Raw genomic sequence first — 57,671 nt, forward strand, 5'->3', positions numbered from 1 at the left:
CAAAAGTAAACCAGACGTAGACGGCGATCGTCACCCCTACGACCAACAAATAGCTTGCATCAAATTGCAGTGTCAGAATGATCCCTACCAGCGCCAGCTCGAGAATGAGCGGTCCAATGCTGAACAGCAAATACCGCAACAGGAACTCAACACCCTTCACACCCCGTTCAATGATCCGGCTCAAACCGCCGGTTTTGCGGCTGATGTGATAGCGCATGGACAGGCGGTGGATGTGGTTGAAAGTCTCGAGCGCCAGCATCCGCAATGCGCGCTGTGCTACTTTGGCAAAAATGGCATCGCGTAATTGTTGAAACCCCACGCCCATAAGCCGTGCCATGCCGTAGGCGATTGTCAGGCCAATCGCGCCCAATGCCAGCATCGGTACGCCTTCGCCCCCCAGCGCGTCCACCGCGCCACGGTAGAACTGCGGCGTGGCCACTGTCACCAGCTTGGAAACCACAAGCGCCAACATCGCCCAGACTACCCGCTTGCGCACCCATGGCATATCTGCAGGCCACAAATATGGAGCCACCTTGCGCAATACGCGCAGGCTGGATTGCCGTTCCTGTTCGGCGGCAATTTCGGCTTCGGTCATCGCCGGCTTTTGGTCGGCGTCTTTAACAGGAGAGGCGGTGGTATCGCTGGGCATGTAAATTCCTATGCTATCCTTTGGCTACATAGGCCTAATAACCCCCAAGGACCACCTTAGTTCGGCAAATCGAATACCTGCCCGGGATAGATCAGATCCGGATTGCGAATACTGTCGGCATTCGCCTCGAACACCCGCACGAATAATGTCCCGTCCCCATAACGGTCGCGCGCAATTGCCCAAAGGGTTGCTCCCGCCTGCACGGTAACCGCTTTTACGGGGCCATCCTGCCCTTGGGTTGCGGCGGCCAACACCTCTGTTGCCTCGCGCCTGAACGGTGTCTCGACACGGCTGCTGACATCACCCTGCGCGCTGATCTCATCGACCCGCAAGGTATAAACCCCCTCATCCACATTCGGCAGATCACCGCGCCAACGACCATCCGTACCAACCGGCAGCGTGATCACCGAACGGTTATCAAGATAGACGCGGACCTGTGCCGTGTCAGCCTGTGCGCGCCCCGTGAGCTGCACCTCGCCTTGATCCGAATAGCCGATTGTGTCCAATTCCACCGATGTCAGCGCCTCGGGTTGGGCCGATTGCAGCAGGCTTACCCCATCCGCATTTGACTGCAAAACCGCGACCTGCGCAGCGCTGTCTGGTGTATCGGCCTGTGCGGATGGCTCTACCTGATCCGCCACCGCATCTGCGGCAGCGACCTCGACAGGCTCCGGCTCTGCTTTGGGGGTTGGGGCGGGCCCGGCTTCCGGCGCGGGGCGTGTATTGGGGGCAAGGATGATCTCGTCCAGCGAGGCGGTTGTCTCGTTACCGCTTGTGGCAGAGAGGCTGACCACCTGTGCTTCTTTTTTGGGCGGCAATACGGCGATCGCTGCAAATCCGCCTCCGCTATCGGCCGTGGTTGTCGCTACCTCAGCACCGTCCAGAAGGATGCTCACCTCGCTCAGTGGCTCGGCCCGTCCTGCGATCACTGTCGTGCCATCGGCCTCACGGCGCAGCTCGTCAAAGCTGGGGTTTGGTGGGGCGATGATAACGGGCTCTGGGGCGGGTTTCTGTTCAGGCTCAGGGGTATCAATGATGGATTGCGCAACCGGCTGTGGTGCGCTTTGCTGTGGCATCCCGAAACCGATGTAGGCCCCCAACGCCAAAGCGACACACATCCCGCCCCCCGCAAGCATGGCACCTGTATTGCCGCCCAAAGCTGGTCCCGATTTACCCATCCGCTTGCGTCCTTGTTTGCACTGCGCGTACATCGACGCGTTGAGCCTTTGTAGCGGACAGACTATCAAGGGTCAAAATGGCAGCCCCCGCTGTCCGGTTATTCATCAAATGATGCAAGAGGTTCCCATGTCGGTCAAATCAATTTGCGTATTCTGCGGCTCACGCCCCGGTGATACCCCCGCCTTCACCGCCGCCGCCGAGGCGCTGGGAACCGGCATTGCCGCACGGGGGTGGCGGCTGGTTTATGGTGCCGGTGATGTCGGCCTGATGGGCAGTGTGGCCCGCGCGGCCCAAGCCGCAGGCGGTGATACCTTTGGGGTGATCCCCCGGCATCTGGTAGACTGGGAAGTCGGCAAAACCGACCTGACCCGATACATCGTGACCGAAACCATGCACGAGCGGAAGAAAGTCATGTTCATGAACTGCGAAGCGGTGGTTTTACTACCCGGCGGCGCAGGCTCGCTCGACGAGCTGTTCGAGGTGCTGACATGGCGGCAATTGGACCTACATGCGAAGCCGATTTATATTTTGAACACAAACGGATACTGGGATCCGTTAAAGCAATTGATGAACTCGGTCACCGGACATGGTTTTGCCGACGACAGCCTGCTGGATTTCCTGACATGGGTTGATGATGCGCCCGCTGCACTGGACGGGATCGCCACAGATCTCGCACCCGCCTAAGACATAAAAATAGCCCCGCAGCGACTGGCTTGCGGGGCTATTTATTTTCAGGGTCGCTTAATGCTCAGGCGCAAAACGCCCTCAGCCTCACAGGCGGGAAGCGACATTTTCCCAGTTCACCAGATTGTCGAGGAAGTTCGACAGGTAGTCAGGGCGCGCATTGCGGAAGTCGATGTAATAGGAGTGCTCCCAAACATCACAGCCCAGCAGCGCGGTCTGGCCAAAGCAAAGCGGGTTTACGCCATTCTCGGTCTTGGTGACCTTCAGGCCGCCGTCTGTGTCCTTGACCAGCCAAGCCCAGCCCGAACCGAATTGGCCTGCGCCTGCGGCTTTAAATTCATCCATGAATTTCGCAACCGAACCAAAGCTTTCCACCAGTGCTTTTTCAAGCTCGCTTGGCATCTCGGAAACACCGGGGGACATCATTTCCCAGAATTGGTTGTGGTTCCACAACTGGCTGATGTTGTTGAAGATACCGTTTTGCGCAACCGTGTTCGGATCGTAGGTGCCTTTGATGATCTCTTCCAAGGATTTATCGGCCCATGGGGTGCCTTCGATCGCCTTGTTGCCGTTCACAACATAGGCTTTGTGGTGCTTGTCGTGGTGGAATTCCAGCGTCTCTGCGCTCATCCCATGGGCGGCAAGGGCGTCGTGGGCGTATGGCAGATCGGGGAGTGAAAAGGGCATTGGTGGCCTCCTGAGATGTTGAAAGGTATATGGCACATGAAGCGCGTAACGCCTCCGCGTCAAGGGCTGGCAAGCGCAAACTTGCCTTTAGCCCCGCAAGAAGCCCTTCGCGCCCTTACGGATTTCGCAGGTCCCCTCACCTTTGAGCCTGTTGCTATAGCCAACAGGTCTTGCGTAGACGACGATCCCGCCCGTCTTGCTGTCCAATGTGGCCGTAAAACTGAAGGTGGACACGCGTTGGCCGGTACTGTTCTCTGCCCCGTGAATTGCCCATTGCACCTTGATCTTGTCACCACGGCGCTTGGCCTTGGCTTCCAGCGGCTCCCCCACATGGTGAAGGATCAGACCGTCGATCACCTCTACACCGCCCTTGCCATCAAAAATAAAACCCATGCTTTCTGATATCCATCCCAGCATACGCTTGCCCTGCAAGCTACAGACATGGAACTGGGGCTCCGCTGACGCAGGCGGCGTAAGGGAAAACATAAGGGCAAAGGCGAAAACAATAGAGCGAAACACAGACTTCCTTCCAAATTATATCTGGAAACTAATATCTTATGCTGCGCTGTCTTATGTCAACTACTGCGTGTATCAGTCGCTGAACACCCCGACCTCGGACCCGGGCTGCGCTGCGATGCTCAGCACGTCGAACATATATTGCGCGACCGAGCGGAAGCAGATGATCCGAAAGCAATCCTCCTGCGTCATCCAGAATGCTGCATTCACCTGCGCGATGCGGCTGCGCCGGAACATGCCCGTGGTAAACACGGACGGAGCCAGATCGACTGGCGTCACCTTAGCCATAACCTCCCGCGCGTTGGGGCCACGGACCTCGAACACCGCACGGGCATCCGAGACATTGACAGCCAGCGCATGAACCTTGCCCAGCTTTGCCGTCAAAGTGGCAAGCATGGAGCCTGCGTCCTCATAGGCGCACGTCAGCAACAGCTCATCCGGAGACATCCACGCGACGGCCTTATCCGCTTGCGACAGACATTCACGCTGATCCGGCAACCCGAGCGCGACAGCGGCAGAAACCGCCTTGACCAACGGTTTGGCGGACAGATCACCGCGCAGGGTGATCATGCCTTGCGGGGGCAGTTCGGAAATATGTGCAATGCCAGCGTCATAGCTGGCATTATCGAGGGCAGATACGGGGTTATGCATTTTGCTTCTCTCCCTCTTTGTCATAGAAAACCGGATCGACAATGCGCGCGCTATAGGTTTTGCCATCGGTTCCGGGGAACTCCAGCACCTCGCCCATGCGGTCAGGCCCGTGCAAAACCAATCCCATAGCGATGCCTTTGCCCAAAGTCGGCGACATATAGCTAGAGGTTACGCGCCCGATCATGTTGCGCTGGCCATTGGCATTGGTGCCCTCGCCCACGGCATAAGCCCCATCCGGCAAGACCGAGCCATCCGTTGTCTCCAACCCGACCAGCTTCCAGCGCTCAGGATCTGCCATATGGCTGCGCAGATGGGCGCGTTTACCCAGATAATCTTCTTTTTTCTTGCTCAGTGCCCAGTGCAAATTGAGGTCTTGCGGGATGACCGTGCCATCCGTCTCGTCCCCGATCATGATAAAGCCCTTTTCGGCGCGCAGGATGTGCAGACATTCGGTGCCATAGGGCATAACGCCCAAATCGCTGCCCACCGCCATCAGCGCATCCCAGAATGCCTGCCCGTGACACGCATCTACCGCAATCTCATAGCTCAGCTCACCAGAGAAAGAGATCCGGTAGACGCGGCACTTAAAGCCTCCGATCTCACCGTCGGCCCACTCCATGAAGCCAAGCGCCTCTTTCGAAACATCCATACCACCAAGATTTTCGAGCGCCTTACGGGCGTTCGGGCCAACCACGGCAATCTGCGCATATTGCTCGGTCACATTGGCCACGTAGACCTTCATGTCCCACCATTCGGTTTGCAGCCACTCCTCCATATGGGCGTGGATGCTATCGGCACCGCCGGTGGTGGTGTGGCACAGCCATGTGTCCTCATCGATGCGCGCAACCACGCCGTCGTCGATCAGGAAGCCGTTGTCATTGCACATCAACCCATAGCGGCATTTGCCGGGCTTCAGCGTGCTCATCATGTTGGTGTACATCATATCAAGGAAACGGCCTGCATCCGGGCCCTTCACGATGATCTTGCCCAAGGTCGACGCATCCAGCAGCCCGAGGTTTTCACGGGTATTGCTGACCTCGCGCATCACCGCGTCATGGGTGCTCTCGCCCGCTTGCTTATAGGCATAGGGGCGGCGCCATTGGCCAACAGGCTCCCATTCGGCACCATTGGCTTGGTGCCAGTCATACATGGGCGTTTGGCGGACCGGCTGGAACGCTGCATCGCGTGCCTCGCCACCAATCGCGCCCATGGAAATCGGGTGATACGGTGGGCGGAACGTGGTTGTCCCCACCGCAGGAATATCTTCACCCATTGCATGAGAAAGTGTCGCAAGGCCATTGATATTGCTTAACTTACCCTGATCCGTCGCCATACCCAATGTGGTGTAGCGCTTGGCGTGTTCAACGCTGACAAACCCCTCTTGGGCGGCCAGCCGAACGTCGGATACTTTCACATCGTTCTGATAGTCTAGCCACGCCTTTTCCCGCAGCTTGACCGAGGCCCCCTGCGGCATCAGCCAGACCGGCAGCATCGGCGCCTCTGCGCGGCGCTCGCCCTTGGAGGCTTTGGCATCGCGGGGTAGTTTCCGGCCCAGACAGCGCAGCGTGCCATCCGCCGCGGCAAAGGCATCATTGAGCAGATCATCCAGCGCAAATGTCCCGGAAGCCGCGCCCGCGGTTGAGACAAACTGCCCCCCGTCCGTACCTGTCGGCGGGCGGTTGGGATCAGGGCTAAAGCAGGCGTTGGTTTCATCCCAGCTCAGCTTGCCACCGCAGTGCGACCACAGGTGCACCACCGGCGACCAACCACCGGACATGGCAACCGCGTCACACGCGATCTCTTCAAGCACAGCCCCCTCGCCAGATTGCGAGCACACAGCAACACCTGTCACGCGTTTGCCGCCCTTCACGCTCGACACGGCGTGGCCCATCAGCACCCTGATGCCCAAGGCTTTGGCCTGCTCCATCGCTTCACTGTCTTGCGCCAGCACGCGGGCGTCCAGAATGGCGGGCACATCGAGGCCTGCATTTTTCAACGCAAAGGCCGTGAGATAAGCATCGTCATTATTGGTCACCACAACCGTGCGGTCCCCGACCGACACCCCGTAGTTGACCACATAATCCCGCACAGCCGCCGCCAACATCACGCCGGGGATATCATTGCCCGCAAAGCTGAGTGGGCGTTCAATCGCGCCGGTTGCGGTGATGATATGGCCCGCGCGAATACGCCACAGGCGATGCCGTGGCCCTTTGGCCAGCGGCGCGTGATCGGTCAGGCGTTCATAGCCGAGCACATAGCCGTGGTCATACACCCCCGCGCCCATGGTGCGCAGACGCATTGTGACGTTTTCCAACTTTTCGAGCTGGGCCACAGTTGCGTCGATCCAGTCCTGCACAGGCGCGCCGTCGATCTCACCGCCGTCAACGGGCGCACGCCCGCCCCAATGGGCCGTCTGCTCCAGCAGCATAACCCGCGCCCCTGAGAGAGCCGCAACACGTGCCGCCTCAAGCCCGGCAATACCGCCGCCTACAATCAGAACATCGCAAAAGCTGTGGAAATGCTCGTAAGTATCCTCATCGCGGGCCTTTGGCGCACGGCCAAGCCCGGCAGAATGGCGGATAATCGGCTCATAGACATGTTTCCACAGCGGGCGTGGATGGATGAACATCTTGTAATAAAAACCCGCTGGCAAAAAGCGGCCAAGGTATTTGTTAATCGCGCCCACATCGAACTCGAGGCTGGGCCAGTGGTTCTGGCTTTCGGCGCGCAACCCGTTGAAAAGCTCTGTCGTGGTCACGCGGGCGTTTGGCTCGAACTTGCCCTCAGCGCCAAGATTTACAAGGCCGTTGGGCTCTTCCGCGCCCGAGGCGACAATGCCGCGCGGGCGGTGGTATTTGAACGACCGCCCCACCAGCATCTGATCATTGGCAAGCAAGGCCGAGGCCAGCGTATCGCCCTCAAACCCGTCCATGTGTTTGCCATTAAAGCGGAATTTGACGGGCTTGGATTTGTTCAACAGGCGGCCACCTGTGGCAAGACGGGTGCTCATGCGCGATGCTCCGACAAAAGATATGAGTTAACAGGCAGGCAGGAGGCGGGCATCATGCAGTCTCCCTCCAACCGGGGCGGCGCGCGTCGATATGCGCCAGCAGTTCCTGCGGCGGCTCCAGCGTTTGCGCGCTATAGGTGCCAAAGACCTCCAGCGTCATGGTGCAACGGGCCATATGAAACCACTTGCCGCATCCGTATTGATGCCGCCAGCGCTCAAAATGCACGCCTTTGGGGTTTTTACGCATGAACAGGTATTCTTCGACCTTGTCATCGGACGCGCCCATCGCGTGCCGCGTGATATGCGCCTCGCCGTGCGCGTGAAATTCGGTTTCCTCGGCGGTCACACCGCAGCAAGGGCAGGATACGATCAGCATGTTTTCCATCCATTTCCGTGAATTAAGCAGTGAAGAAGGTCACCGTAACCCAATTGCAAAGTGCCCAAGCAAAACACAGTTGCCTCTTTTGTATAGTTCTTGCGCCTTTGCGTTGTCACAATGGATTGCCCCTCATCGCCGACCACTTCATCGAAACTAGCGAGCTTAGTAATTGAAGCCTTGTAGTCACCAAAGTGCAGATCGACGTAAGAGACATAAAGCAGTGCTAAGCGCGCGCCTGTCTCCGTTTCAAAAACTAATCTGTCAGCGTCCTCAACCAGGGTTCTAAAAATACCAAAATGCAGACCCGCATAAAGGATACCTATTGAGCCGGCTCTCAGAAATTGTCCCGACGATCCCCATAATAGCAAAGCTGCCGACAATGATAGCCACAACCAGACCAGCACCCCAGTCGCCCTGAGAGCGTTCTCACGCCTTGTCGTGGCGAATTCCCCTCTAGGCTGAAAGATGTTAGGTAGCTCTCGGCACATCAGTGCGCGACCCCCGCAGCAACGCTTTCATCGATGAACCGACCTTCGGTAAAGCGCTCCAACCCAAAAGCATCTGTCAAAGGCGAGCGGCCCTTGGCCATCAGCTCGGCCATGGCCCAGCCGGAGCCGGGGATCGCTTTGAATCCGCCGGTGCCCCAACCGCAGTTGATAAAGATGCCGTCGACAGGCGTTTTTGACAGGATGGGTGAGCGGTCGCCGGTGACATCCACGATGCCGCCCCATTGGCGCAGCATTTTGAGGCGGCTGACCATGGGGAAGGTCTCGATCAGGGCGCGCACGGTTTCCTCGATATGATGGAAAGACCCCCGCTGCGTGTAGTTGTTATAGCCGTCCGTGCCGCCGCCGATAACCATTTCGCCCTTATCAGATTGGCTCATGTAGCCATGCACAGTGTTGGCCATCACAACCACATCCATACAGGGTTTGATCGGTTCAGACACAAGCGCCTGAAGCGCCACAGATTCGATGGGCAGACGGAAACCCGCCATATCGGCCAGATGGCCGGAGTGCCCTGCCACAACCATGCCCAACTTATCACAGCCGATGTCGCCTTTGGTGGTGCTGACGCCCACAACCTTGCCACCTTCCGAACGGATACCGGTGACTTCGCATTGCTGGATCACATCCATGCCCATATCAGAGCACGCACGCGCATAGCCCCACGCCACGGCATCGTGACGCGCTGTGCCGCCACGGGCCTGCCACAAGCCACCCAGCACAGGATAGCGGGGACCGGCCAAATTGATGATCGGCACCAGCTCTTTTACGCGTTGCGGGCTGATGAATTCAGTCGACACGCCCTGCAACATGTTTGCATGGGCCGTACGCTTGTATCCGCGCACCTCATGTTCGGTTTGTGCAAGCATGATGAGCCCACGTGGGGAAAACATCACATTATAGTTGAGATCTTGCGACATCGTCTCATACAGGCTGCGCGCTTTTTCATAGATTGCGGCGGATGGATCCTGCAAATAATTGGACCGGATGATGGTTGTATTGCGGCCCGTGTTGCCGCCGCCCAGCCACCCCTTTTCAAGGATCGCAACATTGGTGATGCCGAAGTTTTTGCCCAGGTAATAGGCCGTGGCCAGCCCGTGCCCGCCTGCCCCGATGATGATCGCGTCATAATGCTTTTTCGGAGCGGCATCCCGCCATGCGCGGGTCCAGCCGGTGTGATGGCGCATCGCTTCGCGGGCCACTGCAAATACGGAGTATTTTTTCATCGCTGGGTTCCTGAGGCAGAAATGAGATGGAATCGGGCCAATGCCCGCTTTGGTTCTTTCATGGGGGAGACCGCAGAAAAAGAGGATACTCCCCGCGGCACTCTTTACCTTTTTTACGACATAGGTCGCAAGCAGGGGCAAGGGAGGGCTATTCGTCGCGGGCAGGACGATGGGCTCTTTTGGTTGGGCGCTGTGCGTATTACACGAAAGGCAGACAAACGCGAGGAGACGGGCGGTGTTGGGGTTTTGGGTTATTGCAGCGGTGATCACGCTTATCGTGGCGGCTGTGTTGTTGCGCGCGCTTATGCGTGGGGCGGATCGTGATGTTGCCCCACGGGCTGCGTCCGATATGGATGTCTACCGCGCGCAATTAGCCGAAGTAGACCGCGACGTAGCACGCGGGGTGATTGCTCCTGCGGATGCCGAACGCGTGCATGCCGAGGTCGCGCGCCGTCTGATTGCTGCCGATAAGGCGCAAAAATCCGATACCCGCAGCAAATCCCACGCTCCGGCGGGCATCGCTATCGCGATTATCATGATCGCCATTCTTGGCAGTGTCGCAAGCTACCTGTGGCTGGGGCAACCGGGCTATAGCGATATGGGCCTGCAGGATCGCATCGCCTTTGCCGAGGAAGTGCGCAAAACCCGGCCAAGGCAGGCCGCTGCCGAAGCCTCCCTGCCCGCCTTTGTCGATCCCGATGAAATGGACGACCGCTATAGAACGCTAATGTCCCAACTGCGCAGCACTGTGGCCGAACGGCCCGATGATTTGCAAGGGCACACGCTTTTGGCCCAACAAGAACGCCGTCTGGGGAATTTTCTAGCAGCAAAGGCGGCACAACAGCGCGTGGTCACCCTGAAAGGCGCTGAAGTATCATCACAGGATCTGGCCGATCTGGGTGAATTGCAGGTATTGGCAGCAGGCGGCTATGTCTCTCCCGAGGCCGAAACCAGCCTGCGCGCCGCATTGGTGCAGGCCCCCGACAACAGCACTGCGCGCTATTATCTGGGTTTGATGCTGGTCCAGACAGGACGGCCAGATCAGGCGTTTCGCATCTGGGATGCCTTGTTGCGCGCAGGCCCCGAAGACGCGCCGTGGATTCCGCCCATTGTGGCCCAGATCGAAGAGCTGGCACAGCGCGCCGGCGTCAATTATGCCCTGCCCGAGATTGGCAGCAGCAGCCGTGGCCCCACCGCCTCTGACCTCGAAAACGCGGCACAGCTAACGCCGGGCGAACGGATGGAGATGATCGGCAGCATGGTTGCCGGCCTGTCAGAGCGGCTGGCCACTGAAGGCGGACCTTCGCGCGATTGGGCGCGCTTGATTTCATCGCTGGGCGTGTTGGGCGAATGGCAGCGTGCCGCAGCTATTCATGCCAATGCCCTCGAGGTATTTGCAAATGATCCAAATGCAATTGATCTGATTAACGAAGCAGGACGCAAAGCGGGTGTGGTTGAATGATATATGGGAAAATCGAAGATTTCGCCACTGCGCTGCCCGACATGCGTGCCCTGATCGGTCTTGATCTGGGGGAAAAGACCATTGGCGTCGCAGTCACGGACAGTTTTCTTTCCGTCGCAACCCCGCTTGAGACCGTGCGCCGCAAGAAATTCGGGCTGGATGCCGCGCGGCTGTCAGAAATCATCGCCGAGCGCAAAATCGGCGGGCTGATCCTTGGCCTGCCCTATAATATGGACGGATCGGAAGGCCCGCGCTGCCAATCCACGCGGGCTTTTGCGCGCAATTTTGACAAACTCCACCCTGCCCTGCCTATCAGCTTTTGGGACGAACGCCTGTCCACCGTGGCTGCCGAACGCGCACTGCTCGAGGCAGATACTTCGCGCAAACGGCGGGCCGAGGTCATTGATCATGTAGCAGCGGGATATATCTTGCAGGGGGTGCTGGACCGGATACGGGTCCTAAAGGGAGCGTAGGTAATGAATGATGAAATCTGGAAACGCGCCGAGGCCGACAGCCCCTGTATCAAGATTTGCGTGATCCATCCCGAAAGCCGCCTGTGTACGGGGTGCCTACGCACAATCGATGAGATCGGTGCATGGTCGCGGATGACGCCCGAGGCGCGGCGTAGCGTCATGGACGCGCTGCCTGCCCGCGCCGGTGATCTGACTAAACGGCGCGGTGGCCGTGCAGCGCGATTGGCGAAAAAGACCTGACCCTAGCGCGGCTCGGGCGCCCCGAACATTGCAAGCGCCGCGTTACGGCGCATCTGACGCGGAAAACGGACGACTTGCGGCGTATGGATATCGTTTGCCGCCTCCAGCATCGTACCCCGTGCAAAGGCTGCGCAGGGCGCATTAAGCGCAGGATAGGCTAACGCATCATTCCGCTCCGGATTGAAATACGCAAGACGGCCGTGGGGACCTGTAATAATCTGCTTCATCGTATCTGCCTCAACTCAAAACCCCTCTGACGGAGGTGTGTCTTGAGCCTACATGCCAATCAGTTGGGGCAACAATACGGCAAGGTCGAGTTTATTGTGCGTCCAAAGGAAACTGTTGCCCGCCTGCACAGTACAGCGCAAGCTGCCGAGGGACTTCAGATCGGTCACACATATTTATTGAAACCCGACAGCGTTGAAGATCGCCCCCCATCATAGCAGAATACTTCAACAGACAAAGCGAACCTTGATAGCACGTGCGGCGAACGGCAGGAATGAGCCCTTAGTGAAACAAGTGTATCTCCCGATTAATCCTTTTGATAATACAACAACATGTTTGTCATTGGCCTTTCAAAATTGATCAATCGTAACCTGATCCACTTCTTTGATCAAAGTCGTATCAGGTATATGATCTTTGTGTTTCCCGCTTACCAAATCTTAGCATTCATCAGCATCGCTGCAGTTGTCTTTTCATTTGAAGCAGCAAGCACATCGCTTTACTTTATGCCGATAGGGTTGATCTTGACCATCTTCATGGGCGTTCCTATTTTCGCAAGTTGGCATCTCTCGTGCCTCCTATTCGGCATTGGATATTTCGGATTCTTTGCAAGGCTCGGAATTCCATTTATGCCTTGGGTAACAAGGCATCTTGAGGGGGCTGTAAATTGGTTCAGGCCTGTGCGGTAGGTACCGATCTTTGACTTCTTCAACTGTCACTTGGTCCGCATAGCGGTCCTTAAGGTTTATTAACACGAAGGTCCGGTTTGTGTGCGAAGCCGTGATGGAAATCAATGAAGCACTTTGGCAGTTTGCATGATTACCACCGCACCACAGTCAAAGCGATAACCACTCGGCTGCGCCCCCTGCACATTCGGGGCGGAAAAACGCGATCATACGCCCCTCTTGGGTCGCGTCTTTCTCTGGGGCCCGGCTCTCCGGCCCCCAAGGCTGTGTCCCATGCAGAATAAAGGGATGCAGCACAGCCGACTGCCCCACCTCCAGCTCAAGCGGCACTTGTGGGCAGGTCTCAAAAACCTTGCGCCGCGCCTCCTGATAGGCCTGCGTGATGTCTACCTTTGCGGGCACACGAGAGCCGATGGCCTCTTGCAGGGCCGATTGCATGATTTTCTGGCTCCCGCGCCATACCACCGTCGGAGAGCGGGGTACGGCATTTAGCGGGATCGACAGAATATATGCGTGGTATTCCATGGCAAACCGCCGCCTCAAAGCTCCGGTGGGAAGCAACCCGTCCACATGAGCCGCCGACCGCGTGATCCGGTAGCGATGATTGGCCTCGCTTTCGTCACTGTCCCGTTTGGGATACCCGGGGTAGATTATCGAAAGCTGCGCAGGATGCAGCGGCAAATCCGGCAGCTGCCCCTGCCATGGCCCGACCAATGGCACATTGCCGATGCTACCATCGGGCCCATTGGGCAAGGCATCCACGCCTACAAACCACGTCCGCTGATGGCGCAAATTCTCCGGCCCGCATTTGTTAGGCTCCAGCGCAACAGAACAGGCGATCCGGTGAGCTTCGCGCGCCCATGCCTCGACATGCGGGTCATGATCAAAGACCAAAAAGCCGTCATCCCCTGTCAGCCGGTCAAGCATCACACCACCGCTAGCCCGCGCGCGCCTGGGCTGCGGCCTGGGCTTGCGCCTGTGTTTGCTCAAGGGCGCTGCGGATCAGTGCTGTGCCTGCGTCGGGCAAATGCGCCCCCTCGGACAAGACCCGCCGCCAGATGCGCGCGCCCGGTTTGCCTGCAAACAACCCCAGCATATGCCGCGTTACACTAGACAGCTTGCCTCCTGCCTCCAGATGCGCCTCGATGTAGGGAAGCATGTCCAGAACGACATCTTCAGGCGTGCAATCCTCCCCGTCGCCATAAATACGGCGGTCCGCCCCACACAGGATATCGGCGGGCTGGTGATAGGCCGCGCGCCCGATCATCACCCCGTCCACCCCTGCATCAAGCGCGGCCTCGGCGGCCTCCAGCGTGGTGATCCCGCCATTGAGCGAAATATGAAGGTTCGGAAAATATTCTTTCATAAGATGAACCAGCGGGTAATCCAGCGGCGGAATATCACGGTTCTCCTTTGGGCTAAGCCCGTCCAGCCACGCTTTGCGGGCATGGATGGTTACCCGCTCGATCCCTGCCGCGACGACACGGCTCAGAAACTCGGGCAACACCACATGAGGATCTTGGTCATCTACCCCGATGCGGCATTTTACCGTGACTTCGACATCAACGGCGCGGCGCATGGCCGTGACGCAGCGCGCCACCAATGCCGCGTCTTTCATCAGCACAGCCCCGAAAGCCCCCGATTGCACACGGTCAGACGGGCAGCCCACATTGAGGTTGATCTCGTCATAGCCTGCCTGCGCCCCGATCCGTGCCGCCTCGGCCAGCTCTGCGGGATCAGATCCGCCCAATTGCAACGCCACGGGATGCTCTGCCGGATCATGGTCCAGCAAATGCAGTGCCCCGCCTCGCACCAATGCAGGCGCTGTCACCATCTCGGTATACAACAAAGTGCGCGCGCTCATTAGACGGTGCAAGTAGCGACAATGGCGATCCGTCCAATCCATCATCGGGGCAACGGACAGGCGGGCAGCGCGGGAAATCTCCGACTTTCCTTGTTTTATTGGGTTTCCCAATTCAGTCACCTTTTCCGCTTTCCTCGATTTAGGGCGTGGTAGCCCTTACTTTTGCGCTCAGCGCAACAAATTATTGCACTGCTGGCAGAATGTTGCACCGCCGCACCTGCGGGCCAATACTTCGGTGTCTGGATATCGAACCATAAACATGGATTCAACCGCCCCGCCTCAATAGCTTTCGCAGGTCCGGTGCCGCAAATCTGGCTTATGGTTCGTTATTCGATCCTGAAGGGGACACTGCCGCGGGCGTTGTGATCTACATGGATTTCCTTGCCAATCGGCGGGACCGAACGCTGCAGGCAATCGGTGCGCTCACAAATGCGGCAGCTTGAGCCGATGGGGTCAAAGTTGCTCTCGACGGTCAGGTCAAGATCATCCGCATAAACCACATGACCCGCGTGTTTGATCTCACAGCCCAGACCGATCACATATTTACGGACGGGGGATTTGAACCCCGCCACGCGCTTGGTCTGATCAAAGGCCAGCGACAGGTACTTTACCCCGTCCGGCGTCACCGCAAGCTGGCGCAGAATTTCGCCGGGGGACTGGAATGCGTGATGCACATTCCACAGCGGGCAACTGCCGCCAAAGCGGGTGAATTGTAGTGATGTGGCACTGTGGCGTTTGGTGATATTACCCGCCTGATCAATCCGTAAAAAGTAGAACGGGATACCACGGTTCCCCCCGCGCTGAAGCGAGCTTAGCCGGTGGCAGACCTGTTCGGTGCTGGCATCAAACCGAAACCCCAGCTTCTCTAGATCGTGACGCTCTTCCTTGGCCGCATTGGCAAACTCGGCATAGGGCAGAACCACCGCCCCCGCAAAATAGTTGGCATAGGTCATCCGGCACACATCGCGCGCCGCTTGGGTGTGAAAATCCGCCGTATCCAGCAAGCTCTCGATCAGGGAGCCCTGCTCCATCAGCCCCACCTGATAGGCCAGCTGGAACAGGTTCGTCGCTTTTGTGGAGGCCGCATTGAGATAAAGCGTTTTCGTCGCTGTCTCGAACGAACGGATGGTGCTTGAGCTTGGTTTATCCTTGCGCAGAACGACATGAACGCCGTGCCTGTGATTGAGGTAATCGACAAGGTCCGCCTGACGGTCCGCCCCTGCGCGCTTGACTGACCCGGCAAAGGTCTCGGCCGCGCGGTCGAGTTCGTCAATATAGTTGTCTTTATAGTGAAAGTGATCGCGCACTTCTTCATATGGTAGCGGCGCGAGGGAGGTGTCGTTCTCTTTGAGCGCCGAATCCACCTTGCCAAGCTGTTCGCGCGACTTCTGGAACATCGCATAAAGGTCCAAAAACGCCTTTGTCACATTGGGCGCATTGGTCGCCGCGACCTTTATCTCCTGCATCAGAACGTCGTTTTCGGCAAATATCGGGTCTGACAGCACCTCTTGTAGGTCTACGGACACTTTGCCGGCACCATCAAGCGCGAGTTCGGCAAGGTCAAAGTCAAACACATCAACCAACGCAAGAATCACAGACCCCGACAGCGCCCTTTGGTTGTTTTCTATTTGATTCAAATAGCTTGTCGAGATTGAGATTTGCTGAGCGAATACAGCCTGCGTGAGGTTCAAACTTTGCCGTAACAACCGTATGCGCGCACCGGCGAAGATTTTTCTTGAACTATTGGGCATTTTTACTTTTTCGCAATTTGCATTTTTGAAGATGTGATTATTTACATATTAGCACGTTTAGCTCTTTGAGAAACCGGCATTTCAATTACGGTTCAACCTGAATGGGACGATGATACCTGAAAAAATGCTATTCGGGAGGGGGTAGCGTTATTTTTCACACCATGCCTTGGGCATGCAACACGTTGGCGGCCCTATAGTGCCCTAACATGCCCGCATGGTGAGATTTTTCAGGATCATTGCCCCCATACAGGGAGGGTATACCAATGGTAGGCTACAAAGACACCTATGCAAAGTGGCGCGATGATCCGACTGAATTCTGGGCACAGGCGGCATTAGAGATTGATTGGATCAAGGCACCCCAACTGGTGCTGGATGACACAAACCCGCCGCTGACGACATGGTTTCCGGATGCCATTTGCAACACCTGCTACAATGCCGTTGATCGCCATGTCGAAGCCGGAAAAGGCGCGCAAACCGCGATCATCCATGACAGCCCCGTCACGGGCAAGACTACCAAGATCACCTATGATGCACTGCTGGACCGCGTATCGCGCGTAGCCGGCGTGCTTACCGCGCGCGGCATCACCAAAGGCGACCGCGTTGTGATCTATATGCCCATGATCCCCGAGGCCCTGATCGCGATGCTGGCTTGCGCCCGCATCGGGGCGGTGCATTCCGTGGTTTTTGGCGGCTTTGCCGCGCATGAGCTGGCCGTGCGCATTGATGACGCAGCCCCCAAAGCGGTCGTGGCCGCCTCTGCGGGTATCGAGGGGCAGAAGGTCATCGCCTACAAACCCCTCATTGACGGCGCTATTGCACGCGCCGACCATAAACCCGACTTCACGATGATCCTTCAGCGTCCCCAGCTTGAAGCCGAAATGACCGAAGGCTTTGATCTGGATTGGGCCACCGAAGAAGCCGCAGCAAGCCCTGTCGGATGCACCCCCGTTGGCGGTGCCGATCCGCTTTATATCCTTTACACCTCTGGCACGACGGGCCAACCCAAAGGCGTGGTACGGCACAATGCAGGCCATATGGTCGCGCTGAACTGGACAATGAAAAATATCTACAACGTCAAAGCAGGGGATGTGTTTTGGGCCGCGTCTGATGTGGGCTGGGTCGTGGGCCACAGCTATATCTGCTACGGGCCGCTTGTGGCGGGCTGCACAACCGTAGTGTTCGAGGGCAAACCCATTGGCACGCCCGACGCCGGCACTTTCTGGCGGGTCATCGAAGAGCATGACGTCAAGGTCCTGTTCACCGCCCCCACGGCCCTGCGCGCCATCAAGCGCGAAGATCCCGATGCAAAATATCTGACCAAATACGACCTGAGCGGCCTGCAAGCACTGTTCCTCGCTGGCGAGCGCGCAGACCCTGACACCATCAAATGGGCGCAGACACATCTGCAAAAGCCGGTGATCGACCACTGGTGGCAGACAGAAACCGGCTGGGCCATCGCGGCCAATCCGCTGGGGATCGAAGAACTGCCGGTCAAGCTTGGCTCTCCTGCTGTGCCTATGCCGGGCTATGCCATCGACATTCTGGATGAGGGCGGCAATCCAATGCCGGACGGAGAGCTGGGCGCCATTGCGATCAAACTGCCGCTGCCACCCGGTGCCCTACCCACGCTTTGGAATGCCGAAGAACGCTATAAATCCGCCTATCTGCAAACTTTCCCCGGCTATTATGAAACCGGTGATGCGGGCATCAAGGACGAAGACGGCTATTTGTATATCATGGCGCGCACGGATGACGTGATCAACGTGGCCGGACACCGCCTGTCCACTGGCGCGATGGAGGAAGTTCTGTCCAACCATCCCGATGTCGCCGAATGTGCCGTGATCGGCATTGGTGATGCGTTAAAGGGGCAGGCTCCGTTGGGGCTGGTGTGTCTGAACAACGGGGTTGACCGTTCCGAAGAAGAAGTTGCCAAGGAATGTGTCGCCCTTGTTCGCAAGGAAATCGGCCCCGTGGCCGCATTCAAACGCTGCATCGTGATTGACGCCCTGCCCAAGACACGCTCAGGCAAGGTTTTGCGCGGCACGATGGTGTCCATCGCGGATTCCAGACCGTGGAACCTGCCTGCAACAATTGACGACCCTGCCACGCTTGACGCTATCGCCGCGCGCATTGCCGGCATGGGTGAGACGACCTCCTGACCCGCCAGTGTCCACAGGAGACGCAGGATCAAACACGCTGAGCCCGGCTTCCACATCGAAGCCGATCAAACCGACCCCAAGAGGAGATACAAGATGTCTACAGATGCAAAGCCGAAGACATATCCGCCCAGCGCCGAGATGGTCGCAGGTGCCCATATCAATGCGGCGAAATACGACGAGATGTACGCCGCTTCTCTTGCTGATCCTGATGCGTTCTGGGGCGAACAGGGCAAGCGACTGGATTGGATCAAACCCTACACAACCGTGCGCGATGTCGATTTCACCTTGGGCAATGTGCATATCAACTGGTACGCAGACGCCACGCTGAATGTCTCGGCCAATTGCATCGACCGGCATCTGGCCACACGCGGCGATCAAACGGCGATCATCTTTGAGCCCGACGACCCCGAAGAAGGCGCCCAGCACATTACCTATACCGCGCTGCATGATGCAGTCAGCCGCATGGCGAATGTGCTCAAGGATCAGGGCGTGGGCAAAGGCGACCGTGTTGTGATCTATCTGCCGATGATCCCCGAGGCCGCCTATGCCATGCTGGCCTGTGCACGGCTCGGGGCGATCCACTCGATCGTGTTTGCGGGCTTCTCACCGGATGCTTTGGCGGCACGGATCAACGGGTCGGATGCCAAGCTGATCATCACCGCCGATTACGCCCCCCGCGGCGGGCGTAAGACGCCGCTCAAATCCAACGCCGATGAGGCGCTGCTGCATTGCAAGGACACGGTCAAATGCCTTGTGGTAAAGCGCACAGGCGGCCAGACCACATGGGTTGCAGGACGCGATCTGGATTATGGCACGCTTGCTGCTGCGGCCTCAAACGACTGCCCGCCCGTGGAAGTCGGCGCAGAAGACCCGCTGTTCATCCTCTACACCTCCGGCTCGACAGGCCAGCCCAAAGGCGTTGTACACAGCTCGGGCGGCTATCTGGTCTATGCCGCGATGACCCAAGAGCTGGTATTCGATTACCATGAAGGCGATGTGTATTGGTGTACGGCCGATGTCGGTTGGGTCACGGGCCACAGCTATATCGTCTATGGTCCGCTGGCCAATGGTGCCACCACGCTGATGTTTGAAGGCGTGCCCACCTACCCCGACGCCAGCCGTTTCTGGCAGGTTTGCGAAAAGCACAAGGTAAACCAGTTCTATACCGCCCCTACGGCGATCCGCGCATTGATGGCCAAAGGGCCGGAATTTGTCGAGAAATGCGACCTTAGCAGCCTCAAGATGCTGGGCACCGTGGGCGAGCCGATCAACCCCGAAGCGTGGAACTGGTACAATGATGTGGTCGGCAAGGGCAAACTGCCCATCGTTGACACATGGTGGCAGACCGAAACCGGCGGCCACCTGCTCACCCCGCTGCCCGGTGCCCATGCGCTCAAACCCGGCTCGGCGATGAAACCGTTTTTCGGGATCGAGCCTGTGGTGCTGGAGCCAACAACGGGCGAAGAAATCCACGATACCGCCTGTGAGGGCGTGCTTTGCCTCAAAGGCAGCTGGCCGGGCCAGATGCGCACCGTCTGGGGCGATCACGAGCGTTTTGAAAAGACCTATTTCTCGGATTACCACGGCTATTACTTTACCGGCGATGGGTGCCGCCGCGACGAGGATGGCGACTATTGGATCACGGGGCGTGTGGACGATGTGATCAACGTATCCGGCCACCGCATGGGCACTGCCGAAGTGGAAAGCGCACTGGTGGCGCACCGCCAAGTCGCCGAAGCAGCGGTGGTTGGCTATCCGCACGCAATCAAGGGCCAAGGCATCTATTGCTACGTCACTTTGATGAACGATGAAGAACCCACCGAAGAGCTGCGTGCAGCGCTGCGCACATGGGTGCGCACAGAAATCGGCCCGATTGCGGCACCCGACCTGATCCAGTGGTCCCCCGGCCTGCCGAAAACACGATCAGGCAAAATCATGCGCCGCATCCTGCGCAAAATCGCCGAGAACGACTTTGACGCGCTGGGCGATACCTCGACGCTGGCCGATCCATCTGTGGTGGATGAGCTGATCGAAAACAGAATGAACAAGGAGTGAAAGATGCGTGACTTTAGCACAGTACCTGTTGTGATGTTGCTGGGGCCTCCGGGTGCCGGAAAAGGCACGCAGGCAAAGAGACTCGAAGATCATTTTGGTCTGATCCAGCTGTCCACCGGCGATCTTTTACGTGCGGCTGTGGCAAATGGCACAGAGGCGGGCAAAGCGGCCAAATCCGTTATGGAGGCAGGCAATCTGGTGAGTGATGACATCGTGATTGCCATCCTGCGCGACCGTCTGGGCGAGCCGGATTGCGCCGCCGGTGTGATCCTTGACGGCTTCCCGCGCACGATTCCGCAGGCCGAAGCGCTTGACGCGCTGCTGGCCTCGCAAAATGCGGCTGTTCACGCGGCCATCAGCCTTGAGGTCGAGGATGACGCAATGGTTGAGCGTATTTCAGGCAGGCACACATGCGGTGGATGCGGTGAAGGCTACCACGACACGTTCAAACCGCCTGCTATCGCGGGGAAATGCGACAAATGCGGCAGTGACGATTTCCGCCGCCGCGCAGATGACAACCCCGATACCGTACGCCACCGGCTGGTGGCGTACCACAATGAAACCGCTCCGCTTATCGCTTTCTATGCGAATGCCGGCGCGTTACAAACAATCGACGCGATGGGAGAGATCGACGCCATAACAAAAACGCTGCAGCAGATGGTTGCCCCCATCATTGCAGACGTGCGCGGCCCCCTCGCCGACCAACAAACAACAACAAGAAAAACTCAAATGGAGGAAACACAATGAGTGAACAACCGGACCCAAAGGCATATTGGGCCGCCAATATGCGCGTCATCAAGATCAGCTTGATCATATGGGCCATCGTGCCTTTCGGCTTTGGCATCCTGCTACGCCCGCTGCTGTCAGGTATTCAGGTCGGCGGCACCGATATCGGCTTTTGGGTCGCCCAACAGGGCTCGATCCTTGTGTTTCTTGCGATCATCTTTTTCTACGCCTGGCGCATGAACAAGCTCGACCGTGAACACGGCGTGGAGGAATAAGCACAATGGAACAATTTACCATTAACCTGCTGTTTGTGGGCGCGTCTTTTGCGCTCTACATCGGCATTGCGATTTGGGCCCGTGCCGGGTCCACGTCCGAATTCTACGCTGCTGGTCGCGGCGTTCACCCCGTCACCAACGGCATGGCGACAGCGGCTGACTGGATGTCGGCGGCTTCCTTCATCTCGATGGCGGGTCTGATTGCCTTTACCGGCTATGACAACTCTTCCTTCCTGATGGGTTGGACCGGCGGCTACGTGCTGCTTGCGCTGCTTCTGGCACCCTACTTGCGCAAATTCGGCAAATTCACCGTGTCCGAGTTCATCGGTGATCGTTTCTACTCCCCAACCGCACGTCTGGTTGCTGTGATCTGTCTGATCATCGCCTCAACAACATATGTGATCGGTCAGATGACCGGTGTGGGCGTGGCCTTTGGCCGCTTCCTTGAGATCTCCAACACAGCCGGTTTGCTGATTGGTGCATGTGTGGTGTTCGCTTATGCGGTGTTTGGCGGCATGAAGGGTGTGACCTATACGCAGGTGGCACAATACGTCGTGCTGATCCTTGCCTATACGATCCCTGCTGTGTTCATCTCGTTGCAGCTGACCGGCAACCCGATCCCGGGTCTGGGTCTGTTTGGCGAGACCGCCAATACCGGCGGCGAAGGCAGCGTGTACCTGCTGCAAAAGCTTGATCAGGTTGTGACCGATCTGGGCTTTGCCAGCTATACCGACGCACATATGGACACGATGAACATGGTCTTGTTCACCCTGTCGCTGATGATCGGTACAGCAGGTCTGCCCCACGTCATCATGCGGTTCTTTACCGTGCCGAAAGTATCTGACGCACGTTGGTCCGCCGGTTGGGCGCTGGTGTTCATTGCACTTTTGTACCTCACAGCTCCGGCTGTTGGTGCGATGGCACGTTTGAACATCACCAACCTGATGTGGCCAAATGGCACAAACGGCGAAGCGGTATCGGTTGAGGATATTCAAACCGCGCCCGAGTATAACTGGATGCAGACATGGCAGAAGACCGGTCTTCTTGATTGGGAAGACAAGAACGGCGATGGCAAAATCCAATACTACAACGACAAATCGGACGCCATGAACGAGCGTGCGGCGGCCAATGGCTGGGAAGGCAACGAGCTGACCAAGTTTAACCGCGACATTCTCGTGCTGGCCAACCCCGAAATCGCAAGCCTGCCGGGCTGGGTGATCGGCCTGGTGGCAGCGGGTGGCCTTGCGGCGGCTCTGTCCACAGCGGCCGGTCTGTTGCTGGCGATTTCCTCGGCGGTGAGCCACGACTTGCTCAAGGGGCAACTGACCCCCAACATGTCCGAGAAGTCCGAATTGTTATCGGCACGTATTGCGATGGCTATTGCGATCATTGTGGCGACAATTCTTGGCCTCAACCCACCCGGATTTGCGGCGCAAACTGTGGCTTTGGCCTTTGGCCTTGCGGCGGCGTCTATCTTCCCTGCGTTGATGATGGGTATTTTCTCGACACGGGTGAATAACGTCGGCGCGGTTGCGGGTATGTTGTCCGGTCTGATCTTTACGCTGGTTTATATCTTCCTGCACAAAGGTTGGCTGTTTATCGCAGGCACAAACGCCTTCCCTGATACGGTTGACGGATCGCTGTTCGGCATCCAGTCCACCGCCATCGGTGCGGTTGGTGCGGCGATCAACTTTGCGGTTGCCTTTATCGTGTCCAGCATGACCAAAGAGACCCCACAAGAGATCAAGGATCTGGTAGAAAGCGTGCGCGTACCTGCCGGTGCGGGCGAAGCCATCGACCACTAAAACCAAAAGGTCCGGCGCGCACCTGCGCCGGACCTACCTCCGACCGAAGGGCGCATTTGTGACAATCGACCGACCAACCATTCTGTCCTATCTGCACCCCTATGACGCGTTGTCCACTGACGTGCGTCGCGAAATTCTTGAACAAAGCGATCAGATTGACGTGGCCCGGGGTCAGCGCATCTATAGCTTTGGTGACCCGATGAAGGGTCTGTATATCATCCGCAGCGGTCAGGTCTCGATCACCGACGCGCACGGCGCGCGGCTGTCGCTGCTCAACCGCGAGAACTCGTTCGGGGAACGCGGGTTGATGCGCGACGGGCGTGCGGCAACCACGGCCACCGCCGACGAAGACTGCAGCCTGCTGTGCATTCCCGCCCCCTTGTTTCGTGACCTTTGCGCAAGGTATGATTTTTTCCAGCGCTTTTTCGAACGCAAGCGCCCTACCGTTTCGAGCAGCCCTGCAGATGTAGCCAATGTGCCCGTCAGTGCCCTGATGGCTGCAAATCCCGCCGCCTGCCCCGAGACAATGCCTCTGACCCAAGCGGCCCGCATGATGCGGGACAAGCGGATATCATGCTTATGCATTGTGTCGGGTTCCCGTCTGACCGGCATCGTGACCCTGCGCGACATCGTTAACAAAGCCGTAGCCGAAGACCTGCCCAAAGACACGCCCGTCAGCGCCATCATGAGCCCGACCCCCCGTGTCCTGACGCCTTCGGCGATCGGTTCGGACGTTTTACGCATGATGATGGAACACCGTCTGGGTCACCTGCCCGTGGTATCAGGTGACCGTCTGATCGGCATGGTCACCCAGACCGATCTCACCCGCTACCAGGCCTCCAACGCCGCGAGCCTTGTGGCTCAAGCAGCCCAGGCAACATCAGTCGAGGCACTTGCGCGGCTCACCCAGCGTATCCCGAAGCTACTGGTGCATCTGGTGGCCACAGGCAATCGTCATGATACCATCACGCGGCTGATCACCGACATTGCCGATGTCGTCACCCGCCGCCTGTTGAGCATGGCGGAAGATAAATTTGGCCCCCCGCCCGGCAGGTATCTTTGGGCTGCGTGCGGGTCTCAGGGGCGTCAGGAACAAACAGGTCTATCGGATCAGGATAATTGCCTGATCCTTGCCGATGACATTTCGCCGGCACAACGCAGCTATTTCCAGCCCTTCGCGCAATTTGTCTGCGACGGGCTAGCCGCTTGCGGCTATGTCTATTGCCCCGGCGATATGATGGCCACCAATCCGCGCTGGCAGCAGCCACTGTCGGTCTGGCGCGAATATTTTCAAGGCTGGATCGCAAGCCCCGTCAAAGAGGCGCAGATGCTGGCCTCTGTCATGTTCGACCTGCGCCCCATCGGCGGGGATGAGACCTTGTTTGACGATCTGCAGGCCGAAACACTTGGCGGGGCCGCTGCCAATTCGATCTTTACAGCACATATGGCCACAAATGCGCTGACCCATGCGACGCCTTTGGGGTTATTGCGCGGGCTGACAACAATCCGCGCAGGCGAGCACCGCAACACGATTGATACCAAACTCAACGGTGTCATCCCTGTTGTCGATCTGGGCCGCATGTATGCGTTGCAAGGTCGCCTGCCCCAACTTAACACCCGTGCGCGTCTCAGCGCGGCCCGCGCTGCTGGCATCATCAGCGCCAGCGGCGGCAGCGATCTGCTGGACGCTTATGATTTCGTGGCGCAAACGCGGCTGGATCATCAGGCGAACCTGATAAAAGGCGGCAAGGCGGCGGATAACTTTCTGCCGCCCGCAACACTTTCAGGGTTTGAACGCAGCCATCTGCGTGACGCCTTTGTAGTCATCAAAACAATGCAATCTGCCCTCATGCAAGGGCGTGGCGTTCTTACCTAGGCAAACAAGGAACTCAGGATGTTTTTCGAACTCATCGGCACGATTGTCGCAGGCGTGGCTGCAGCCCTTCTGGTCTGGGCCATCAACCGGACCCTCAAGGGCCGCCTTCCCTCATGGCTGGTGCCTGTTGCAGCAGGTGCGGCCATGCTCGCCGCTACCATCTCAACCGAATATAGCTGGTTTTCACGCACGCAGTCCAACATGCCCCAAGGGTTTGTCGTCACCGAGACTGTGCAAGAAAGCAAATTCTACCGCCCGTGGACCTATATCAAACCCTTTACCACCCGCTTTATTGCAGTCGATCAGGCCACTGCGCGCAGCAATCCCGCCTTTCCCGATCAACGGATGGTCGATCTGGTCATCTACGGGCGCTGGACACGCACGGCTAAAATTCCCGCCCTGTTCGATTGCGCGGCACATGCCCGCGCTGATCTGGTGGACGGTGTCGATTTTGGCCCCGATGGCGAAATCCTGAATGCCGTTTGGCTTCCCATGGAGGCGGACGCACCTGTCTTGGTCGCCGCCTGCACACAGGTGTAACATGCGCCGCTTGAGCCTACGCACACGGATTTTGCTGTTCTTCTGCCTGCTTGCCCTGTCTAGCACGGCAATCGTGTTTTGCGCCTTGTGGGTCGGCTATCGCCAACTGGACGAGCCACAGGCCCTGTCAGCGTTCATCACCGCAGGGCTGCTGGCCGGATTTGGCATCACCGGCGTAATCGCCGCGATTTGGCTTTTGTTTGATGATAACGTCAGCAAACCGATCGAGGCCATCGCCGCCAGCCTGCGCGTCCGCGCCCATGCCCAAGTCAGCACGCCGATTGACACCGCTTCGGCCCCCTATCTGGGCGATCTGGCCCCTGCTGCTTCGGCAATGGGCATTGTATTACAGGATGTTGTGCGGTCGCGTGCAGAAACCACCGCAAGGGAGCTCACCGAAATTACCGCGCAGCGCGACAGGCTTGTCGAGATCCTCTCGGACATGCCCATTGCCACCTTCCTTGCCACAGCAAATCACCAGCTGGTGCTATACGACGGGCAAGCCGCCGCCCTGATGGAGCGCGTGGGCGCCGCGCGGCTGAAGACATCGCTGTTTGACTATTTCAACGAAGTCGCGATCAGGAATACCCTTTCCCAGATGCGCGAGACAGGCAAAGACAGGATGAGCATCAGCGTCGTTTCAAAATGCGACAGGGTGTATTCGGGTCACATCCGCACTTTCCAACCTGATGCGGGATATACCCTGATGCTCAAACCGCTTGAACCATCAAGCGCGCGGCCCCTGACCTATGATTTTGAACTGCTGACGGCAACGCAATCCGGCCCCCTGATGGAAACACCGCTGCGCGAGCTTGTCTATGTGGTGTTCGACACCGAAACCACGGGACTTGAGCCGCAAAGCGACGAGGTCGTGCAATTGGGTGCCGTGCGGATCGTGAATGGAAAAGTCGTCACCAGCGAGGATTTCGAGACATTGGTAAATCCCGGCATACTAATTCCGAAACGCTCGACCCAAGTGCACGGTATCGACAACAGCATGGTCGCGGATGCGCCGGACTTCACCGAAGTCTGTAAAAAATTCCACGCCTATGCTGCCGATTCAATCCTGATTGCTCATAACGCCGCCTTTGACATGGCGTTCCTGCATCGACGTGCCGCGACGCTCGACATCGGGTTTGACCATCCGGTTCTGGACACAGTTCTGATGTCGGCCGCAATTTTCGGGGCCTCTGCGGTGCATACATTGGACGCCATCTGTGCGCGTCTGGACATCACCATCCCTCAGGACAAGCGGCACACTGCCATGGGTGATGCCATCGCAACATCTCAGGCCTTCATGGCCATGATCGCCATTTTCGAAGGCCGGGGCATTACCACACTCAATGCGCTTCATGACGAGATTGAAAAACACCGCAAAATCCTCAAAAGCTGATCCACCGGACGGATCAAGCCCCAACAAACGGATAAAGGGTGCCCCTTTGGACACCCTTTATCTTGGTTTAGCGGTGAGAGACCGATTTTAGTTATCAAGAATGGAAAATAATAAAATCCTAATGGAAAAAACCTAGCAAAACCGATTTATCGCGTCAACCTGAGCGTGTATCCCTGCATATCTGGTGGCGGATTGTCGCCACTTGCATACGTGCAGCCGCTGCCGGAGCATGTCTGAAATCTACCCGCGCGCCTAAATAACCATCGCTAAAGGGCCTGTCATTGCGCGGTCCCAAGCCGCTATTTTATTTGCGGTCGACGCCAGCGCTCTGTCCGCTAGGTTAGGCGCATAGGAAATACACGGCAGGCCTGCCCGATCACAATGTTTTATGTCAGATACCCTTACGCCCCTATGGCTCCAAGCCGGAACAAATCCCCCATCCACCCTGAGATAACGACATCACCACGGCATCCCGCGGGGTGCAGCGCAGGCGTGGCAAGAATATTCACCAAGAGGATTTCGAAATGACACCGAAAATCATCGCGACCCAACCTTTCGAGGGCCAAAAGCCCGGCACCTCGGGTTTGCGCAAAAAAACCCGCGTGTTCATGCAGCCGCATTATCTGGAGAACTTCGTACAGGCCACGCTGGACGCGATTGGCGGTGCACAGGGCAAGTGCTTTGTGGTTGGCGGTGACGGGCGGTATTTCAACCGCGATGCCATTCAGACAATCCTGCGCATGGCAGCAGCCAACGGAGCTGCCGAAGTGATCGTGGGCCGGAACGGTATCCTGTCGACCCCTGCTGTTTCGCATCTGATCCGACTGAATGAAACCGACGGCGGATTTATCCTCTCGGCCAGCCATAACCCGGGCGGCATTGATGAGGATTTCGGCCTCAAATTCAACGCAGCCAATGGCGGTCCAGCGCCTGAAAACCTCACGGCGAAAATCTATGAGGCCACGACAGCAATGGCCACCTACAAGACGCTGGAGACAGACGATCTTGACCTTGATCAACTGGGCGAAACCCGGTTGGGCGCGATGCTGGTACGGGTTGTCGATCCGGTAGAAAGCTATCAGACCTTGATGGAAAGCCTGTTTGACTTCGGTGCGATCCGTACGCTTTTCGCGGGCGGTTTTACAATGCGCTTTGACGCGATGCATGCGGTGACCGGCCCCTATGCTACGGCAATTCTCGAGGGCGCATTGGGTGCCCCTGCGGGCACGGTGGTCAATGGCATCCCTCTTGAGGATTTCGGCAAAGGCCACCCTGACCCCAACCCCATCTGGGCAAAGACCCTTATGGACGAAATGATGTCTGACACGGCCCCCGATCTGGGTGCTGCATCCGATGGTGACGGCGACCGCAACATGATCGTCGGGCGCGGTGCCTATGTGACCCCCTCCGACAGCCTTGCTGTGCTGGCCGCCAATGCGCATCTGGCCCATGCATATGACAAAGGGCTCGCCGGTATTGCGCGCTCGATGCCGACCAGTGCTGCCGCTGACCGAGTGGCTGCGAAACTGGGCATCGAAGCCTTCGAGACCCCGACGGGCTGGAAATTCTTCGGCAACCTGCTGGATGCAGGGCGCGTGACGCTTTGCGGCGAAGAAAGTGCAGGCACAGGTTCAAACCATGTGCGCGAAAAGGATGGGCTTTGGGCTGTGCTGCTGTGGCTCAATATTCTGGCTGTGCGCAAACAATCGGTTGCGGAAATCATGCAGAGCCATTGGGACGAATTTGGCCGCGACTATTATTCCCGCTATGATTTCGAAGCCGTGGCCACCGATAAGGCAAATGCATTGATGGAAGGGCTGATCGCCAAGCTGCCAACGCTTGCAGGGCAGCAGGTGGGCGGCTTGATCGTGGCCTCTGCGGATGAGTTTTCCTACCTCGATCCCGTAGACGGATCCGTCAGCAACCATCAAGGCATCCGGATTGGGTTTGAAGGCGGCGGCCGCGCCGTGTTCCGCCTCTCTGGCACTGGCACCGAAGGGGCAACCTTGCGCGTTTACCTCGAGCAATTCTCGGGCGCGCAGGGCGACACCGGTCAAGAAACCCAAGCCGCGCTCACAGCGGTCTGGCAAGCCGCGCAAGAGGTCAGCGACATGGCCCGGCACATCGGGCGCACGACGCCCGATGTCGTCACCTGATCAGATTTGGCGCGGCGGGAGGCATTTGCTCCGCCGCGCCTGTCCTTCAAACAATCTAAACCGCAGCCACGGCATCCAGATCGACGTTAAGCCCGCCCTGCTCGACGATATGGCGCACCACTTCTTGAGCCCCCTCACCGTGGCGCAAGGCGCAAAAGACAACCGGCAGCGCCCCGCGCATCCGCGCCGCATCGCGTGCCATAACATCCAAAGAAGCCCCCACATGCGGGGCAAGATCGGTCTTATTGATGACCAGCAAATCGGATTTGGTGATGGCCGGCCCCCCTTTGCGCGGGATTTCCTCGCCTGCGGCGACGTCGATCACATATAGCGTAAGATCAGCGAGCTCGGGGCTGAATGTCGCCGAGAGATTGTCGCCACCGCTTTCGATCAGCACCAGATCAAGATCCGCATGGCGCTCCTGCATCTGTGCAACAGCGGCAAGGTTGATCGAAGCATCCTCACGGATTGCCGTATGCGGACAGCCCCCCGTCTCGACTCCGATCACGCGATCCTGTGGCAGGATTTGCATCCGCATCAGGGCTTCGGCGTCCTCCTGAGTATAGATATCATTGGTAATCACCCCCAATGATACATGCGGATGCAATGCGCGCGCGATTGCCGCTGTGAGGGTTGTCTTGCCCGCGCCCACGGGGCCGCCGATGCCCACGCGTAGGGGGCCGTTCATTTTTGTCATGTGCGAAAAATCCTGTGGTTAAGAGTTTCGTGGCGCATCGCTGCAATATCAGAGGCAAAGGCCGCGCTCATCAGCCCATGCAGCCCTTCTTCGCCAGCTTGGGCTGCGACCTGCGTGCAGAGCTGGCTGAGATGCTGCAAAACACCCTGCCCCTCGGTCTGGCCCAGCGGGACAAGGCGGACAGCACAAGAGACAAGATTGGAGATAAAAGCCTGTAGATAAAGGCTGGTGGTTAAGGCGATCGGCAGATCCAGCGCCCGCGCAGCATAACCCACAGCAACCGGAAAGCTAAGCGCGGGCAGATTGGCATCCCAAACCGCAGCAGTGGTGCGTGAAAAGGCATCGCCCTGTTGCAGGCTCTCCATTAGGCGCTCGGCGCTGGGGGCAAAGGCGCGGGCATGAGCATCGAGCGCACGCACGGTGTCCTCATCCTCGCAGGCATAGGCCGCATGCACAAAAATCGCATCCGTATGCCCCGTCCCCTGTTCCAGCACATCACTCAGCCAAACCTCAAGCCCCTGTGCCGACGTCACCCGTCCATCCTGAATAGCTGTCTCGAGCCCATGCGAATATGCAAAACTGCCCAGCGGATAGGCCGGAGAAAACCATTGGTTCAGGATCAGGATCGGATCAGTGGGCATGATCGTGGCTGTGCGCGTGGTCATGATCATGAGCCGTATTGCCGTGTTCATGGCTATGGGTGCGACCATGACCATAGGCCCCGCCCTCTGGCGTGAAGGCGCACTCAATCGGTGTTACTTTGGCACCTAGATGCTCAAGCATGTGACCGATAACGGGATCATTCTGAATCAACAGATGGTCCGCCTCGATTTGGCAAGGCGTGTGGCGGTTGCCGATATGCCATGCCAGCTGCACCAGATTGGCACCTGTTACCTTCAACAGCTCCTCGGGGGCGGCGATGATCTCGATCAGGGTCCCTCCCTCGACCTCCAAAGCATCCCCATGGGCAAGCGATGTGGTTTTGGGCAGATCAACCAGCACACGCGCGCCCGCCGCTGTTTCAATCACCTTACGGCGCAGAAAACGCGCATCATAGCTAAGGGCGCACTGATCGTTGGCAGTGTCCCACGTGCCCGCAGGGCAAAGTGTTTGGGCGAGGAGTTGGGTCATATTAAACCTTTATTTACCGAGATACGTAAGCCTGAAGGCATGGATGGAATCAAAATCATTGCAGATGAACTAGGCGAGGTTAGTGCCCGAATTCACGAGCTGGAAGCGCAGGCTGAAAAGCTGCGCCAATACCTGATCAACTATCGCCCCGACGGCCCCGTGCGCGGCGTGCATTACACCGTGAACGTAACCGAAAAGGTCCAATTCACCTTCAACACCGCCTTGTTGCCCGACAGTATCCTTGAAGACCCCGCGTTTTGCCGCCGGTATCTGGATATGGACAAACTTCCCGCGCTCATCCGCGATGATGACTGGTATTACAGGGATGTCTTCGACCCCGCCTTGCTGGGCGACGAAATCCGGCAAGATCCACGGTATAACACCGTGAATGTCACCACCTACGTTTCCGCAAAAGCGCATAACGCCCCCTCTCAGAACATGAAGTAACGCTGTGCCATGGGCAGCACCTCGGCTGGCTCACAGGTGAGCAGCTCTCCATCTGCGCGCACTTCATAGGTTTCGGGGTCAACCTCGACCTGTGGCATTGCATCGTTGAGGACCAGGTCCTTTTTGCCGATATTGCGGGTATTTTCCACGGCGATGGTCTTCTTGGCTAGGCCCAGCGCGGCCCCCAAACCATCCGCATGGGCAGCGCCCGAGACAAATGTGACCGAGGATTCAGTGAGCGACCGACCGTAAGCCCCGAACATCGCACGGGAATAAACCGGTTGCGGCGTGGGGATCGACGCATTTGGATCGCCCATTTGCGCCACTACAATTGTGCCCGCCATCAGCACCATTTCGGGCTTCACCCCAAAGAACGCAGGGTTCCACAGCACCAGATCCGCGCGTTTGCCCACTTCGACCGAGCCAATCACATGGCTCACCCCTTGGGCAATGGCAGGGTTGATGGTGTATTTGGCAATATAGCGGCGCACGCGGAAGTTGTCGTTATCGCCGGTTTCTTCAGGCAGGCGCCCGCGTTGTTTGCGCATCTTATCAGCCGTTTGCCATGTGCGGATCAGCACCTCACCCACGCGGCCCATGGCCTGACTGTCAGAGGCGATGATCGAAAACGCGCCCATGTCGTGCAGGATATCCTCGGCCGCGATCGTCTCACGGCGGATGCGCGACTCCGCAAAAGCGATGTCTTCGGGGATGGATTTATCCAGATGGTGGCAAACCATCAACATATCCAGATGCTCTTCGACGGTGTTCTTGGTGAAGGGCCGTGTTGGGTTGGTTGAGCTGGGCAGAACGTAGTCTTCGCCACAAATTTTGATGATGTCCGGCGCGTGACCGCCGCCTGCTCCTTCGGTGTGGAAAGCATGGATGGTGCGGCCCTTCATGGCCCCAACAGTATGCTCCACAAAGCCGGATTCGTTCAATGTGTCAGTGTGGATCATCACCTGCACGTCCATCGCATCTGCCACCGACAGGCAGCAATCAATGGCCGCAGGCGTTGTGCCCCAATCCTCATGCAGCTTCAGCGCACAGGCCCCGCCCCGCACCATTTCCTCAAGCGCTGCGGGCTGGCTGGCGTTGCCCTTGCCCGACAGGCCGATATTCATGGGGATGCCGTCAAAGGCTTGTAGCATCCGGCCAATGTGCCACGGTCCGGGTGTGCAAGTGGTGGCCAGCGTACCATGCGCAGGGCCGGTTCCGCCGCCAAAACTGGTGGTCACACCTGAATGCAGGGAATCCTCCATCTGCTGCGGGCAGATAAAGTGAATGTGGCTGTCCATACCGCCAGCGGTCAGGATACGCCCCTCACCTGCGATAACTTCGGTCCCCGGACCCACGATGATGTCCACGCCGGACTGCGTATCAGGATTACCCGCCTTGCCAATGGCATGGATCAACCCGTCCTTCAGCGCCACATCGGCCTTGTAGATGCCGGAATGATCTACAATCAGCGCGTTGGTGATGACCGTATCCACCGCACCGCCCGCACGGGGCACCTGACTTTGGCCCATGCCGTCACGGATCACCTTGCCGCCGCCGAATTTCACTTCTTCGCCGTAAGTGGTGAGGTCGCGCTCAACCTCGATGATGAGATCCGTATCAGCCAGACGGATGCGGTCACCGGTGGTGGGGCCATACATGGCGGCATATTGATTGCGGGGGATTTGGGCGGGCATTGTGTCAGCTCCTTTTCGGGCCGCGCTTGGTCAGGCGCTTGGCGTTGGCACGGGTTTTCTGGCGCAGGGGTTTTAGGGCGGCGGCAGTGATCTGATCGGCACTGTCGCCTTTCAACATTGATTTCGTGGCATCATTCACAGAACGGGTCACCGCGTCGATTTTTTCCGACACCATGCGTTTGTCCTCGGATGGTGTCACCGACCACAGCCCCATCATACCAAGGCTGCGCATGGCAATGACGGCGTTCGCTTCGGCCATCATATGGCCCATCTCCATGGCATTGGAAAAAAACGCGAAGGGATCACTCCGGCGGGCCATCTTAATACCCGTGAAATTCAAGCAGCATGCGCGTACGGCCAGCAGTGAGCGCAGACAGGCAATTTGCACGGATCAGGGACTGGATCGAGCCCCCCTCATAAGGGCTGGCATGTGCATCGCAGGCGGCATCGCGATAGGCGATCCACGTCCGCTGGGCGGTCAACAACGCATCCCCTTTGCCGATTTCATCCCCGAAAGCCTTGGCCGGTTTCCATGCAGCATTCAGCGCGGCATCGGCTTGCTCGTATTTCATATAGGCACAGGCGTTCATCAACGATTGCGTCTGGGGCGAGACACATTCAGCAGCCGATTGCGCCTGAGCCGGACCCGCGCCCAAGCTTCCCAGCAGAACTGCCGCCGCCAAGGCCAGCGGCCCCATTACCTTGCCATTAAAGCCAAAGATACGGCGCGCACCACCAATGGGGATCAACGTGACTTCGCGCTTTTGGCCGGGCTCGAACCGCACAGCCGTACCAGCCGCAATATCAAGCCGTTGACCATGGGCCGCTTCGCGGTCGAATTCCAACGCGGGATTGGTTTCGGCGAAATGATAGTGGCTGCCAACCTGCACAGGCCGGTCGCCGGTATTTGCGACCTCCAGCGTGGTGGTTTCTGCCCCCTCATTGAGGGTCAGCGTACCCTGCGCCGCAATGATCTCTCCGGGGATCATTTGCGCGACTTTCGTGTTTTGGAAAAGGTCGCCCGTGCGCGCAGACCAATAGCCCCTGCCACTCCAATCACAGACAGGCCCAGAAACACCAGCATCCATTCCCCACCATGCGGGGTCACATGCACACCTTCATGCGCCATTGCCGGAGCGGCTGCCAATACCGGGGCTATAAACGATAAATTCTTCATCCTATTTCCTTTTGCCTACCTAATCGGGTTGTGGACGGTCACCAATTTGGTTCCGTCGGGAAAAGTTGCTTCGACTTGAACGTCATGGATTATCTCGGCGACGCCCTCCATACATTGGTCACGGGTGACCACATGGCCGCCGGCTTCCATCATATCCGCAACAGAGCGACCATCGCGTGCGCCTTCGACAACAGCGTCCGTGATCAGCGCAATTGCTTCGGGGTGGTTCAGCTTCACACCGCGCGCCAGCCGCTTGCGGGCGACCTCGGCAGCCATAGAAATCAGCAGCTTGTCTTTTTCTCTGGGGGTCAGTTGCATGGGTTACAGTCTCCAAACACCGGGAAGGGATTGGCCAGAGAGAAGCTCTAGCACAGGGATCATAAAGCGGCGCAGCGCGAGGCTGTCCACCGCCAAAGCGCGCAAAACCAGCAAATCAGCGCGTAGCAGGCTCGCGCCTGCTGTTTCAGGCAGCAATGCGCGCAAAGGGGTCAGCAGCGCTTCGGCTTGGGGGGTGACACAAACCACAGTGGCCACCGCCCCCGCACCAGCGCCCAGCGCGGGGCGGGCCAATTGCGCATGGGCGTCACCATGCAAGCGGATGCCATCGCGGTACAGCGGCGCGCCATCGCGGGTCACGCAAATACGGTCTTCAAGGTGCAAATCATGCACCTGCTCGCCCATGGCTGCACGGCCAAATACCAGCGTCTCACACAGCAACAACTGCGCGGCAGGGGCCAGATCAATCTGCGATTCACGGTTCAATCGGGCACGATCAAACAGGATCGTTTCCTGCGGCAACCACGCAAGGCGCGCCCCCTCGCCCACGGTGATGCGGTTGCGCACGTTGCCGGTGGTGCCATCGGATGTCCGGTAAATACGCTCTGCGGCCTGCGTGCTGATCGACAGATGTGTGTCACGACCAAGCATGGCGTCAACCTCGATCACATCACCGCCGGTTACCCCGCCTGCGGTATTGACCAGAACCGCCTCGGCGTCATCGCGGAAAACTGTTGGCAGGATACATTTCAAACATCCCGCCTGCCGTAGCTGCGCAATATGCGTCTTTCCCGCCCGCGCCTGCACGCCGAGCGTGACCGCACCACGCGCGCGCGGCGGTGTGGCGACCCGCCCCACAAGGGCGTCCGTCAATGGCGAAATGTTATCCAGACTCATCGGCTTCTCTTTAGCATAACTGAGCACAGCCGCGACACAACCGATAGCAATTTTCCACTCTTACCCACACAAAATATACTTCGTTAACCCGTTGCCCAAAACTCAAGCAGACATGCCGTCTGTCGCAATCTCGATCACCGGCCGCGTCCCGCCAAGGCCGGCAAAAGCCATCTGACGACAGGAGAATACAATCACCTGCTGATCTGCTGCCACACGGTGCAGGGCCGTGAACATGGCCGTGATCCGCGTATCATCGGAATAAACCAGCGCATCATCCAGAATAATTGGCATCGGCTTGCCCTGTTTGGCAAACAACCGCGCAAAGGCAAGGCGCGTGAGGATGGCAATCTGCTCTTGGGTCCCCCCGCTTAGCATTTCAACAGGTTCTGCCAGACCGTCCCGCGCAAGCCCCTGCGGCAGCATCGACGCGGGATCAAAGCTAAGTGCGGCACCATCATGCAACAACGCCAGCAGCGGGGTGAGTTCCTGCTGGATCGGACCGAAATAGGCCTCTTGCGCGGCACCGCGTTTGGCGCGCAGTGTCTCCAACAACAAGGTGAGCCCCTTCACCTCATGGGCCAGACGCGCGGCACGTGCAGCGGCAGCCTGCATCCGGCCTTCGGCCTCGTCGCGCTTTTCCTCCACGCCGTCTTCGGCACGGGTGCGGATTGTCGCGCTTAGATCCGTGAGCTGTGTGCGCAGCTGTGCCAGCTCTTCGTCCATGTTGCTGATCGCCGAGCGGGCGCGCGCCAGATCGGCCTGCGCCGTGATCAGATCGGGTGCAGCCGACTGGAGGCGCGCATGTTGGTCCTGCGCATCAGCGGTGGCCACTTGGGCCGCAGAAAAGGCGCGCGCAGCCTCGGCCTTGCGGGCGTTGAAACTGTCGGGGTCCCCATAAGCCGCCGCCGCTGCAGTCTGGGCCTGCTGCGCCCCATCATAGCCTGCTTGCGCACGGACCAGCGCAGCGCGTGCATAATCGCGACCGTCGCGGCTGCGGTCATATTGCGCACGCGCCTCAATCTGCGCCTCTTGCAACGGCTCCAAAGGCACGGCTTTGGGCAGTTCTGCAGCTGGTGATGCATCATCAACTACGCCCAGCGCCTCTATCTCGGCCAGCGCTGTGGCGACGACAGCCTGCATCGCCTCCACACCGTCAGGGGCCAAAGTTTCCAGAATATTCTCGAGCAGAGCCAGCGCGGTCTGAGCCTCGGCTCGGCGCGCGGCCTGAACACGGGCCGCAGCAATGTCGGCCACCCCAACAGCGGCCAGCGCCGCATCAAGACGGGTCTGTGCCTGCGTCACCGCCGCCAGATCCGCAGCCGCATCACCGGGATCCAGAACCATCCGGCCGATGCCGGGCAAATCAAGGGTCTGCGCATGGGCAACCCGGTGCGCACCCGCCTCGAGCACCCCCGCCTCTGACGTGATCCGCGCGGTACCGTCATAATGCAGACGCATCTGCACCCCACCGCTGCGGGCTTCGCCCTGCGCACGTTCCAAGGCGGTTTGCGCCGCTTCGATTTGTTGCAAGGCTTGTGGCGTCACACGCAGTGCCGAAAGCGCAGCCCGCGCTTTTTCGGCCTCGGCGCGTTTTGTTTCAACTTGCGCCAACTGCGCGGCAAGTTTGCTGTGCTTATCCTGCGCATTGGCCAGCAACGCCCCCTTTTGCGCACGGTCCCGCGCCGCCACAGCGTGGTCAAGCGCCTGCCCCGCCTCAGTCAGCGCCGCCTGCGCACTGATGGTCAAAGCTTCGGCTTCGGTGGCTTTAACCGTCGCCTGTTCCAGCGCCTTTGATGTTTCGGCGATCTGTTCACCGGTCGCCTCAAACGCCGTTGCCGCCGCGATCAACCCGTCCAACGTGGCCTGGGCTGCGTCCTGTTCCAACTGTTTGAGCTTTACCAGATCAGCGGCCTGCGCCAGCTTGTCCGCATGGGCGCGCGCCGCATCATGTTCCTGCGTGGCTTTCGCTAATGCCGCCTCCAGCCCTGCGCGCATATCGGGTGCTTCAAGAACCTCAAGCCGCGCCGCAACCTGTCGACGCTGCCCAAGTGCGGCCGAAAGCACCTTGCAGGTTTGCGACAGTTCCGCATGGCGCGCGGTGTATTTCTCGAGCTCTTGCTCGGCTTCGCTCCATGGTCCTTTTGCGACGGGGCGGCCTGTTTTGGTGGCGAGGCGGGCCAATGCTGCAGTTGCCGCTTCGATCACGCGGTCCATACGGCGTCCGCCTGTGACCATGTCAATCTCGCCCGCAACCGAAGACAGCAAATCGCGCCGGGCATCCAGCAATTTGGTTTTATCCGCAGGCGAGCTGCCCAAAGGTTCAAGTGCGGTTATGCCTTGCCGGACCCAAAGCAGACCCGCAGGCCCCTCAAGCCCGGTGTCCATCAGACGGGCGATCCATTGCTCTGCCTCATCGTCCAGCGCAATGACCTTACCCGCCGCATCCATCACCTGCGCCCGCTTTTGTGCAAGAAAGGACTTTTGCACAGTAAAAAGCCCAGCTGGAAGCTCGATTTGGGCCGCCACACGGACAGCGCCACCGGCGGATGGCTGCAAGGCTTTGACCTCTCGAGTGGCGGCACCGTATTTCAGGAAAAACAGCGCATGTAGCGCGTCGAAAAAGGTGGATTTGCCAAACTCATTGGCCTGCGCCACTACCGTTACACCATCCCCGATGCCGGTAATGCTGGCGGTTTGATTTGCGAATTTACGCACATTGGTAAGGGTAAGGCTGCGCAGCTTCATTCAGCACCCTCCTCAGCCACAAAGGAAAACAGCTGTGACAGGGCCGTGGCGGCGATGCGGCGATCCTCTGCGGATAAGTCGCCATCCTGTCCTTGCGCCGACAATGCCTCGGCCGCCTGACGCAGCGCCCCCCCCGAGGGATCAATCGCCTCGAGGTCCGCCCCGTCATGGGCCAGCCGCAGCGCTGTCAGATCCTCCGAAAGACTCAGAAAATCCGGTGCCACGCGTGCCAACGCAGCATTAAGCGCCTGTAGCTGTTGCACCCCGACGCGCCCCTGCGCTGTCACCTGCACCAAGGTATCGCGCCGCTGTGCCAAAGGTGGCAGGGCGGCGGCGACCAGCGACGGGCAGTCTTCCTCAGGCGTGATGTCAAGCGGCAGACGCAGCCAATGCAACGCGCCGGTCTGGACCGGTGTCACCGTGGGAGTGGCCCCTGCTTCGGCAATGCTAACCACAAGGGCACTTCCCATGCCGGTATGTTTGAAGCTATCGGCTTCGGGGGTGCCGGAATACCACGTATTGTCACTTACTTTCAGCTGGCCGTGCCAATCACCAAGCCCCAGATAATCAAGCCCTGCAAGGGCTGCGCGGTCAGGGGCGATGGTGCCGCTTGGCCCTTCGGCGGCAACCGAGCCCAAGCTTTTGAAATCCTGTATCCCGCCATGGCCCAACCCGATGCGGATACCCCCTTCAGGCGTGGCGGCCGCCATCTCAAAGGTTAGATCACGGCCCGGATTTCGTGTGGTGCAGGGCGCAGGCAACAGATACGCACCGCCAAGGTCCATCGGCGCAGCATCCGGCACCAGCATCACATTGTCAGGCCTGTCGCGTGCAATCGTCTGCCACAGCTCGCTTGCCGCGAGGCTGTCGTGGTTACCGGGCATAAGCACCCATGTGACATCCGCGGCTTGCGCCATTGCATTCAGCGCCTGTCGCGTGATCGTCGGGGCCGGTGTTTCCTGATCAAATGTATCCCCTGCCAGCAGAACATGCGCAGCCCCCGCTTCGCGGGCGGCAGCGGCCAAACGGTCCAACACGTCATGGCGCACCTGACGCAAACGCCCGCGCACATCTTCTGCATGGCGGCCAAACGGCTTGCCAAGATGCAGATCGGAACTGTGCAAAAAGCGGAACATTGCGCGATACCCCCCAAGGGAAATAGTAACCAGTTTGGCCACCCGTCCAGTAAAGGGCAAGCCGCGTTTTGCCCTTCCCGCCCCCCGTTGCCAAAACAATTTACGTTCGACCTGAACCAAACTGCCTGTTCACGCGTATGTTACCTAACAAACCTGAGAGGACAGCTATTTTGGACGATCTCAAATCGATCCGACGATCACTACAGTTGCTTTGCCTCATCGCTGTCTTTGTCACGGCATTCTTTGCCAAGGACCTGATTCTACCGATCTTATTGGGCTTTTTGCTGGCGCTCACCCTCAGCCCTCTGGCGCGCAGCCTTACCCGTGCCGGCATACCTAGCGGTATAGCGGCGACATTGATTGTCGGATTTGCCGGTGCAATTGTTCTGATCGTTGTGGGCGTGGCCGCAGGCACTGTCGCGATGTGGTCGGACGAGCTGCCCCAGATGGGGGCGCAGATACAGGCCAAGCTCAGCGGGCTGGCCCAAACCGTCGAAACCGTGCGCCGCGCCACTGAAGAAGTCCAGAATATAGGTGCCGCAGACACAGCCGGGCGCGAAGTCTCTGTGCGTCAACCCGGTCTGCTTGACAGCATCATGAGCACAGGCGTCACCTTGGGCGGGACATTGGCGGTTATGCTGGTGCTGGCGCTGTTTCTTCTGGCCTCCGGGAATATGTTTTATATCAAACTGGTTCAGTCGTTTAACCGGCTCAAAGACAAAAAGCGTGCGCTTGCGGCTGTCTATGAGGTTGAGCAACGTGTGTCGCGCTATCTGCTGACGATTACGTTGATCAATGCCGCTTTGGGGATTTGTATCTGGGCATGGCTGTTTGCCTTGGGTGTGCCCAATGCACAGGTCTTTGGCGTCGCCGGTTTTTTGCTGAACTTCCTACCCTATATCGGCGGCGTGATCGGCGCGTTGATTGCAGGGGCTTATGCGGTCATTACCTTTGACACTGTCGGATACGCCTTACTTGCGCCCATGGGTTATATGTTTCTGACAACCCTTGAAGGGCAGCTGATTACCCCATGGCTGATTGGTCGCCGGCTTGAGATGAACACGGTCGCTGTGTTTCTGACGGTTGTTTTATGGGGGTGGTTATGGGGCATTCCGGGCGCGTTGATTGCAGTGCCGTTTCTGGTGGTCTTCAAAGTGATCTGCGAGAACGTAGAGGCCCTACATATCTTCAGCAACTTCCTTGATAGCCGCCGCAGCATGCCGCCCAGCGACACACCTCCGGAACCGCCGCGCGCCACCTGAGCAGGCAGCGCGCGGTAGTAGTTTCTTAGCTCGCCAAAGACGGCAGCCAAAGCACGATGCCGGGGAATGCCACAAGCAAGGCAATCGTCACCGCATCCGCGATGAAGAAGGGCGTCACGCCGCGGAACACATCCTGCACGGTCAGATCATCGCGCACACCGGCCACAACAAAACAGTTGAGACCGATTGGCGGTGTGATCAGGCAGAACTCGGCCATCTTCACCACCAAAATGCCGAACCAGATCGCGCACATCGGGCCCGACATGCCGAACGCTGCATCCGCTGCGGCAACCGTATCGCCACCGTTCAGCGCCATGACGGCGGGGTACACGACCGGCAAAGTAAGCAACAGCATCCCGATGGCATCCATGAACATACCCAGCACAGCATAGGCCAACAGGATACAGATCAGGATCGTTATCGGTGCCATATCAAGCGAAGTGATCCAGTCTGCAAACGCCTCGGGCAGTTCGGCAAAGCCCAAGAACCGCACATAGATCAGCACCCCCCAGATGATCGAAAAGATCATCACGGTGAGTTTGGCTGTCTCGAGCAGTGCTGCCTTGAGCTTGTCCCAGCGCATTCCACGGTAGAGCGCCATCAGAAAGACGATGAACGCGCCCACGGCGCCGCCTTCAGTCGGGGTACCCCATGCGTCGCCGAAGGGGTTGTAGACAAAGAAGATAATGATCACGACCACCGCCACAATGGGCAAAGCGGGCGGCAGGCTTTCAAAGCGTTCCTTCCACGAAAAGCCCGTGACCGGCGGGCCTACGTTCTTCCAGATCATGGCGATCCCGATGATCAAACCGGCATAGACGATGGCAGAAAACATGCCCGGGATGAAACCAGCAAGCAGCAACATGCCCACGTCCTGTTCCACGATAATCGCATAGATCACCAAAATCGCCGAAGGCGGAATGAGCGAGGCCAATGTGCCGCCAGCGGCCACAACGCCCGCGGCGAACTGTTTATTATAGCCCACTTTCAACATCTCGGGGATGGCGATACGAGCAAACACCGCGGCCGTGGCCACGGACGCGCCTGACACCGCCGCAAAACCCGCGGTGGCAAAAACGGTCGAGACTGCCAAGCCTCCCGGCACCCAAGCAAACCAGCGTTTACATGCCTCGAACAGTGCCGTCGTCAGCTTGGCGTGATAGGCGAGATAGCCGATCATAATGAACACGGGGATCAGGCTCAGCACTTGTGCCGATACTTTGGAATGCGGCGTGAGGCCTGCGATCTTGGTGCTGATTTCAACAGCTTTCCAGAAACGTTCGGGATCATAATCAAACCCGTTCCAGCGCAGCCAGACAAGGCCCACATAACCTGCAAGCCCCGCTGCAAAGGCCACGCGCATGCCCAGCACCACCATGACCAACATACCCAGAGAGGTGTAGATACCGATTTCAATAGGTTCCATCAGTCAGCCCCTTCCATCATCTTTGCTTCGGCCATGGCCTGTTCTTCGACCGTCAGCGACAGCGGCACAGCAACGGGGTTTTCCAACCCCAACACCAATGCGCGGCCATAGCCCCAAACCTGCAACAACAGGCGCAAAACCAGAATGGCAAAGGCGATCGGCACGACCAGTTTGCTGGGCCAGATGGGCAGGCTCACGTCGATCGAGCTGTCGCGCGAACACCACGGGCGCGCGCAATCAAACGAACGGTCGAAATGCTCCCATGCGCCGTAGGTCAAACCGATGATCAGCACCAGCATCAGCACAACCGAAATCAGCTCAAACAACCACAAAACACGACCCCTGAGCGCGTTGACCAGCATATCCATGCGGATATGGCTGCCGTCGCGGGCCACATAGGAAATGCCCATGATCGCAATGATCGGCATCGCGGCCTCGATGTAGTCGACATAGCCCAGCAGCGGACTGCCAAAGAACTTGCGCGCGGTCACCGAATAGGCCGCTAAAAACATCAATGAGAAGATCGCAAGCCCACTTAGCAAAGCGCAAAAACGCTCTAGCGGTAGTAACATGCGGTCAAGTTTGCTTAGCAAACTGGAATCTTCCAGCACTGCGGCGGATCCTGCCATCACCAAACTCCTGTAATAGGTATGAGAAAAGGGCTGCGCGGTGACCGCACAGCCCGTGTGTTATAGATGCGAGAGCCTCCCAGCCCCCGCGCCGTCATTAGTTAGCGGCCTTGGCTTCGGCAAGTGTGGTTTGCACCAGATCATACAGCTCTTGGCCCGGCAGGCCTTGGGCTTCCATGTCGGCAATCCACTTTTCACGGATCGGGTCCGCCGCTTGGGCACGGAATTCGGCCAGTACCTCGTCAGAGATTGTGACCTTTTTCACGCCTTTCTCCTCAAGCACGGCATCCCAACGCTTGAGCAGCTCATCATAGTTGGCGACATAGTGATCCAACGCTTCTTCGACAGAGCTGTCCAGCGCCTCACGCTCATCATCAGACAGGCTGTCATAGGCGTCGATATTCACCACCACAGGGCAGTTCACCGTGCCGGGGTTGAGGTTGGAGGTCCACCAATCTGCCTCGTTGATGGTGCCAAAGCTCAGGTGTGCGTGCTGTGCGAATGAAACGGTATCAACAACACCCGAATCCATCGCCTGAAACGCCTCGGAGGCGGTCACGGATGTTGGCACACCGCCAACGGCCTCGAACGCCTGCCCGATACCGCCGGTGGCACGTACACGCATGCCCTTGAAGTCTTCGAGCGTTTCGCGTGGCGTGCCGGTACCAACAATATTGTACTGAGGCATGGGCGAGGTCATCAGCAGTTTGGCATCCCATTGCGCCATCTCTTCAATCGCCGCCGGGTGGTTGTAGACCGCTTTCGAGACTGCGCGCTCTTGTGCAAGGTTTTCAACCCCGAGGAAAGGCAGCTCAAGTACCGTGATTACGCGGTTCTTGTCGCGGTGATAGCCCGCGCAAAACTGCGCCATCTCGAACGCGCCGATGGAAATACCGTCAAGGTTTTCACGGTTCTTGGACAGGCCACCATAGCTGATGTTCATGGTGAATTCACCATCGGTCTTTTCCGACACCAGCTCGGCGATCTTTTCTACATGCTCGGTAAACGCGCGACGCTTGCCCCAAACCGAAACATTCCATTCCGTGGCCATAGCTTCAGATGCAAAGGCAACCGACATCGTGCTCAGCACAGCACCCGCTACAAACTTATTCATGTTCATCTCCCATTTATTATCAAGGCCGCCCCTTCCCCGCACCTGAAGGCTGTGCAGGTCGTTGATATCCGAACTCTCCCGATGAACCGCAAAGCGCAAGCGCGGCGGTCGCAAGGATACACGCGAGGGGGTGGCAGCCCTCCTGCTTTTGCAGGACAGGCACATCAAAGACTGCAAAGCGATCAAATACAAGCGTTCGCACGGATAAAAATTCACAAAATCCCTTCATCAACCATCAAGAAATTACAGATCTGGCGAAATTGGCCACGCGCTGTAAAAAATTTACAACAGTGCCAGCCATTAAAGGAAATTACTTTACACAAACCGCGCCAACACCGCTCTGTGATATTTCCATGCGCTGGCAAACTACCTAGGCTCCCGTAAAAACGCCCCGCCATAATGCGCGGGAAAGGCGGGCCAATGCGCCCAACCGGAGGAGAATTCCCATGTCGACATCCACAAAAACCTATCCGCCAAGTGCCGAACTGGCCGCCAATGCCCATGTGACTGCTGAGAAATATGACAGCATGTACGCCACTTCGATCAGCGACCCTGACGCCTTTTGGGCCGAACAGGCCACGCGTGTTGACTGGATCAAACCTTTCACCCAAGTCAGCGATGTGGATTTCACCCTTGGCGCGGTTAAAATCAACTGGTTCGCCGATGGGCAATTGAATGTGTCGGCCAACTGTATTGACCGGCACCTTGAAACGCGTGGCGACCAGACCGCGATCATCTGGGAGCCCGACAACCCCGATGAAGGCGCGCAACATATCAGCTACCGCGACCTGCATGCAGGCACTTGTAAAATGGCCAATATCCTGAAGGATTTAGGTGTCGGGCGCGGAGACCGCGTAATTATCTATCTGCCCATGATCCCTGAGGCCGCCTATGCCATGCTGGCCTGCGCACGCATCGGTGCAATCCATTCCATTGTCTTTGCGGGTTTCTCACCTGATGCGTTGGCCGCCCGCGTGAACGGCTGTGACGCCAAGGTCATCATCACCGCCGATCACGCACCCCGCGGCGGGCGGGCTACGCCGCTGAAAACAAATGCCGATCAGGCGCTGCTGCATTGCAAAGACAGCGTGAAATGTCTCGTGGTCAAGCGGACTGGCGGGCAGACGACATGGGTCCAAGACCGCGACTATGACTATAACGCGCTGGCCTCTGAAGCCTCGGACAGCTGCGCGCCAGAGGCGATGAACGCCGAAGACCCGCTGTTCATTCTCTACACTTCCGGCTCGACCGGCCAACCCAAAGGCGTGGTGCATAGCACGGGCGGCTATCTGGTCTATGCTGCAATGACCCATGAGACTGTGTTCGACTATAAAGACGGCGACATCTTCTGGTGCACGGCTGATGTAGGCTGGGTCACTGGGCACAGCTATATCGTTTACGGCCCCCTTGCCAATGGGGCGACCACAGTGATGTTCGAGGGCGTTCCGACCTATCCCGACGCCAGCCGCTTTTGGCAGATCTGCGAAAGCCACAAAGTAAACCAGTTCTACACTGCCCCCACGGCCATCCGCGCGTTGATGGCCAAAGGCCCCGAGTTTGTCGAAAAATGCGATCTAAGCGACCTGCGCATTCTGGGCACGGTGGGTGAGCCGATCAATCCCGAGGCGTGGAACTGGTACAACGATGTGGTAGGCGGCGGGCGCTGCCCCATCGTAGACACATGGTGGCAGACCGAAACCGGCGGCCATTTGATGACCCCCCTGCCCGGTGCCCATGCAATGAAGCCCGGCTCGGCGATGAAACCCTTCTTTGGCATCAAGCCGGTGATCCTGGAACCCACCACAGCCGAAGAGTTGCAAGGCAATCCAGCCGAAGGCGTACTATGCATTGGTGGCAGCTGGCCGGGGCAGATGCGCACCGTTTGGGGCGATCATGAGCGCTTTGAAAAAACCTATTTCGCCGACTATCCCGGCTATTACTTTACCGGTGACGGTTGCAAGCGCGATGAGGACGGCGATTACTGGATCACGGGGCGCGTGGATGATGTGATCAACGTGTCGGGGCACCGCATGGGCACCGCAGAAGTCGAATCCGCCCTTGTCGCCCATGCAAAAGTCGCCGAGGCCGCAGTGGTCGGCTACCCGCATGAAATCAAAGGTCAAGGTATCTATTGCTATGTGACGTTGATGGAAGGCGAGGAATACACCGACGAGCTGCGCGCCGAGCTGCGCACATGGGTTCGGAACGAAATCGGCCCCATTGCATCACCGGACCTGATCCAATGGGCTCCGGGTTTGCCCAAGACCCGTTCGGGCAAGATCATGCGCCGTATCTTGCGCAAGATCGCCGAGAACGACCACAGCACGCTGGGCGATACATCCACGCTGGCGGATCCGGCCGTGGTGGATGATCTGATCGACAACCGCATGAACCAGTAAGCGATCCCTTTCCCCATAAGGCATCTTGTGGGGAAAGGTTCTATTCAAGTTTACATTGTTAAATACTGCATGGCTGGGGTAGCAGGTGACAACGGCGGGCCGGTCTTGTGCCTGCGATATAGAAAGCCCGTGCCCCATGCCTGAACCCCGCCTGAAAATGGTCCTTGTGACCCCGGAAATCCCGTATAACACCGGCGCGATCGGGCGGACATGTGTGGCGCTTGGTCTGGAACTGGTGCTGATCAAACCCTACGGGTTTTCCCTTGATGAAAAATCTGTGCGGCGGGCCGGAACGGATTATTGGAAGCATGTGAACCTGAGCGAATATGACAGCTGGGAACACTTCATAACCGACCGCAATCCTCCCCGTGAGCATCTGCATTTCTTCGAAGAACATGGCGCGCAAAGCTTTTACACGCCTGATTACCCCGAAGACGGTTATCTGGTGTTTGGCTGTGAATCTGCGGGGCTGCCTTCGTCAATCCTTGAGGGGATGGAGGACCGGACGTTTAACCTTCCGATGCTTAGCCCGCTTGTGCGTTCTCTTAATCTGGCCAATGTCGCCTGTGCCGTTGTCTATCAGGCCATGCGCCCCCAGCTTGGCGGCTGAGCGTCCCCCAATGAAATGTGACCGCCCACATTGATGCAAATGCGGGCATCCCAACGTCAAGGCGGCGCATGCTCTAGACAATTACCCGTGCGCATGGCACCGCTCAGGCTATGGAGACTGATATGCAAAGCTTTACACCCGATCCGACCCGCACAACCGACCTGCGCCGCGCCTTGGGGCAATTTGGCACCGGTGTCGCCCTGATCACGGTTCAGACGCCGGAAGGGCCGCTCGGGATAACTGCGAATTCTTTCTCTTCGGTCTCGCTTGATCCGCCTTTGGTATTATGGTCAGCGGCGCGCAGTTCAAAACGGCATGACGCCTTTGCAGGCGATACCCCGTTTTGCATCCACGTCCTTAGCGCCGATCAGATGCCAATCGCCCACCACTTCGCTAGCCAAGGCCATGACTTTGCCCCCTATCCGTGGGAGGCGGGGCCCAACGGCGCGCCAACGCTGCATGGCTGTCTGGCAACCTTCCATTGCAGCCCCTATGCGGTGCATGCAGCTGGTGATCATTCTATCATCCTGGGTCAGATCACATCAGCAGCCACGCAACCCGATGAGCCGGATGGCCTATTGTTCAAGCGCGGCCAATTCGGACGCTTCAGCCCCAACGACTAAAGCGTCCCTGCCCTTACAAGCTGCTTCCTAGTAGTCTTTTTCGAAGAAAACCCCGAGCGATGTTGTCCCGTCAGAGCCAAGCGTGGCTTTGCCGATGATGTTTTTCGTCAGATCAATATTGATCGAAACATCCGCCGTGCCATCCGAGGCCGCCGTGACATCCGTATAAATATTGTCCGAGAGATACTTGCCCACCCGCAGAGCGGTCTCGCCACTGTCGGTTGTGGTCACATCCAGATCATCTAGGCCAAATTCATCGCGCAGATTGCCCACCACGCCCGAACCACCCTTGCCTGCAAGCGTCGCTACTGCATTCGCCAGCTGCAGCGCTTGAAACGGCGAGATTTCGGAAATGCTGCGCCCGAACAGGATTTGCGCCAGCACCTCGTCTTGCGGCCCGTCGGGATCGCTCTCGAAGCTGACTTCGGGGCTGTCCGAAAAGCCTTCGACGATGATGCTTGCTGTGCCTGTCTCGGTATCTGTGGTGGTCACAAAACGGATATAGGGGGTAAAGTCACCCTGAAACTGCGCATAGCCTTCCTCAAGATCGAAACGCTTGCCCAGAATATCCAGCCGCCCACGCACCAGCTCAAAGCGGCCCGTCGATATGATGTTCACCGTGCTGCCCGCCAGACGCAGATTGCCGCCCAGCTCCGCGTCAAGCCCGCGGCCGCGGATGAAAATCCGTCCCGGTGCGTTGACGTTGACATCCAGTGCAAAACCCACGCCTGATGTCTCGCTTCCGTCTGCGCCGCTTGTTTCGCTCTCCTCGACAAGCCCTGCACGGCGGCGCGTGGCCTGATCCTCTGCTCCCGCCCCCACATGAGCGATAACAGGGATGTCCCCGATGCTGGTCAGGCCGGTGGAGGGCACGGTCACTGTGGTCTCACCTACGGTGAGGTCGCCTCGAATTGCCGCACCGCCGGTTAGCGGGCCTGCAAGTTGCAGATCACCGTCAATGGATGTGCGGTAAAGACGCGGATCCTCGATCACGATGTCGTCGAGGTTGATCGCGATATTCGCCGGATAGGCCCCCGTCAGCCCGACATCCCCACTCACGGCCAGATCACCGCCTCCGGTCGAATTACCCGTGATGTCGATATTTGCGCGGCTGTTCGCCAAGTTGATAACAGCGTTAATATCCTCAAGGTTCACCCGCAGATTAGGTGCCGAGAGGGTCGCGCCGGAGGTCTGGATTGTTCCCGACAGCGCCCCCAGCCCGGCAGGGCCATTGAGGGCCAGATCAAAGCGGGCATCCCCTTGCAGGCTGCGCGGCTCGATAAAGGGGGCTGACAATCCCAAAGGTGCGCTGCCGTTGATGTCCATGTCCAGAGACCCGTCCCCCCCCACAAGCCCCGCAACGGTGGCTTGGGTTCCCGCAGGCCCTTGAATCGCAGTATCAAGCTGCCATCCTTGCGCCGTCTGGTTTGCAGTACCGGACACATTCAGCGCGCCCCTCAAATCAGGCACCAAAGACGCGATATTAGGCAGGCCCGCCGAAAATCTGATCGCCGGATTATCCCCTGTCACCACGCCATTTGCCGAACCGCTGCTGCTGTAGGGGCCATTAAAGCTGGTATCGACGGCAAAGCCTGCATCGGTCTGGCGCAAGGAGCCACGGGCCGTAAACGGACCGTTCACGCCGGGCGCAAGGGAGGCCACATTGGGCAGCGCCGCATTGAAGGTCACGTCCACCGCAGGCGTTAACGCGCCAGCGACGGCAACATTGGCTCCGTAAGGGCCGGTCGCCTTGCTGTCGATCTCGAAACCGCTATCGGTCTGGCGCAACTGGCCTGTGGCACGCAGGGTACCATTCACCTGTGGCACCACCTGCTGCACATCGGGCAATGCCAGATCAAAGTTGATGGCGACTTTTGGTGTGATCGTGCCATCCACAGACAGATCAGCGGCATAGGGGCCGCTTGCGTCTGTATCAATCTCGAAGCCGGTCGAGGTCTGGCGCAAACGCCCTGTTGCATTGAGCGGCCCGCTGACCTGCGGCGAGATGGCAGAAAGCTCCGGCACGGAGAGGTCAAAGCCCACATTGACCGACGGCGTCACCAAACCATTGATGTCTGCGGTGGCATTGTAGGGACCTGTCGCATTGGTTTGCAGCAAATAGCCTTCGGGGGTCTGGCGCAGATTGCCGGTTGCGACAAGCGCCCCCTCGACCCCTTCGGAAAATTTGGAAAGATCAGGCACGTTTGCGTCAAACTGCAAATCGGCGTCCTCACCGGTGGCGATCCCGTCAAGGGTAAGCTTTACCTCATAGGGGCCATCTGCATCCACATCGACCTGCCAGCCGGCCTCACCACGTTTACTGGCCGTGCCGGTCAGGCTAACGGGGCCTTCATATTGCGGCAATATCGTCGCGATGTCGAAAAGTTCGACATCGGCATCCACGCTGCTGTCAGCACTGCTCAGAGAGGCTTCGCCGGTGAATGACATTGCCGCATTGCTCAGATCGAGATCACGCAAAAACGTGCCTGTCTCGTCGCGCACGGCGTTCATTGTCAAATTCGTACGGCCCGCCAAAAGCGCATCCGCCTGTGAAATACCTGTTTTGATGTCATCCGCTGTGCCTGTGGCTTCCAGATCGAATTCCCCGCTCAGCGGCGTCACGCTGCCTTTCAACTCAAGCGACGTTGCCCCATCCAGCTCGCGCCCCGCAAGTGCGGAAAACCGCCCCAGATCGCTCGCTGTCAAAAGTGCGTCCAGCGTTGTCTCAAGCCCCTCACCGATACCGTTAAACACCACATCCCCTGTCAGGCTGTAGTCGCTGCCTTGCAGGTCCAGATCGGACACGCGCAAAGGCTCGTCTTCGGTATAGTCGATTTTGGTTGTGGCGTTGATTTCGGAACCGACCGCTTCGGCCAGCGCGGCATCCAAAAGCGAAAGACCGCGCGCGGCAAATGTCACATCGCTTTGCAGCTCACCGATACTGCTTTGCACGCCGGTGATTGTACCGGTTGACCGCAAAACGGTTTGATCCACCGTGCCCGCAGAGGTCGCAATATCGGAGATGTTGAAAATCGCCTCATAGGCGTCGCTTTGAGCGGTGTCATAAGTCACGTTGAGCACGACACGACCCACAGTTGTATCACCGCCGCCACCGGGAAGCAGCACGGGCTGTTTATCCGCCCGCGAGATGTTGCCTGTGATGTCGATATAGGTCGGCCATTTTTCGTCAGAAAGGCTCAGCTCACCCTGAAGATCAACCGCTGCCGCTTGCAGATCAAGCGCACTCAACGTGACAGCACCATCCGCACCCATCAATGCGTCCATCTTCAGCTCAACGTGATCGCCAAAGAAATCGCGGTATTGGGGCAAAACAACAGCCGTGATATCGCCGCCAATGTCCGCAACGATACGGCGATCGGGGTCGGAATCGTCGCCCTGCGTGCTTAGCCGTACCTCACCACCAAGACGCTCGGCCCCGTCTGTATCCAGCTTGACCACCGTCACCAGATCCCCCAGCGGGCCATTGGCCGTGACGTTCATATCGACCGAGGGCTCATCAGGGATATTCAATAGGGTCGACACCAACCCACCCTCGTCCTCGCTAAGCGTCAGCTCCATATCAAGCTGATCATCCCCGCGCGACAGTTTGGCCATCAGGTCAAACGCCCCGCGTTTGCCATCGGTCCGGTTGGCTGTGAATGCCATATCCAGACCGTCATCATTCAGCACCGCATTCGCATTCATCTCGAACTGTGCATCCTGCCCGACCAGAGGTGCGCCAAGAGAAACCTCATCAATCCGCAGCGCCGCAATATTCACCGATACCGGCAGATCAGGCAGCGTGGGCATGGTGAACGGTTCTGCTTCGGCATCCGGCAATGTTTCTTCTTCGCCTTTCGGCAAACGCGGCATATCAATGCGCGCGGCGCTCAGCTCTTCCACATCCAGACGTCCGCGCAATAGCGCCGACCGGTTCCAATCCAGCACGACGTCTTCCATCGTCAGCCAGACCCCGTCAGCATCCGATATTGTCATCCGGTCAAAAGAGGCTTCGGAGCTGAGCACACCGCGAAAGCCGCTGATATCCACAGTGCGCCCTGCACCGCTGAGCAGCTCCTGAATTTTTGAAACGATAAAGCCTTTGTCTTCCTCGGTTTGGTCCTGCGCCCTGGCGGGCGTTACAACCGTGAGAAGCATAAGCGAGAGGGCGAACGGCAACATGCGCATCAGAAGGACTGCCCTATACCAATATAAACCTGAAAATTCTCGTCGGATTCGGACCCTGACGTCGGCACAGCGACGTCAAAACGAATGGGCCCGATCCCTGTTTTATACCGCAGGCCAAGGCCGGCACCTGATTGCCATTCGCCTGAGCCGTCAAAAAACTCCTCAGGACCAACATAGCCGGCATCGGCAAAGGCTACGACGCCGATTGTGTCGGTCACGCTTACGCGGACCTCGCCTGACACCCCGACAAAACTACGCCCGCCGCTTGTATCATCCCCGACATCGACACCAAGGCTCTGGTATTCCTGCCCGCGCACCGTGCCTCCCCCGCCAGAGAAGAACAGGTAATCCGCAGGAGCAACATCAAGGTCAGGCCCGAAAACCGAGCCCGCCAACCCACGAAACGCCAGTGTTACGGGGCGGGCTTCTCCGAATGTGTGGTAACCGCGCAAATCAAAATAGCTGCGCACACCGTGATCCGCCCCAGCCACTGCCACAAACGGCATCACTTCGGCACTAAGATAGTAGCCCTTTGTCGCATCCAACTTGTTATCGCGGTAATCTAGGACGGCCCCCAACGGCAAGGTCAGCAACGTATAATCGTTGTCCCCGAATGCATCACGTGTCTCGGCCGTAATAAACCCCACACCAGCTGAATAGGTCTGGTTCTCGTTGCGAAGCCAATCAAGCCCGGCTTCCACTTCGATGTTGCGCGAAAAGAAGAACTCCTGATCGAGTTGTTCGATCGTGGCCTCGACGAAGAGGTTGGTATCCTCATTGAACGTTGCCGGGCGGTCAAACCGCACCCCAAGCGAATAATCAATGCCGCCGGAATCGCCGGCAATGCCGGTTATCTCGGCATCAAACCGCAATCGCTCTGCACCGCCAAGCAAGTTGCGGTGCATCCAGAAAGCGCTTGTTGTGAACCCTTCATCCGTCGAATATTCCGCCCCGAATCCGATCCGGCGCTTGGGGGCGTCGATGATTTCGGCCTTGATCGGCAAGGTATCATCGCCGTCGACCACCTCACCTTCGCTAAGAGATACCGCGTTGAAAGCCCCCGTGCGGCGCAGGCGTTCGCTCGCAAGGCGTATCTCTTCGGGCGAAAAAACCTCGCCCTCGGGCAGGCCCGCGATTTCGATAATGCGCTCGCGGCGCACGTCGGATTCGCCCTCTACAACAAGCGGACCAAAACGCAGCCGCGGGCCCGGTGCCAGTTCCAGATTGGCATCCAGACGTTGCTGGTCGTGGTTTGCCGTCAATTCCTGTTTGCTTAGCGCAGCCTTGGCGTGGCCCTGCGCCCGCCACCCCGTCACACCGGCAGAAACCGCCTCCGTCAAGGCACCAAGCCTTGCGGTACGCCCACCTTCGAAATCCTCGGGCAGCTGCGTGCCGTCAGCCACAGGCGCAATGCCCACGCGTCCAAAAAGAAACTTGGGACCCGGATCAATCTTGACAACAACGCGTGTGATGCTGCTTGGCGGCTCGACCGGAGGGATGGTCGACGCTTCGCGCCCGTCCACCGAAATGTTGATCACCGCGGCGTAGAACCCATTGTCGTACAGCACGGCAAGCAGCCGCTTGTAATCGGCCTGCGCGGCTGCGACGATTTCGGAGGGGGAGGGCTTGTTCTCTTCCAGCAGGGTTTGCTCGATCAACAAAGAGCCCCCGCGCAGCTCGGCGTTCAGGCTGTCTTTTGACACCCCTTCCAACGCCACCTCGGCCGCGAAAGCAGGTGCCGACGCGGCCCATACAAAAGCTGCTCCCACAGCTGTTCGCTGCAAGGACATCCATGCTGTCGATTTCAAATTACTACCCTCAGTCTCGGACCGTGGCAGTATGGCCCGCTTTTTTGCGGGCTCTCGAGCCATCGGTGTTACACACGCATTAACTTTTATGTTTAATCGTTTTGCCCCCCGCCACGCAATCAGTTTGGCGCAACCGTGAAACATAACGCCTCAGCGGACCGCAATGTAGCGTGGCAAAAGCCTATATCGAGAGGTTAAAGCCACCCAATGAGCGAGAACCTGCTGAAACCTCGCGGATGTCATGCCGCCTGACCGATGAGCAGAAGCAGCATACAAATCAAAAGCGTCCGCGAAGGTGAATGCGGGTTGCTTGGAGCGGGCCGAATGGCCGCATTGTAGCGCAGCGGTTCAGATTAGCGCCCGGCAAGGTCTCAAGCCAATAGCTGCCTGAGAAGGGCTTCTGGAAGAACAGAAACACGCTGCAATTTCATCGCCATTGCCAGTGTCACGCTTGTGTCCCGAAAAGCATCCCGAACAACAACTCAAGTATTTGTAAGTCGATGAAATATAATCCAACAACCGAAGTTGTGGTGCGGTCGGAGGGCACAGCACACTGATTTCAAAAGATATCATTGCGTATCAAGCTACCGGAACTATGAAGTTTTATTGAGCTCTATCGTATCTTTTCGTCTCAACAACTCTCGACGATCTCCACACAATATTGCACAATTAGGTGGACCAGTAGGTGGACCAGTAGGGAAACTTTATGGCAAGAAACAAGCTAAGCAGTCGTGGGATCAATGCCCTCGAACCTGGAAAGTACTGTGATGGAGCAGGTCTCTGGCTTGCAAAGTCAGGATTGCAGAGCGGCAAATGGTTTCTGCGTCTCACCGTCCATGGCAAACGCAGAGAGATGGGACTAGGCGGGTGGCCAGATGTCGGACTTGCCGAAGCGCGGCAAGCGTCCAGTGAGGCTCGTCGGAAGTTGCGGGAGGGAAATGACCCCATCCGTGATCGCCAAAGGAAACGCTTGGAAGCCCAGCGCAACATTCATCTGTTTCGCGATATCGCAAGAGATGCTTTTGAGGCGCGCAAGACGGAACTTCGGGGAGATGGCATTGCCGGGCGCTGGTTCAGCCCCCTCGAACTTCATGTCCTTCCTAAAATCGGAAACATACCTGTCTCCGAAATAACTCAAATTGACATTAGAGATTGCCTACTGCCAATCTGGCACACCAAGACCGAGACTGCAAAAAAAGCTCTCACGCGAGCGTCAATCTGTATACAGCACGCTGCCGCACTAGGTATTGATGTGGACCTGCAGGCTACCAAAAAAGCACGAGCGCTCTTGGGTAAACCGCGCCAGACGACAACTAATATTCCTTCGCTTCATTGGAAAGATGTCCCCATTTTTTACGAAAGTCTCAATGATGGGTCAGTCACTCACCTCGCCCTTAGGCTTCTAATTTTGACGGGAGTTCGGTCTAAATCGCTTAGGTTTATGCGAGAAGATCAGATTGACGGCGACATATGGACGATCCCTGCAGAAAACGTGAAAGGTCGCGAAGGGAAGACCTCTGAATTTCGCGTCCCCTTGTCGACCGAAGTGATGAAGATTTTGGGCCAAGCCCGCCGTCATTCACGCGATGGCTATATTTTTCCCAGCGTTCGCAAAGGCGTCATCTCAGACGCCACAATGGCACGGTTAATGGAGCGTCGGGGCATGCAGGCAAGACCACATGGGTTTCGATCAAGCCTTAGGGACTGGTTAGCCGAGACGACAGATGCTCCTTATGAAGTTGCAGAAACAATGCTTGGGCACATCGTCGGCAACTCAGTGGAACGCGCCTATCGTCGGACCGACTATCTAGAAAAACGTCGTTCCCTTCTGGAGCGCTGGGCATCTCATTTGACAAAAGAATCCGGTGCTTCGGTTCGGCTGATAAACACATGAAAAACAAGAAACGATATCTTCCCTTGTTCGGCGGGAACGGCCAGTGGATTAAGCGTCCAGATCTATACATATTAGCCAGAATGGCCGTGAGTGGGAGCAACGATGAAGACGCACTTGAGCAAGCCTACCTTGTCATGTCTGAGCTTTCAGACAACTCTAAAGAGGGTCTAAACCGGCTTGAAACCCAAGTTGAGAAACAATTTGTAAGAAAATACCTCACAGAGCGGCGGCGCGCTGCGATGGTGCTTTTAGAATTATATCGCCTCCATCAAAGTCAACTACCCACCACATCAGCCATGGCGATTAAGTTGGTCACTATCGAGCTATTAAATGAGCAATCAGGTCGATCCGTAGAAGCAACGATCAATCAAGTCACAAGAGCATTTCGGGATTGGCGCGACACCTGCCACCTCCAACTTGCCTTGTTCATGATGGGAAGAGATAGCCTCAGCTTTGAGAACGATCCGGATCAATTCGACTTGTTCTTATCTCGGGCTAAGACCTTTGAAAAATTCATGGATCAAATCTGCACGCAAGGGAAAATCACTTGGAACCCTTGGCGTGTACCGCTAGATACCAAATCGATCCTTTTAAAGAGAACAAAGCCAGTCAGCAGCGAAGAGCTGAAAAGCATAAGTGAAATTTGAAAACCCTTTCGAAAGGGGTAGAAATAATTTCTACCCGCGACATATTTCGAAAAAATGCATCTTTGGATGGCTCATAGCTTATCATTAAGGGGCATATTTTCTCATGGTAGTTTCGCCAACTTCAAATCATACGGGCGTCGACCCACTTCTAAAAGTAGCTGAAGCAGCAGAGCTTTTCTCAATCAGCGTACCTAGCTTCTGGCGTCGCGTTGCTGATGGCTCGATTGGAAAGCCGATCAAGATTGGCGGGTTGTCTCGTTGGCCCCGCTCAGAAATTCTCGCGGTTATAGAAAAAGCGAAAGCGCAACGTGATCAAATAAATCTGAGCGGTCGCAGCAAGCCGACCTTGAGGACAGATCAATGAGTGCTCTCGCCTTGATATGGGCCGCTAATGTCAAAGGTCTGAAACCTGCGGCAAAAGTCACGCTGGTCCAACTTGCCGATTTTCATAACAAGGAAACAGGTCAATGCAATCCAAGCACAAAGCGTTTGGCTGACGATTGTGAAATGGGGCGCGCGACCCTCTTCCGTCATTTAAAGACCTTGGAAGAAGCTGGCCTGATCACGCGGCACGCAAATGGTGATGGTCGCGGCGGTCGAGGCTCAAACCAATACGAATTGCACATTGATGTTGCTCTTGGAGCCAGCTCTAACCGCACGACTAAACCTAAGAATGCTATTCGGGTTGCATCTCAAAATGATACTGGGGGAAACATCTCAAAACTTGCCGGGAAATGTCTCAAATCTAGGACCATGGCAGGCCCAAATCGAGACACGAACCTAACCATTGAACCTGAAAAAGAACCTGTTTGTGCCACTGACGTGCCCCAGTGCACAAATTTGAAATTCGAAGAGTTTTGGGAGACTCATCCAAACCCAAAGAACCGCGACCGCTCAGAAGAGCTTTTCGCACAAGCGGTCAGTGGCGGCACCGATCCCGAGGCGATTATCGCTGGTTCGAAAGCATATGCCGCCGAGAATACAGGTAACGCCAAGCAGTATATTGCTCACTCTCACAATTGGCTAAAAGCAAAACGTTGGGAGGATTTCAAAGTTGTGCCAGCAAAGACTACAGCAGCCTCCCATGCCTTGGCGTGCAAGATTGCCGAACATATTATCGGCCGCAAGTCATGGGTCGCCAACACAGTTAGCTCAAGAAAGGCAAATGAGCTTATAGCGGCAGGGCTGGTGTCCGTAAAACAGTGCAAGGCTGCTGGAATTGCGCTTTAAAAGTTCGATTTTCAACCTGAACTGCTGAGCCGCATTAAATCCATCACCTGAGATCGTTAAAAACCGACACTGGTTATCATCGCTAACCGACAGGCCCGTACACTCCAATCGACATTGCTCATCAGGTTGAAGGCCGCTTTAACCCACTTTAATCGAGGGGAGCAAAGCGGGGACCGCGGAGGCCTCGACTGTCGCGGTGGTTCCTGCATTTTACAAAGAGGTTGAGCGTTCACTACTATTTGCAGTGAATGCGTAACATAGCATTGGCCAGAAGCGCGTAGACCTCGAATATCGAAGCGTTTCTGGCCAATGTGGGATTTGACGCCGGATCTGCATAAACGTAGCTTCGTCTGACTTCACGACCGGCCCAAACCGGGCATTGCCATTGAGCCTGAGCGCCGCAGTGCAACTTTCGCAAAGCGGACACTCTAGCAGTATTCGCTTGATGGTTGTACTGCGGGTTGCTAGCGT

General features: G+C 57.7%; 51 protein-coding genes and 1 pseudogene (1 of these 52 running past the window's edge). 22 read left to right on the forward strand and 30 right to left on the reverse strand.

Going from position 1 to position 57,671, the window contains the following annotated elements:
* Together ABJM03_RS02335 and ABJM03_RS02340 are read right to left on the reverse strand one after the other, a co-directional pair.
* Positions 1-595, reverse strand: the 5' portion of a protein-coding gene (locus ABJM03_RS02335) for an ABC transporter ATP-binding protein/permease (protein ID WP_348415333.1). 1,202 nt of this gene lie to the left of the window's left edge; the window shows 595 of its 1,797 coding nt (coding positions 1-595); the start codon lies at positions 593-595; the stop codon falls past the left edge of the window.
* 110 nt (positions 596-705) lie between these two features.
* Positions 706-1,827: a LysM peptidoglycan-binding domain-containing protein gene (locus ABJM03_RS02340; protein WP_348415277.1), complete on the reverse strand. Its 1,122-nt coding sequence runs from the start codon at positions 1,825-1,827 to the stop codon at positions 706-708.
* A 127-nt stretch (positions 1,828-1,954) separates the two neighbouring features.
* Between ABJM03_RS02340 and ABJM03_RS02345 the strand changes: the two genes are divergently transcribed.
* Complete coding sequence (locus ABJM03_RS02345) at positions 1,955-2,512, forward strand: TIGR00730 family Rossman fold protein (protein WP_348415278.1); 558 nt, start codon at positions 1,955-1,957, stop codon at positions 2,510-2,512.
* 87 nt (positions 2,513-2,599) lie between these two features.
* Here ABJM03_RS02345 and ABJM03_RS02350 read toward each other — a convergent pair whose 3' ends face one another.
* The 7 genes from ABJM03_RS02350 to ABJM03_RS02380 all read right to left on the reverse strand — a co-directional run bounded on the left by ABJM03_RS02350 (position 2,600) and on the right by ABJM03_RS02380 (position 9,487).
* Entirely contained in the window at positions 2,600-3,199 is a 600-nt protein-coding gene (locus tag ABJM03_RS02350) for a superoxide dismutase (protein WP_348415279.1), read from the reverse strand.
* Between the two features lie 87 nt (positions 3,200-3,286).
* Positions 3,287-3,592 (reverse strand): hypothetical protein, encoded by a 306-nt coding sequence (locus ABJM03_RS02355; RefSeq protein WP_348415280.1) that lies wholly within the window; start codon positions 3,590-3,592, stop codon positions 3,287-3,289.
* A gap of 198 nt (positions 3,593-3,790) precedes the next feature.
* The gene (locus tag ABJM03_RS02360; RefSeq protein WP_348415281.1) at positions 3,791-4,366 is read right to left on the reverse strand and encodes a sarcosine oxidase subunit gamma family protein; all 576 of its coding nucleotides are present in this window, start codon (positions 4,364-4,366) and stop codon (positions 3,791-3,793) included.
* Positions 4,359-7,376, reverse strand: coding sequence for a sarcosine oxidase subunit alpha family protein (locus tag ABJM03_RS02365; RefSeq protein WP_348415282.1), 3,018 nt, complete (start codon positions 7,374-7,376; stop codon positions 4,359-4,361). The genes ABJM03_RS02360 and ABJM03_RS02365 overlap by 8 nt, the downstream gene beginning before the upstream one ends.
* A 52-nt stretch (positions 7,377-7,428) precedes the next feature.
* Positions 7,429-7,752, reverse strand: a complete 324-nt coding sequence (locus ABJM03_RS02370) for a sarcosine oxidase subunit delta (RefSeq protein WP_348415283.1) — start codon at positions 7,750-7,752, stop codon at positions 7,429-7,431.
* A complete protein-coding gene (locus tag ABJM03_RS02375) occupies positions 7,746-8,159 on the reverse strand; it encodes a hypothetical protein (protein ID WP_348415284.1) in 414 nt (137 codons plus the stop codon). The genes ABJM03_RS02370 and ABJM03_RS02375 overlap by 7 nt, the downstream gene beginning before the upstream one ends.
* Before the next feature lie 83 nt (positions 8,160-8,242).
* A complete protein-coding gene (locus ABJM03_RS02380) occupies positions 8,243-9,487 on the reverse strand; it encodes a sarcosine oxidase subunit beta family protein (protein WP_348415285.1) in 1,245 nt (414 codons plus the stop codon).
* A gap of 235 nt (positions 9,488-9,722) precedes the next feature.
* On the opposite strand from ABJM03_RS02380, the gene ccmI reads away from it, so the two are divergent.
* The 3 genes from ccmI to ABJM03_RS02395 are packed head-to-tail and all read left to right on the forward strand — an operon-like array spanning position 9,723 to position 11,662.
* On the forward strand, positions 9,723-10,949 hold the full coding sequence (ccmI, locus tag ABJM03_RS02385) for a c-type cytochrome biogenesis protein CcmI (RefSeq protein WP_348415286.1): 1,227 nt from the start codon (positions 9,723-9,725) through the stop codon (positions 10,947-10,949).
* Entirely contained in the window at positions 10,946-11,422 is a 477-nt protein-coding gene (gene ruvX / locus ABJM03_RS02390; RefSeq protein WP_348415287.1) for a Holliday junction resolvase RuvX, read from the forward strand. The genes ccmI and ruvX overlap by 4 nt, the downstream gene beginning before the upstream one ends.
* A 3-nt stretch (positions 11,423-11,425) precedes the next feature.
* Positions 11,426-11,662, forward strand: a complete 237-nt coding sequence (locus tag ABJM03_RS02395) for a DUF1289 domain-containing protein (RefSeq protein ID WP_348415288.1) — start codon at positions 11,426-11,428, stop codon at positions 11,660-11,662.
* Positions 11,663-11,664: 2 nt separating this feature from the next.
* Here the strand turns inward: ABJM03_RS02395 and ABJM03_RS02400 are convergent, their stop codons facing one another.
* From ABJM03_RS02400 to ABJM03_RS02415, 4 genes are all read right to left on the reverse strand, one after another.
* Positions 11,665-11,889, reverse strand: coding sequence for a hypothetical protein (locus tag ABJM03_RS02400; protein ID WP_348415289.1), 225 nt, complete (start codon positions 11,887-11,889; stop codon positions 11,665-11,667).
* Between the two features lie 831 nt (positions 11,890-12,720).
* On the reverse strand, positions 12,721-13,497 hold the full coding sequence (locus ABJM03_RS02405) for a hypothetical protein (protein WP_348415290.1): 777 nt from the start codon (positions 13,495-13,497) through the stop codon (positions 12,721-12,723).
* Positions 13,498-13,507: 10 nt separating this feature from the next.
* Positions 13,508-14,554, reverse strand: a complete 1,047-nt coding sequence (gene dusA, locus ABJM03_RS02410; RefSeq protein WP_348415291.1) for a tRNA dihydrouridine(20/20a) synthase DusA — start codon at positions 14,552-14,554, stop codon at positions 13,508-13,510.
* Positions 14,555-14,760: 206 nt separating this feature from the next.
* Entirely contained in the window at positions 14,761-16,185 is a 1,425-nt protein-coding gene (locus tag ABJM03_RS02415; protein WP_348415292.1) for a short-chain fatty acyl-CoA regulator family protein, read from the reverse strand.
* Positions 16,186-16,448: 263 nt separating this feature from the next.
* On the opposite strand from ABJM03_RS02415, the gene ABJM03_RS02420 reads away from it, so the two are divergent.
* From ABJM03_RS02420 to ABJM03_RS02460, 9 genes are all read left to right on the forward strand, one after another.
* Positions 16,449-18,344, forward strand: a complete 1,896-nt coding sequence (locus ABJM03_RS02420) for a propionyl-CoA synthetase (RefSeq protein ID WP_348415293.1) — start codon at positions 16,449-16,451, stop codon at positions 18,342-18,344.
* A gap of 93 nt (positions 18,345-18,437) precedes the next feature.
* Positions 18,438-20,399 carry an acetate--CoA ligase gene (acs, locus tag ABJM03_RS02425; RefSeq protein ID WP_348415294.1) on the forward strand — a complete coding sequence of 654 codons (1,962 nt, stop codon included), beginning with the start codon at positions 18,438-18,440 and terminating at the stop codon, positions 20,397-20,399.
* Positions 20,400-20,402: 3 nt separating this feature from the next.
* Positions 20,403-21,146, forward strand: coding sequence for an adenylate kinase (locus tag ABJM03_RS02430; protein WP_348415295.1), 744 nt, complete (start codon positions 20,403-20,405; stop codon positions 21,144-21,146).
* The gene (locus ABJM03_RS02435) at positions 21,143-21,400 is read left to right on the forward strand and encodes a DUF4212 domain-containing protein (RefSeq protein ID WP_348415296.1); all 258 of its coding nucleotides are present in this window, start codon (positions 21,143-21,145) and stop codon (positions 21,398-21,400) included. The genes ABJM03_RS02430 and ABJM03_RS02435 overlap by 4 nt, the downstream gene beginning before the upstream one ends.
* Positions 21,401-21,405: 5 nt before the next feature.
* On the forward strand, positions 21,406-23,205 hold the full coding sequence (locus ABJM03_RS02440; protein ID WP_348415297.1) for a sodium:solute symporter family protein: 1,800 nt from the start codon (positions 21,406-21,408) through the stop codon (positions 23,203-23,205).
* Positions 23,206-23,263: 58 nt separating this feature from the next.
* Positions 23,264-25,081, forward strand: coding sequence for a DUF294 nucleotidyltransferase-like domain-containing protein (locus tag ABJM03_RS02445; RefSeq protein ID WP_348415298.1), 1,818 nt, complete (start codon positions 23,264-23,266; stop codon positions 25,079-25,081).
* A gap of 18 nt (positions 25,082-25,099) precedes the next feature.
* Positions 25,100-25,621 (forward strand): hypothetical protein, encoded by a 522-nt coding sequence (locus ABJM03_RS02450; protein ID WP_348415299.1) that lies wholly within the window; start codon positions 25,100-25,102, stop codon positions 25,619-25,621.
* Position 25,622: 1 nt separating this feature from the next.
* Entirely contained in the window at positions 25,623-27,014 is a 1,392-nt protein-coding gene (locus tag ABJM03_RS02455; RefSeq protein WP_348415300.1) for a 3'-5' exonuclease, read from the forward strand.
* A gap of 524 nt (positions 27,015-27,538) precedes the next feature.
* Entirely contained in the window at positions 27,539-29,170 is a 1,632-nt protein-coding gene (locus ABJM03_RS02460; RefSeq protein WP_348415301.1) for an alpha-D-glucose phosphate-specific phosphoglucomutase, read from the forward strand.
* A 55-nt stretch (positions 29,171-29,225) separates the two neighbouring features.
* Here ABJM03_RS02460 and ureG read toward each other — a convergent pair whose 3' ends face one another.
* The 3 genes from ureG to ABJM03_RS02475 are packed head-to-tail and all read right to left on the reverse strand — an operon-like array spanning position 29,226 to position 30,998.
* Entirely contained in the window at positions 29,226-29,867 is a 642-nt protein-coding gene (gene ureG, locus ABJM03_RS02465; protein WP_348415302.1) for an urease accessory protein UreG, read from the reverse strand.
* Positions 29,864-30,532 carry an urease accessory UreF family protein gene (locus tag ABJM03_RS02470; RefSeq protein ID WP_348415303.1) on the reverse strand — a complete coding sequence of 223 codons (669 nt, stop codon included), beginning with the start codon at positions 30,530-30,532 and terminating at the stop codon, positions 29,864-29,866. The genes ureG and ABJM03_RS02470 overlap by 4 nt, the downstream gene beginning before the upstream one ends.
* Complete coding sequence (locus ABJM03_RS02475) at positions 30,498-30,998, reverse strand: urease accessory protein UreE (RefSeq protein WP_348415304.1); 501 nt, start codon at positions 30,996-30,998, stop codon at positions 30,498-30,500. The genes ABJM03_RS02470 and ABJM03_RS02475 overlap by 35 nt, the downstream gene beginning before the upstream one ends.
* Positions 30,999-31,037: 39 nt before the next feature.
* Between ABJM03_RS02475 and ABJM03_RS02480 the strand changes: the two genes are divergently transcribed.
* Positions 31,038-31,445: a hypothetical protein gene (locus ABJM03_RS02480; protein ID WP_348415305.1), complete on the forward strand. Its 408-nt coding sequence runs from the start codon at positions 31,038-31,040 to the stop codon at positions 31,443-31,445.
* Here the strand turns inward: ABJM03_RS02480 and ureC are convergent.
* The 9 genes and pseudogenes from ureC to ABJM03_RS02525 all read right to left on the reverse strand — a co-directional run bounded on the left by ureC (position 31,430) and on the right by ABJM03_RS02525 (position 39,370).
* On the reverse strand, positions 31,430-33,139 hold the full coding sequence (gene ureC / locus ABJM03_RS02485) for an urease subunit alpha (protein ID WP_348415306.1): 1,710 nt from the start codon (positions 33,137-33,139) through the stop codon (positions 31,430-31,432). The genes ABJM03_RS02480 and ureC overlap by 16 nt on opposite strands.
* 4 nt (positions 33,140-33,143) lie before the next feature.
* Entirely contained in the window at positions 33,144-33,458 is a 315-nt protein-coding gene (locus ABJM03_RS02490) for an antifreeze protein (protein ID WP_348415307.1), read from the reverse strand.
* A 1-nt stretch (position 33,459) separates the two neighbouring features.
* Positions 33,460-33,837 (reverse strand): lysozyme inhibitor LprI family protein, encoded by a 378-nt coding sequence (locus tag ABJM03_RS02495; protein WP_348415334.1) that lies wholly within the window; start codon positions 33,835-33,837, stop codon positions 33,460-33,462.
* Positions 33,826-34,128 (reverse strand): annotated as a pseudogene (locus tag ABJM03_RS02500) (urease subunit beta); the annotation flags it as partial. The gene ABJM03_RS02495 and the pseudogene ABJM03_RS02500, both read right to left, overlap by 12 nt.
* Positions 34,125-34,316 (reverse strand): hypothetical protein, encoded by a 192-nt coding sequence (locus tag ABJM03_RS02505; protein ID WP_348415308.1) that lies wholly within the window; start codon positions 34,314-34,316, stop codon positions 34,125-34,127. The gene ABJM03_RS02505 and the pseudogene ABJM03_RS02500, both read right to left, overlap by 4 nt.
* A 15-nt stretch (positions 34,317-34,331) precedes the next feature.
* Positions 34,332-34,634, reverse strand: coding sequence for an urease subunit gamma (locus tag ABJM03_RS02510; protein WP_348415309.1), 303 nt, complete (start codon positions 34,632-34,634; stop codon positions 34,332-34,334).
* Positions 34,635-34,637: 3 nt separating this feature from the next.
* Complete coding sequence (locus ABJM03_RS02515) at positions 34,638-35,489, reverse strand: urease accessory protein UreD (protein WP_348415310.1); 852 nt, start codon at positions 35,487-35,489, stop codon at positions 34,638-34,640.
* Between the two features lie 102 nt (positions 35,490-35,591).
* The gene (locus ABJM03_RS02520; RefSeq protein WP_348415311.1) at positions 35,592-38,234 is read right to left on the reverse strand and encodes an AAA family ATPase; all 2,643 of its coding nucleotides are present in this window, start codon (positions 38,232-38,234) and stop codon (positions 35,592-35,594) included.
* Positions 38,231-39,370 (reverse strand): metallophosphoesterase, encoded by a 1,140-nt coding sequence (locus ABJM03_RS02525; RefSeq protein ID WP_348415312.1) that lies wholly within the window; start codon positions 39,368-39,370, stop codon positions 38,231-38,233. Before ABJM03_RS02525 ends, ABJM03_RS02520 begins: the two co-directional genes overlap by 4 nt.
* Positions 39,371-39,540: 170 nt before the next feature.
* Here ABJM03_RS02525 and ABJM03_RS02530 point away from each other — a divergent pair, with 170 nt between their 5' ends.
* The gene (locus ABJM03_RS02530) at positions 39,541-40,632 is read left to right on the forward strand and encodes an AI-2E family transporter (protein ID WP_348415313.1); all 1,092 of its coding nucleotides are present in this window, start codon (positions 39,541-39,543) and stop codon (positions 40,630-40,632) included.
* 25 nt (positions 40,633-40,657) lie between these two features.
* Here ABJM03_RS02530 and ABJM03_RS02535 read toward each other — a convergent pair whose 3' ends face one another.
* From ABJM03_RS02535 to ABJM03_RS02545, 3 genes are all read right to left on the reverse strand, one after another.
* Positions 40,658-42,058, reverse strand: coding sequence for a TRAP transporter large permease (locus ABJM03_RS02535; RefSeq protein ID WP_348415314.1), 1,401 nt, complete (start codon positions 42,056-42,058; stop codon positions 40,658-40,660).
* On the reverse strand, positions 42,058-42,687 hold the full coding sequence (locus tag ABJM03_RS02540; protein ID WP_348415315.1) for a TRAP transporter small permease: 630 nt from the start codon (positions 42,685-42,687) through the stop codon (positions 42,058-42,060). The genes ABJM03_RS02535 and ABJM03_RS02540 overlap by 1 nt, the downstream gene beginning before the upstream one ends.
* 97 nt (positions 42,688-42,784) lie before the next feature.
* Entirely contained in the window at positions 42,785-43,801 is a 1,017-nt protein-coding gene (locus ABJM03_RS02545; RefSeq protein ID WP_348415316.1) for a C4-dicarboxylate TRAP transporter substrate-binding protein, read from the reverse strand.
* 446 nt (positions 43,802-44,247) lie between these two features.
* Between ABJM03_RS02545 and acs (ABJM03_RS02550) the strand changes: the two genes are divergently transcribed.
* The 3 genes from acs (ABJM03_RS02550) (at position 44,248) to ABJM03_RS02560 (ending at position 47,433) form a co-directional block, all read left to right on the forward strand.
* On the forward strand, positions 44,248-46,200 hold the full coding sequence (gene acs / locus ABJM03_RS02550) for an acetate--CoA ligase (protein ID WP_348415317.1): 1,953 nt from the start codon (positions 44,248-44,250) through the stop codon (positions 46,198-46,200).
* A 136-nt stretch (positions 46,201-46,336) separates the two neighbouring features.
* Positions 46,337-46,810, forward strand: a complete 474-nt coding sequence (locus ABJM03_RS02555) for a tRNA (cytidine(34)-2'-O)-methyltransferase (RefSeq protein WP_348415318.1) — start codon at positions 46,337-46,339, stop codon at positions 46,808-46,810.
* A 122-nt stretch (positions 46,811-46,932) separates the two neighbouring features.
* Positions 46,933-47,433, forward strand: coding sequence for a flavin reductase family protein (locus ABJM03_RS02560; protein WP_348415319.1), 501 nt, complete (start codon positions 46,933-46,935; stop codon positions 47,431-47,433).
* Positions 47,434-47,460: 27 nt separating this feature from the next.
* Here the strand turns inward: ABJM03_RS02560 and ABJM03_RS02565 are convergent, their stop codons facing one another.
* Positions 47,461-51,621: a translocation/assembly module TamB domain-containing protein gene (locus ABJM03_RS02565; protein ID WP_348415320.1), complete on the reverse strand. Its 4,161-nt coding sequence runs from the start codon at positions 51,619-51,621 to the stop codon at positions 47,461-47,463.
* Positions 51,621-53,429 (reverse strand): autotransporter assembly complex family protein, encoded by a 1,809-nt coding sequence (locus ABJM03_RS02570; protein ID WP_348415321.1) that lies wholly within the window; start codon positions 53,427-53,429, stop codon positions 51,621-51,623. The genes ABJM03_RS02565 and ABJM03_RS02570 overlap by 1 nt, the downstream gene beginning before the upstream one ends.
* Before the next feature lie 706 nt (positions 53,430-54,135).
* Here ABJM03_RS02570 and ABJM03_RS02575 point away from each other — a divergent pair.
* The 4 genes from ABJM03_RS02575 (at position 54,136) to ABJM03_RS02590 (ending at position 57,200) form a co-directional block, all read left to right on the forward strand.
* A complete protein-coding gene (locus ABJM03_RS02575; protein ID WP_348415322.1) occupies positions 54,136-55,323 on the forward strand; it encodes an integrase arm-type DNA-binding domain-containing protein in 1,188 nt (395 codons plus the stop codon).
* A complete protein-coding gene (locus ABJM03_RS02580; protein WP_348415323.1) occupies positions 55,320-55,970 on the forward strand; it encodes a hypothetical protein in 651 nt (216 codons plus the stop codon). Before ABJM03_RS02575 ends, ABJM03_RS02580 begins: the two co-directional genes overlap by 4 nt.
* A gap of 103 nt (positions 55,971-56,073) precedes the next feature.
* Positions 56,074-56,334 (forward strand): helix-turn-helix domain-containing protein, encoded by a 261-nt coding sequence (locus tag ABJM03_RS02585; RefSeq protein ID WP_348415324.1) that lies wholly within the window; start codon positions 56,074-56,076, stop codon positions 56,332-56,334.
* A complete protein-coding gene (locus ABJM03_RS02590) occupies positions 56,331-57,200 on the forward strand; it encodes a helix-turn-helix domain-containing protein (protein ID WP_348415325.1) in 870 nt (289 codons plus the stop codon). The genes ABJM03_RS02585 and ABJM03_RS02590 overlap by 4 nt, the downstream gene beginning before the upstream one ends.
* The last annotated feature ends 471 nt before the right edge of the window (positions 57,201-57,671 follow it).

The organism is Sulfitobacter sp. (assembly GCF_039977885.1).
In the GTDB taxonomy this organism is placed as follows: domain Bacteria; phylum Pseudomonadota; class Alphaproteobacteria; order Rhodobacterales; family Rhodobacteraceae; genus Sulfitobacter.

Coding starts and splice junctions, on each gene's coding strand:
- ABJM03_RS02340 (WP_348415277.1), bottom strand. CDS start 1,827: ATGGGTAAATCGGGACCAGCTTTGGGCGGCAATACAGGTGCCATGCTT.
- ABJM03_RS02345 (WP_348415278.1), top strand. CDS start 1,955: ATGTCGGTCAAATCAATTTGCGTATTCTGCGGCTCACGCCCCGGTGAT.
- ABJM03_RS02350 (WP_348415279.1), bottom strand. CDS start 3,199: ATGCCCTTTTCACTCCCCGATCTGCCATACGCCCACGACGCCCTTGCC.
- ABJM03_RS02355 (WP_348415280.1), bottom strand. CDS start 3,592: ATGGGTTTTATTTTTGATGGCAAGGGCGGTGTAGAGGTGATCGACGGT.
- ABJM03_RS02360 (WP_348415281.1), bottom strand. CDS start 4,366: ATGCATAACCCCGTATCTGCCCTCGATAATGCCAGCTATGACGCTGGC.
- ABJM03_RS02365 (WP_348415282.1), bottom strand. CDS start 7,376: ATGAGCACCCGTCTTGCCACAGGTGGCCGCCTGTTGAACAAATCCAAG.
- ABJM03_RS02370 (WP_348415283.1), bottom strand. CDS start 7,752: ATGCTGATCGTATCCTGCCCTTGCTGCGGTGTGACCGCCGAGGAAACC.
- ABJM03_RS02380 (WP_348415285.1), bottom strand. CDS start 9,487: ATGAAAAAATACTCCGTATTTGCAGTGGCCCGCGAAGCGATGCGCCAT.
- ruvX (WP_348415287.1), top strand. CDS start 10,946: ATGATATATGGGAAAATCGAAGATTTCGCCACTGCGCTGCCCGACATG.
- ABJM03_RS02395 (WP_348415288.1), top strand. CDS start 11,426: ATGAATGATGAAATCTGGAAACGCGCCGAGGCCGACAGCCCCTGTATC.
- ABJM03_RS02400 (WP_348415289.1), bottom strand. CDS start 11,889: ATGAAGCAGATTATTACAGGTCCCCACGGCCGTCTTGCGTATTTCAAT.
- ABJM03_RS02405 (WP_348415290.1), bottom strand. CDS start 13,497: ATGCTTGACCGGCTGACAGGGGATGACGGCTTTTTGGTCTTTGATCAT.
- ABJM03_RS02415 (WP_348415292.1), bottom strand. CDS start 16,185: ATGCCCAATAGTTCAAGAAAAATCTTCGCCGGTGCGCGCATACGGTTG.
- ABJM03_RS02420 (WP_348415293.1), top strand. CDS start 16,449: ATGGTAGGCTACAAAGACACCTATGCAAAGTGGCGCGATGATCCGACT.
- acs (WP_348415294.1), top strand. CDS start 18,438: ATGTCTACAGATGCAAAGCCGAAGACATATCCGCCCAGCGCCGAGATG.
- ABJM03_RS02430 (WP_348415295.1), top strand. CDS start 20,403: ATGCGTGACTTTAGCACAGTACCTGTTGTGATGTTGCTGGGGCCTCCG.
- ABJM03_RS02435 (WP_348415296.1), top strand. CDS start 21,143: ATGAGTGAACAACCGGACCCAAAGGCATATTGGGCCGCCAATATGCGC.
- ABJM03_RS02440 (WP_348415297.1), top strand. CDS start 21,406: ATGGAACAATTTACCATTAACCTGCTGTTTGTGGGCGCGTCTTTTGCG.
- ABJM03_RS02450 (WP_348415299.1), top strand. CDS start 25,100: ATGTTTTTCGAACTCATCGGCACGATTGTCGCAGGCGTGGCTGCAGCC.
- ABJM03_RS02455 (WP_348415300.1), top strand. CDS start 25,623: ATGCGCCGCTTGAGCCTACGCACACGGATTTTGCTGTTCTTCTGCCTG.
- ABJM03_RS02460 (WP_348415301.1), top strand. CDS start 27,539: ATGACACCGAAAATCATCGCGACCCAACCTTTCGAGGGCCAAAAGCCC.
- ureG (WP_348415302.1), bottom strand. CDS start 29,867: ATGACAAAAATGAACGGCCCCCTACGCGTGGGCATCGGCGGCCCCGTG.
- ABJM03_RS02470 (WP_348415303.1), bottom strand. CDS start 30,532: ATGACCACGCGCACAGCCACGATCATGCCCACTGATCCGATCCTGATC.
- ABJM03_RS02475 (WP_348415304.1), bottom strand. CDS start 30,998: ATGACCCAACTCCTCGCCCAAACACTTTGCCCTGCGGGCACGTGGGAC.
- ABJM03_RS02480 (WP_348415305.1), top strand. CDS start 31,038: ATGGATGGAATCAAAATCATTGCAGATGAACTAGGCGAGGTTAGTGCC.
- ureC (WP_348415306.1), bottom strand. CDS start 33,139: ATGCCCGCCCAAATCCCCCGCAATCAATATGCCGCCATGTATGGCCCC.
- ABJM03_RS02490 (WP_348415307.1), bottom strand. CDS start 33,458: ATGGCCCGCCGGAGTGATCCCTTCGCGTTTTTTTCCAATGCCATGGAG.
- ABJM03_RS02495 (WP_348415334.1), bottom strand. CDS start 33,837: ATGGGGCCGCTGGCCTTGGCGGCGGCAGTTCTGCTGGGAAGCTTGGGC.
- ABJM03_RS02505 (WP_348415308.1), bottom strand. CDS start 34,316: ATGAAGAATTTATCGTTTATAGCCCCGGTATTGGCAGCCGCTCCGGCA.
- ABJM03_RS02510 (WP_348415309.1), bottom strand. CDS start 34,634: ATGCAACTGACCCCCAGAGAAAAAGACAAGCTGCTGATTTCTATGGCT.
- ABJM03_RS02515 (WP_348415310.1), bottom strand. CDS start 35,489: ATGAGTCTGGATAACATTTCGCCATTGACGGACGCCCTTGTGGGGCGG.
- ABJM03_RS02520 (WP_348415311.1), bottom strand. CDS start 38,234: ATGAAGCTGCGCAGCCTTACCCTTACCAATGTGCGTAAATTCGCAAAT.
- ABJM03_RS02525 (WP_348415312.1), bottom strand. CDS start 39,370: ATGTTCCGCTTTTTGCACAGTTCCGATCTGCATCTTGGCAAGCCGTTT.
- ABJM03_RS02535 (WP_348415314.1), bottom strand. CDS start 42,058: ATGGAACCTATTGAAATCGGTATCTACACCTCTCTGGGTATGTTGGTC.
- ABJM03_RS02540 (WP_348415315.1), bottom strand. CDS start 42,687: ATGGCAGGATCCGCCGCAGTGCTGGAAGATTCCAGTTTGCTAAGCAAA.
- ABJM03_RS02545 (WP_348415316.1), bottom strand. CDS start 43,801: ATGAATAAGTTTGTAGCGGGTGCTGTGCTGAGCACGATGTCGGTTGCC.
- acs (WP_348415317.1), top strand. CDS start 44,248: ATGTCGACATCCACAAAAACCTATCCGCCAAGTGCCGAACTGGCCGCC.
- ABJM03_RS02555 (WP_348415318.1), top strand. CDS start 46,337: ATGCCTGAACCCCGCCTGAAAATGGTCCTTGTGACCCCGGAAATCCCG.
- ABJM03_RS02560 (WP_348415319.1), top strand. CDS start 46,933: ATGCAAAGCTTTACACCCGATCCGACCCGCACAACCGACCTGCGCCGC.
- ABJM03_RS02565 (WP_348415320.1), bottom strand. CDS start 51,621: ATGCGCATGTTGCCGTTCGCCCTCTCGCTTATGCTTCTCACGGTTGTA.
- ABJM03_RS02575 (WP_348415322.1), top strand. CDS start 54,136: ATGGCAAGAAACAAGCTAAGCAGTCGTGGGATCAATGCCCTCGAACCT.
- ABJM03_RS02580 (WP_348415323.1), top strand. CDS start 55,320: ATGAAAAACAAGAAACGATATCTTCCCTTGTTCGGCGGGAACGGCCAG.
- ABJM03_RS02585 (WP_348415324.1), top strand. CDS start 56,074: ATGGTAGTTTCGCCAACTTCAAATCATACGGGCGTCGACCCACTTCTA.
- ABJM03_RS02590 (WP_348415325.1), top strand. CDS start 56,331: ATGAGTGCTCTCGCCTTGATATGGGCCGCTAATGTCAAAGGTCTGAAA.